Genomic DNA, 55,079 nt, shown 5'->3' with positions numbered 1-55,079 from the left:
CCGAGACCTTTATAGCGCTGCATCTTGACGCCAGCCTCGCCCGCCATGCGCGCGGCGCGCAACAGGCTGTTGGGGCCGGTGACCACATGGCGCTGCTCCTTGCGCAACCATGTGGCGGGTTTGTCGAACGCATCGGCGAGACCGGCCATGCCGGCCTGCACCTTTTTGGCGTCCGCCGACATCAGCATGTCGCGCGTCAGCACATGGCGTTCATTGACGCCGCGCAATTCACGCTCGAACACATAACCGCCCTCGCCGTCCGGCGCGCCCTTCCAGCCGCGTTCAAACTCGTCAGCGATCATGTCGAGCCGCTCAGCCACCTTGTCAGCAAGCGCCTGCGCCTCATCTCCGTCGGGCGCTTCGGACAGCGCGCGCGCCAGCGCGGCCTGCACGATGATGTCGCGATTATAGCGGATCGGAAATTCGTCAATCGCTTCGCGCACTTTACGCGCCCGGGCGATCAGCGCCGCCAGATCCGGCCCGGCGATGGTCTCGCCGCCGGCAAGCGCCAGCGATGCGTCGGTAATGCCTTCCGCGTAAAGGTGATCTTCCAGCGCGTCATCATCGAGCAGATATTGCTCGGACTTGCCCCGTGACACTTTGTAGAGCGGCGGCTGGGCGATGAAGAGATGACCGCGACGGATAAGCTCCGGCATTTGCCGGAAGAAGAAGGTCAGCAACAAGGTGCGAATATGCGCGCCGTCGACATCGGCGTCAGTCATGATGACGATCTTGTGGTAGCGCAGCTTGTCCGGATTGAAATCATCGCGGCCAATGCCGGTGCCGAGCGCCGTGATCAGCGTGCCGATTTCCTGACTGGACAACATCTTGTCGAAACGCGCGCGCTCGACATTCAAGATCTTGCCGCGCAAGGGCAAGACGGCCTGGTTTTCACGATTGCGGGCCTGCTTGGCGGAGCCGCCAGCGGAGTCACCCTCGACGATGAAGATTTCAGAGCGCGCCGGGTCGCGTTCCTGACAATCGGCGAGCTTGCCCGGCAGCGACGCCACATCCAGCGCCGATTTACGCCGCGTCAGCTCGCGCGCCTTGCGCGCCGCCTCACGGGCGGCGGCGGCTTCGGCGATTTTAAGGACGATGCGCTTGGCGTCGCCGGGATTTTCTTCAAACCACTCGCTCAGTTTTTCGCTGACAGCGCTTTCGACAACCGGGCGCACTTCCGACGACACCAGCTTGTCTTTCGTCTGCGAGGAGAATTTCGGGTCAGGCACTTTCACCGACAACACGCAGGTCAGCCCTTCGCGCGCATCATCGCCGGTGAGCGACACCTTTTCCTTTTTCGCAATGCCGGAGCTCTGCGAATAATTGTTGATGATGCGCGTCAGGCCGGCGCGGAACCCGGCCAGATGCGTGCCGCCATCGCGCTGGGGAATGTTGTTGGTGAAGCACAAAACTTTCTCGTGATAGCTGTCATTCCACCACATGGCGACATCCACAACGAGGCCGTCACGCTCCGTCGAAAACGAGATCGGCGCGCCAATCAACGAGCTTTTCGATTCATCGAGATAGCGGACAAAAGCTTCAAGCCCGCCCTCATACATCATCTCTTCGGTGCGCGTTTCCACATGGCGTTTGTCGACCAAACGGATCGCCACGCCGGAATTGAGGAATGCAAGCTCGCGCAAACGATGTTCCAGCGTGTCGAAATCGAATTCCGTGCCGGTGAAAATTTCCTTTGAAGGAAGGAACGTCACCTCGGTGCCGGTTTTCACCGCGTCGCCGACCACAACCAGGTCGTCAACCGGCTCACCCATGCGGAACTGCATGTAATGTTCTTTGCCATTGCGGCGGATGCGCAGATCGAGCCATTCGGACAGCGCATTGACCACGGAAACGCCAACGCCGTGCAAGCCGCCGGAAACCTTGTAGGAGTTCTGGTCGAACTTTCCGCCTGCATGCAACTGGGTCATGATGACCTGCGCAGCGGAGACGCCTTCTTCGGTGTGGATGTCGGTGGGAATGCCGCGGCCATTATCCGTCACCGTCACCGAGCCATCTTCATTCAAAATGACTTCAACCGTGTCGCAATAGCCCGCCAGCGCCTCGTCAATGGCGTTGTCGACGACTTCATACACCATGTGGTGCAGGCCCGAACCGTCATCCGTATCGCCGATATACATGCCCGGCCGCTTGCGCACTGCGTCAAGACCTTTGAGCACTTTGATGGAATCGGCGCCGTATTCCTCTTGGGGCGCGGCGTTATTCGCCATGGGTCTTTTCTTTCTTTTTAAGTCAGTTGTGTTTCATGTACGCCGCCGCCCGACACATCAAAGTGCTGGGCGCGCGCGCCCCAGGCCTCAAACAGGGATTGATCCGTCCCCGTCATAAACGCCTGGAAGCCAAGATCATCGATAATCGCGAACAGACTCTCGCGCCGGCCCGCATCGAGATGGGCGGCGATTTCATCGAGCAGCAAAATCAGCGGCGCGTTTGGATCGCTAAGCGACAAGGCGCGGGCGTTGGCCAGCACCAGACCGATCAGCAGCGCTTTTTGTTCACCGGTGGAGCACAGGCGCGCAGGACGCCCCTTGGCGCGATGGATGACAGACAAGTCGCTGCGATGCGGCCCGGACAACGCCCGTCCCGCCTCCATGTCGCGGCGGCGGCGCATGCGCAAGGCTTCGGTAAAGTCCGCCTCTACGGTCTCCCGCGGCGCCGAGTTGAGCGCGCCTTCAAGCTCGCCCTCCAGCGCCATATCGGCCGCCGGGAACACGCCTTCCTCGGTGGCGACTTCCGCCGCCTCAAGTCGCGACACCATCGCCCGGCGCGCCGCAGCGATTGCCGCGCCCGCTTCGGCCATTTGCTTTTCCACCGCCGCGAGCCAGCTTTCATCACGGCCGCCCTCTTCGAGCAGGCGCTGGCGCTGACGCATGGCCTGTTCATAGACGGTCGAACGTTTGCCATGGGCGGGATCATGGGCCAGCGTCATGCGGTCGAGGAAGCGCCGCCTTTCGCCAGCGCCCTCCATGAACAACCGGTCCTGCGCCGGGGTCAGCCACATGAACCGCAGATGCTCGGCAAAGGCGCCCGGCCCGGACGCATCGCGATCATCAATGCGGCACAGACGGCGAGCCGGATTGGCCGCCGCGGCGCCAACGCCGAAGCGCCGTTCGTCTTCGCCGTCATCGACCCGCGCCGACACAGCCCAACCGCCCGCGCCGCCAATGCGCGGCAATTCGTCGAGCTTGGCGCCGCGCACGCCGCGCCCCGGCCCGATAAGCGAAATCGCTTCGAGAATATTGGTCTTGCCTGCGCCATTGGCGCCGGAGATTGCAGCGGGACGGCCGTCAAATTCTATTTCAGCGCGCGCATAGGACCGGAAATCGGTGACAGTGAGCCGCGTAATGCGCGCGCATTTCTGCGCCGCCGCATCTTGCGTCTCCTCATCCCAGCTTCTGGCCAACGCTTCGCTCAAGGTCAGACCCTTAACGGCATCAAAACGTAGAGCGCCCGCTCGTCTTCTTCATCGAGGATGACAGTCGGCGAAGACGGATCCGCGAGCCGGAAGGTTGCGGTCTCGCCATCGATCTGTTGCGCGACATCAAGCAGGTAGCGCGCATTGAACCCGATCTCGATCGGGTCGCCGCCATAATCAACCGAAAGCTCTTCCAGGGCGGAGCCGGCTTCAGGATTGTTGACGGTAAGGCGCAGCCGGTCCGCCTCAAGCGCGAGCTTCACCGAGCGCGTGCGATCCGCCGAGACGGTGGAGACGCGATCAACAGCCTGCGAAAAGTCCTTGGTTTCAACATGCAGGATGTTGGAATTGCCCTTCGGAATGACGCGCTCATAATCCGGAAACGAGCCGTCAATGAGTTTCGACGTCAGATAGCCGGCGCCGAAACCGAAACGGATTTTCGCCGGCGATACGGCGATTTCAACATTGTCTTCCGCATCTTCCAGAAGCCGGCCCAATTCGGCGATCGCTTTGCGCGGCACGATGACGCCGGGCATGGACGCAGCGCCGTCAGGCAAAGCAGCGTCAATACGCGCAAGCCGGTGTCCGTCCGTCGCCGCCGCACGCAGCGCCGGCGCATCGCCATCGGTGAAGGCGTGGAGATAAACGCCGTTGAGATAATAGCGGGTTTCTTCCTGCGACATGGCGAAGCGCGCCTTGCCGAGCAGGCGGCGCAAATCCGCCGTCGGCATGGAGAACCGCGTTTCAAGATCATCGGTCGCAAGACTTGGGAAATCATCTTCCGGCAGCACCGCGAGCGCGAATTGCGAACGCCCGGAGGAAACCTGCAAGCGCCCTTCTTCGGCGGACAGCTCAAGGCGCACCTGCGCGCCGTCAGGCAGGCGCTTGACGATTTCAAACAAGGTCAGCGCCGACACAGTGGTCGCGCCCTTGCCGGCGACATCGGCCGGCGCCTCTTCGGAAATCTCAATGTCGAGATCGGTCGCGGTAAGCGTCAGCGCGCCGCCATCGGCCTGCAAAAGCACATTGGAGAGAATCGGGATTGTGTTGCGCCGTTCAACGACGCTTTGCACATGCCCCAGCGCCTTCGACAGGGCTGACCGTTCAATCGTGACTTTCATATGCGGAATGCTCTCTCGAAATGATCTTAAGCGACGGGGGAATTCCGCCTGCTATCGCTGTCCTGACATCTTCGCCCCGGCGCCTGCGCGCCCTGAAATTCGCCCGGGCCAGCACCCGGAATTGGCGGTGTGCGCGGGCCGAATCGAATGGCGAAAAACCCTTATGGAGTATAGCCGAAACAACCCCCAAAAGCTAGCGCCGGTGCGGATTTCACGCACCGGCGCCAAGCCAATATCGGACTGTTTTCAAAGCGGTTTCCGGGCTGCCGGAAAAGGGGTGAAATTACCCCTCCAGCGCCTCGCGAATACGCCGCACGCCATCCTGAAACGCCTTGTCGCGCTCGATCAGGGCCTGCGCCCGGCGATAGCTCGACATTACGGTCGTGTGGTCGCGCTTGAGGGCCTTGCCGATGCGCGGGAAGGACTCTTTGAGCACCTCACGGGCGCACCAGACCACCGCATGACGGGCCCGCACAATGCGCTGCGGCTGAGAGCGGCCGGTCATGTCTTCGAGCTTCAGGCCAAACGCCTCGGCGCCGGCGGCGATGGCGTCTTCAATGGTGGCCGCGCGGCGGCGGTCATCGAGACGGGATTTGAGCACCGATTTCGCCTCATCGAGATCAACGACAACCTCTTCGGCGCCATACATCAAGAGAAGCTGGTTCAGGGCGCCGATGGTTTCGCGCATGCTCTGCGTGAAGGTGCGCGCGATAAAGGCGAGCGCATCGTCGGAGACGGAACAGGCGGCCGGGCTTTGCTCGACCCGCTTTTTCAGCACCGCCATGCGCAAGGTCTCGTCACCCGGATGGATCGGCGCGCAGATGCCGCCAGCGAGACGGTCAGCCAGACGCTGATTGATCCCTGCTTCGGCGAGCTTGGCGGGCGGTAATTCTCCGGCGATGACAACCTGTTTGCCGCTGTCGAGCGCTGCGTCGATCACGATCAGTAGTTCCTCCTGGGTGCGATTTTTGCCATTCAAGAAATGGATGTCGTCAAAGGCGAGAAAATGATGCGCGAGCAACGCCTTGTGCAGCGCCGCCGTGGCATTCGACCAGACTGCGCTGACGCAGGCGTTGGACAGGTTGTTGTATGTCACATAGCCGGCGGCGCCGCGCTTGGCGTCATCGAGCCATGCATGAGCGATCGCCTGCAGCAAATGCGTCTTGCCGACGCCTGACGGACCGTAAAAATAGATCAGCTCGCGCGCGCGCCCTTCCGACAAGGCTTCCTGCGCGGCGGCCCAGGCGATGCGGTTCGAGCTGTCGACGGCGAAAGCGTCAAACGTACGGCGCGGATCGAGCGGCGTCGCGAGATCGTCAAACACCGCTTCCTTCGCATCTTTCGGGCTGCGCGAAGGCGCTTGCGCGGCAACGGTTTCCACCGCGGCGGCGCGCTGTTCTTCTTGCGCGTCCACACGCGCGGCATGCGCGCTCAGCGCGTTTTTCAGAACGGTGAGCTGCATCTTTCGAAACGGCCCAACTTCCTTGATCCAGGTTTCCTTGAGCACCGGAAAGAACCGATTATCAAGCATGTCGCGCTTGGCTTGCGAGCCAGTCGACAGCGTAACGCATTCTTCGCTGTATTCTTCGAGTCCGAGGTCCTTGAACCAGGACGTGTATTTCGCATCACCCACGCGCATGCGCAGCGCTGCGTGATAACGTTTGAATAGTTCGATGGGAGTTTCCCGCCCGCTCGTGTCGTTGCCGTTGTTCATTTTTTGAAGCCGCCCAAAAATTGAAGTCAATTCCCCGCAAGCGCGCGCCGCTGACCAAGCGAGTTAGCGCGCTTAGATTTTCTTTAACTTGTTGTTGTTGTCGCGTGGTAATGCCGACCCTACACGTCGGCGCGTAAGTTCATTAGGTTAGACGACAAGGCCGTCCACTTCCAGAAGTGCAAGATGTAAAAACGCTAATGGAAGAGTTTCGCCGCTTGTCATTCCGTTTATCCTCGACTTTTCTAAAGTCATGCAGCGTGCCTACGCGGCAGTCGTTCCTTACTAGCCGAAACGACTGACCAAAAAACACAGATCAAAAACTGAAACTGAATGCGCGAAAATTAATCCGCACCCGTCATAATTGACTAAACCCAGCATAGATAACCTTAAGGATGAGCGTCAAGCTTTGATTCTGCCTTTATGTCATTTTTTTTGCATGCGTTGACCGCGTAAAACGTCAACAAAAATCACGCTTACAACAAAAACAAATCGTTACGTCGGAATGCGTAGAAAACTTGTAAGCGCAATCGATGCATCGTGCATGCGGTGCGCTTAACCTACCAAACAAATGCGCAATAAAAAACGCGCCCGCAAAAATTTGCGCGCGCGCTATCGTACCGCCAAAATGGAATTTTATGTCCTAAATTACGCAGCAAGTGATTTGATGCGAGAAGACAGTCGCGACAATTTCCGCGAGATTGTCTTTTGGTGAAACACGCCCTTGTTCGCAGCGCGATGCATTTCAGGCTGAGCTTCTTTGAAGGCTGCTTCAGCGGCGCTCTTGTCGCCGGAAGAAATCGCTTCCTCGACTTTGCGCAGGAACGTGCGCACGCGCGAACGGCGCGATTTGTTCACAGCGGTGCGGCGCGCAATCTTGCGGACCATTTTCTTCGCGGAAGACGTGTTAGCCATGTTCGTCACTCAATCATTTTTCAGCCGCCGGTTGCGGCGCGAGCGGCGGTGTATAGACCCCTGAAGGCCCGCCCGTCAACACGGGATTCAGCCTTATTTTCCGCTAATTTTCAGCGTTGGCAAGCGGGACAGAAAAACGTCGACCGCCCGCTCTGCACGATACGGCGAATAGGTCCGCCACAGTTGCAGCAATCCTCGCCCTCACGGTCGTAAACATCGAAGCGGTGCTGGAAATAGCCCAAAGCGCCATCCGCCGCCGCAAAGTCCCGCAAGGTGGACCCGCCAGCCTCGATAGCCGCCCGCAGAACCTCGATAATCTCGCCATATAGGCGGTCTGAACGCTTGCCCGCGACAGATGCGGCCTTGCGGCGCGGCGAGATGCGGGCCCGAAACAGCGCCTCGCAGACATAAATGTTGCCGAGCCCCGCAACGATCTGCTGATCGAGCAGCGCCGCCTTGATCGGGGCCGCCTTGCCCATCAGCGCTGACTTTAGGACAGCGGGAGAAAAGCCGTTGCCCAGGGGCTCCGGCCCCATGGCCTTGAAATGCCGGCAGCTCTCCAGCTCGCCTGGCGGGGCGATGTCCATGAAACCGAAACGGCGCGGATCATTATAGGTCACTTGCGCCGGGCGCGGGCCCGACAGGGCGAACACCACATGATCGTGTTTCGGGTCGCATTCCTGCGCCTGGGCGAAGCCGCCGGGCCGGGCCGCATCATTAACCGGGCCGGTCTCGGCAATGGTAAACCGGCCGGACATGCCGAGATGCATGATCAGGCTCTCGCCGGAGGACAGATGGGCGACCAGATATTTGCCCCGCCGGTCCAGGCTGTCGACGCGCTGGCCCTGCAATCTTGCCGCGAAGTCTTCGGGAAACGGGAACCGCAAATCCGGTCGGCGCGCCTCCACGCCGGTGAAAACCGCCCCCTCCATCACCGGAGACAGGCCGCGGCGGACAGTTTCGACTTCAGGAAGCTCAGGCATTTCAAGTTGCTCCGTTCCGCGCCGAAAGCGCACGGGGTGCAGTTAACCCTATGCCCTTGTTTAAACATTTGACCATTTCGCGTCCCGGACGGTAGCCTTTCAGGAAATTTGGAGGGGCTATGAGTGAAACGAATTTCGCCGCGCCGCAAGCGCGGGAGAACGGGCTTGCGGTCAAGAACACCTCAAGCATCCTGGCGATGTTGTGGATCGGTTTTTACACCTCGCTTTTGAACATAATCACACTGACCGTTTTCCGCTTTTGGGGCCGCACCCAATTCCGGCGCCGCTTGTGGTCAGATACAACTGTGGACGGCGAGCCGCTGGAATATACAGGCCGGGGCCTGGAATTGTTCATCGGCTTCATCATCGCCATCTTCACGCTCATGCTGCCGTTTGTGGGGTTGATCTTCGCAGTGCAGTTCTTCATCGGGCCCGACACGCTCTATCTCGCGGCCGTGCCGCTGCTGATGTACATATTTTTATTTTTCATTCTTGGCGTCGCGATTTTTCTCGCCCGCCGCTACCATCTCTCGCGAACAAAGCTGCGCGGCATCCGCTTTGCTCAAACCGGATCCGCTACCGGCTATGGTTGGGCCATGCTCGGCTATTTATTGTTGTCGGGCGTCACGCTTGGCTGGTTCTGGCCAGCGGCGCGCATTCGCTTGTCCAAGCGGCTATGGAACGGCGCCTATTTCGGCAGCGAGAAATTTAATTTCGAAGACACGCCTGAAGCCCGCAGCGAACCTGTATACGCCAGCTTCGCCTTGTCATGGTTTGGTGGAATCATTGTATATGGCCTCTGGGTCGCCTGGCTCATGGGCATGGCCGGGAATGGCGCAATGGATGTTGGCGTCGCACCCGATATAGAATTCATCATCAAACTCTATCTGTCGTTGATCCCGATGGTGCTTTTGCTCAGCATTTTCCTGTGCTGGCACGAAGCCGTCATGATCCGTCGCATCATCAAGAGCTTGAACGTCGCGGGCGCGAAATTCTCAAACCGAATGTCTACCTTCGACATAATCGAATTGACGATCACAAACATGCTGTTGCTGATCTTCACCCTAGGCTTCGGCTTCATGGCGGTACAAATGCGCGTGTGGAAACGTATCGCCAATCGCATGGAGATCGACGGTTCTGTCGACTTCGCCAAAATCGAACAGACAACAGAAGCCGCTCCGAAACAGGGCGAAGGCCTGGCTGACGGCCTCGACATCATCTCCAATTTCTGATGATGCGCACTATGGCTTTTGATGCGCGCTATTTTGATGGCAAAACCGGCCACGCGCAACAAGCGCGGGTGGAAATTCGCAAAGACGGGCTCGCCATCGACGCGCAAGGCGAAACCGTCATCTGGCTTTATGAAGACTTGATCCCGGGGCCGAAGAACAAAGTCGATATTCGCCTCAGCAACAAGAAAACGCCAGACGCAGCCTTGGCGCTGCCTCTCGCGGCGCAAGACGCGCTGCATGACGCAGCGCCCGAAATATTTTCAGGGGCCCATGAACGCCGGCGCATGGCCGCATTGATCGCCGCATTGGTGATTGGCGCGGGGTTGGTGACCGGCGGGATATTCTTCGGCGTCCCCGCCGCGTCCGGCCCAATGGCGAAGCGGACGCCGAAAGACCTCGAGATCCAGATCGGCGAGAATCTCGCAGCACAGATCAACACATTCCTCAAACCCTGCGGGTCGGAGGAAGCGTCAGCTGCAATCTCGCCTGTCATTGACGACTTGGCCACATCCGGCGAAGTCGGCTTTCCAATCCGCTTTCAATTCGTCAAAGCGTCTGCGCCAAATGCATTTGCGTTGCCCGGCGGGCAAGTGATGGCGACTTCCGGGCTGATGACGGCGCTTGGAGACGATCAGGAAGCCTTTCTCGCGGTCATCGCCCACGAACTCGGTCATGTGCGCGCAAGGGACGGCATGCAGGCGGTCTATCGCAATGCAGGTCTCGGCGCTGCGCTGGAAATTATTACTGGCGGCTCAGGCGCGGCGCAGCAGGCCGTATTGGTGGGCGGGCAAATAAGCCAGCTGCGCCATACCCGTATTCAAGAAACCGCGGCGGATGAAGCGGCGATTGAAATGCTTGAAGCGACGGGCCGCAATCCCGCCGCACTCGCTCGCGCCTTTGAAGCCATTACAGAACACAGCCACGACTATGGCGAGAAAGAATCGAAGAACAAACGCTCCCTGCCTATCTGGCTGCGCACCCATCCAAATACGGATGAACGCGTTGAGCAGGCGCGCGCACGCACCGCCCCCGCAGGCGCTTTACCCTTGAGCGAGGAAGGATGGCGCATTGTCGCTTCAGCCTGCCGGGCCGCCCCTGAAGCAGAAGAATAAAACTAGCCTACAAAAAAAACCCCGGCGCGAGGCCGGGGGTTTTCAACTTCTGACAACGCTTTGAAAGCGTGATTAGTCGTCTTTGTTGGCGCCTTTCAGCGCGGCGCCGAGAATGTCGCCGAGCGAAGCGCCGGAATCCGCAGAACCGAACTGTTCGACGGCTTCTTTTTCTTCAGCCACTTCACGCGCCTTGATGGAGACGTTGATGCGACGCGTCTTGGAGTCGATCGCCGTAACGCGGGCGTCGATCTTGTCGCCGACAGCGAAACGCTCAGGACGCTGCTCGGAACGGTCTTTCGACAGGTCCGATTTGCGGATGAAGGCTTTCGGGCCTTCTTCGCCGCCAATCTGAACTTCGATGCCGCCGCTTTCGATGGCCGTCACCGCACAGGTTACGTCTGCGCCGCGAGAAATGCCGCCGATTGCGTCCATCGGGTCGGAGCCGACCTGTTTGACGCCAAGCGAGATGCGTTCTTTTTCCGGATCAACATCGAGGACCTTGGCCTGAATGACCTGGCCTTTCTGGTAATCCTTGATCGCGTCTTCGCCAGAACGGTTCCAGTCGAGATCGGAAAGGTGGACCATGCCGTCCATCTCTTCGTTGAGACCAACGAACAAACCGAACTCGGTGATGTTCTTGATCTCGCCTTCGATGATCGATCCGATCGGATGCTCTTCTGCAAAACGCTCCCACGGATTGTCGGCGCACTGCTTGAGACCGAGCGAAATACGGCGCTTGGTTTCGTCGACTTCGAGCACCATCACATCGACTTCCTGCGAGGTCGATACGATCTTGCCCGGATGGACGTTCTTCTTCACCCAGCTCATTTCTGAAACGTGGACGAGGCCTTCAATGCCGTCTTCCAGTTCAACAAACGCGCCGTAATCGGTGATGTTGGTGACCTTGCCTTTGAACTTGGCGCTGATCGGGTATTTCGCGGAGACGCCTTCCCACGGATCCGGCGACAATTGCTTGATGCCGAGAGAGATGCGGTGCGTTTCCGGATTGATCTTGATGATCTTGACGCGAACGGTGTCGTTGACGCCGAGCACTTCAGACGGATGATTGACGCGCGACCAGGACATGTCGGTGACATGCAGAAGTCCATCAACGCCCGGCGCGAGTTCGACGAACGCGCCATATTCGGTGATGTTCTTCACGATGCCTTCGCGCTCATCTCCCTCATTGAGCTCCTTGACCACTTCCTGACGCTGTTCTGCGCGATCTTCTTCAAGAATAGCGCGGCGCGAAACAACGATGTTGCCGCGACGTTTGTCCATTTTCAAAATGCGGAAAGGCTGCGGCATGTTCATCAGCGGGCCGGCGTCGCGCACAGGACGAATATCGACCTGGCTGCCGGGCAGGAACGCAACAGCGCCGCCGAGATCGACGGTGAAGCCGCCTTTGACGCGGTTGAAGATTTCGCCTTCGACGCGTTCGGCTTTTTCGAAAGTTTTTTCGAGACGGTCCCAGGCTTCTTCGCGGCGCGCTTTTTCGCGGCTGATCACCGCTTCGCCTTGCGCATTTTCAACGCGCTCGACAAAGACTTCGACGGTGTCGCCGACTTTAAGCTCGGACGGCTTGCCAGGCTGGGAGAATTCTTTGAGGGCGACGCGCCCTTCGGTTTTCAAACCGACATCGATGACGGCAACGTCTTTTTCGATGGCGGTGATGACGCCTTTGACGACCGTTTCTTCAAAATCGCGGCGGTCGACGAGGGAGGCTTCAAGCATTTCCGCGAAATCGTCGCGGGACGGGTTAAGGGTTTCAGACACGTTTAAAATAGTCTCCGGTTTTTCAGCTTTAAGTGCCTGTCGGTTGTTCCGACGGTCTTTCCGGAGGGTTGGCCCCGCCGGACAAATGAGCCGAGTTAAGGTTATGACGGCGCTGATTCCGGATAGACGGACAAAAAAACACGTTTTCTGAGATCGGTCGGCGGAACGGCCTGTCAGCCGCAGCGCCGGAAAACGCCGTCAATCACGCGGCGCGCCGCCGCGAAGGCCGCGTCTATAGACAAATGAGTCGTATCTAGCAACTCCGCATCCGCCGCCGCCGCCATGGGCGCGTCGTCGCGGGCCGCATCGCGCGCATCCCGCTCCAGAAGGTCCTGATATATCTCGGCTTCTTCCAGTCCCGGCCGGGCCGGCGCCAATTCCAGCCAGCGCCGGTGGGCGCGGATTTCCGGGCTCGCCGTGACGAAGAACTTCACCGAGGCGTCAGGGCAGACCACGGTGCCGATATCGCGGCCGTCCAGAACCGCCCCGGCGGCGTTTTTCGGCGGCGCTTTGGCGAAGCGGCGCTGGAAGTCGAGAAGGGCCGACCGGACCGCGCTGTTGGCCGCGACAACGCTCGCCGCCGCCCCGATTTCCTTGGTGCGGATGTCGGCGCCGGTGATTTTCTCCACCGCATATTCGCGGGCGGCGGCCGCCGCCAGCTCCGGATCTTTCGGATCGCCGCCCGCATTCATGACCACCCAGGCGACGCCGCGATAAAGCGTGCCGGTGTCGAGATGCGCAAAGCCGTAATGATCCGAAATCAGGCGCGCCAAGGTGCCCTTGCCAGAGGCGGCAGGGCCGTCAAGCGCGACGACAAGTGAAGAGGTCCCGAAAGCGTTGTCCATCGGGACGCCACTTATGCGAAGGCGCGCGGCAAAGGCAAGGCGTTCTGCATCAAGCCGGGCCCATATCTGCGCCGAGCGACATCATCAGGTCGAAAAATTCCGGAAAACTCGTTGCGATCATTGAGGCGTCGTCAATCTCCACCGGCCTATCGCTGGCGAGACCGGCGACAAGAAAGCTCATGGCGATGCGATGATCATGATGAGTTTTGACATGACCGCCGCCTTTGAGCCCAGCGCCCTTGCCGCGCACGCGCAGCCAGTCAGGCCCGCTCGCCGCATCGCCGCCATTCGCCGCCAGACCCGCCTCGACGCAAGCGATACGGTCGCTTTCCTTTACGCGCAGTTCTTCAAGCCCGTTCATCATGGTTTCGCCATGGGCGTGCGCCGCGACAATGGCAAGTATGGGATATTCATCAATCATCGACGGCGCGCGCGCTGCGGGCACACTCACGCCGGACAACACCGAATGCCGCGCGCGAATATCGGCCACCGGCTCGCCATTTTCGACGCGGCTGTTTTCGAAAGAAATATTCGCGCCCATCTCGCGCAGCGTATCGTAAAAGCCGGTGCGCAACGGATTGATGAGCACGCCTTTAATGGTGACATCGGAACCGGGAACAATCAGCGCCGCCGCGATCGGAAACGCCGCAGAAGACGGATCGCCCGGCACCACGACGTCACATGACGTCAATGTCTGACCGCCGGCGATTTCAATGAACCGCCCGCTTGCGCCGTCCGCCTGGGTGACAAGCTCCACCCCGAACGCCGCCAGCATTCGTTCCGTATGATCGCGGCACAGTTCCGGCTCATGAATGCGCGTCACGCCTTCCGCGCCGAGCGCCGCCAACAAGATCGCCGATTTGACCTGCGCAGAGGGCGTCGCCAGCTTGGCGGCGATGGCGGAAAGCTTCGCGCCGGCGGCGAGCGTCACCGGCAAGCGGCCGTCACGGTCCGTCGCCTCCGCGCCCATCATGCGCAATGGCTCAAGAACCCGGCCCATGGGCCGCGACCGCAAGGAAATGTCGCCGTCAAACGTCGCCGCAATGCCGGCGCCCGCGACCGCGCCCATAATCAACCGCACCCCGGTGCCGGAATTTCCCAGATACAGCGCCCGCTCCGGGCTCCGCCATGGCGCGCCGGAAACGACCCAGCCGCCGCCATCGCGCTCCACCTCGGCCCCCAGCACGCGCATCGCCGCGGCCGTCCGCAAAACGTCGTCCGCCTCCAGCAATCCCGTAATCCGGCTCTCTCCGGCGCTCATCCCGCCCAGAATGAGCGAGCGGTGCGAGATAGACTTGTCGCCGGGCGCAGTGGCGGCCCCGTTTAACGGGCCGCTGCGGCGCGCATTGGCGCGTTTGGACGCAATACGGACGGGCGGCGCCTTGGTCGCTGTCATCGAAATCAACTCTCCTGAAGCCCCGTTCCTGGGAAAAAGGGCGCAATCCTTTTGACAGCCGCCCCCGCCCGTGGCAACAGGGCCGCTTTCATCAGATATTTGCCCACGGACGGCCACCATATGACCAAACCAGAACTCGGCGTGAAGCGCGATTGCCCCGAATGCGGCGCCCGATTTTATGACCTCAACAAAGAGCCTGCGCATTGCCCGAAATGCGATCACGAATTCGTACCCGAAGCGCTGCTGAAGCCGCGCCGGGCCCGCAAGGAAGAGGAAGCTGAAGCGCCGGCGGAGGCGAAGAAGCCGACCGATAAGGAAACCTCTCTCGAAAGCGCCGACAAAGAGAAAAAAGCGCCGAAATCAAATCGCCGTCCGGCCCTAGATGAGGACGACGATGAAGATGACGATGATGAATTGGCGGGAATCGAAGATATCGGCGTCGATATCGATGATGACGACGATGAAGAAGACAATAACGACCTGCTCGATGACGACGACGACGATGATGTGACCTCGATCGTCAAAACCGGCGGCGACGACGAAGACTAAGAATCGCGAAGACGAAAACCGGACCTCAATCCGGGTCGAATTTTCGTCTTGCATCGGCGGAACCGCGTCGCTAGGTTCCGCCGCTCGCACAAGCCCCCCGGGGCCATGGCGAGACCCACGCACGAGGCGCGTCCCAAAGCGCTGTGCGGCTTGAGATGGGGCTATAGCTCAGTTGGGAGAGCGCTTGCATGGCATGCAAGAGGTCGTCGGTTCGATCCCGACTAGCTCCACCAGCCTTCGCCCGACCGCGAAGGCGGTCAATCCACAAGATGCGCGCCTTCGCGCGCGGATGCTGGCTTTGGCTTGGCAAGCCAGCCTGAATTGATACCTTCCCGCCATGAGCATGCATTAAGCTAGGCGAAGGCTGTCCCGCCGAAGCCTTGGCGGAGGCGGACTGGATGAAGTATGTTTACATACTGCAAAGCATAGCGGACGAGACCCGCCACTATACCGGCCTTACGGACGACCTTGAGTCGCGACTAAAAAAACACAATGCCGGCAGCGTCCCACACACCTCCAAATACAAACCATGGCGCGTCCAGACTTACATGGCCTTTAATGACCATGACCGGGCCATCGCGTTTGAGAAATACCTGAAATCCGGGTCAGGCAGGGCGTTTGCCGCCAAAAGGCTTTAAGCTAGGCGAAGCGCAGTCGCGCTTTTAAAGAGGCGCAGTCGCGCTTTTGAAATCGCAACTTCAATCTTTTCAGCCACGCCTCCAAAGCTCTTAAGCTTGGCGCCCGCGGTTACCCCTCTTTCGTTAACTTAATTTTCGCCCGGAACGGCTTCAAACGCCCCCGCGCCGTGTTAGACATTTTCAGCAGAAATGCTGCGGCGCAAATCTTGCTGCTAAATGGCGAAGGTCCGCATGGCGGACGAGAGGGAGACGACCCATGAGGCTTATGGTTACCGGCGGCGCCGGCTTTATTGGATCAGCCGTGGTGCGCCAGGCCATTGCGGACGGAGATGATGTCCTGAATGTGGACAAGCTCACTTACGCCGCCAATCCCGATAATGTGGCGATGATCGCGGACAATCCGCGCTACCGCTTCGCCGAAGAGGACATTTGCGACTTCCCGGCGATGGCGCGGTTAATGGCCGAGTTCAAGCCGGACGCGGTCATGAACCTCGCCGCAGAGACGCATGTGGATCGGTCCATCGACGGCCCCGGCGCCTTCATCCAGACCAATATTGTCGGCACCTATGCATTGCTGGAGGCCGCGCGCGGCTATGTCGCCAGCGGCGACGCGCCGGAAGGCTTCCGCTTTCATCACATCTCCACAGACGAGGTGTACGGATCATTAGGCCCGACCGGCGAGTTCACCGAAACCTCGCCCTATCAACCGAACTCGCCCTACTCTGCTGCGAAAGCATCTTCCGACATGCTGGCGCGCGCCTGGCGCGAAACATTCGACCTGCCGGTGATCGTCACCAATTGCTCGAATAATTACGGCCCCTATCAGTTTCCTGAAAAACTGATCCCCGTCGTCATCATCGCCGCGCTGGAAGGCCGCGAGATTCCAATCTATGGCAAGGGCGACAATATTCGCGACTGGCTGCATGTTGAAGATCACGCCGACGCGTTGCTGCTTGCCGCGCGCAAGGGCGTTCCGGGCGAAACCTACAATATTGGCGGGCGCGCCGAGCGCACCAATCTCGATCTCGTCAAAATGATCTGCAAGGTGCTCGATGAAGAGCTCAAAGAGTCCGCCCACGCGCCCCATGACGGACTGATCAAATTCGTCGCCGACCGCCCCGGCCACGACCAGCGCTACGCCATCAACTGCGACAAGATCGAGCGCGAGTTGGGCTGGACGCCTGCGCATACGATCGAAGAAGGCATGCGCGACACGGTGAAGTGGTATCTCGACAATCAGGGCTGGTGGGAGAAAATCCGCCAGCGCGGCTTCGACGTCGCCAAGCGTCAGGGCCTTAAATCCGCCTAGTCCGAACGACAGACGAAAAAGAAAGCGAAGGCGCGCCATGCGCATGCTGGTTTTCGGCAAAAACGGTCAGGTCGCTCGCGCCTTGCAGGCCGCCGCAGGCGACGCCGTCATCGCGCTCGGCCGCGATGATGCGGATTTGATGACGCCCGGCGCCGCGCGTCAGGCGATCGCTGACCATGCGCCCGAAATCGTCATCAACGCCGCCGCCTATACCGCGGTCGACAAAGCAGAAAGCGATGAAACTGCAGCGCAGCGCCTTAATGCGGATGCGCCGCAGGAAATGGCCGAGGCCGCGCATGAAGCCGGCCTTCCCTTCCTGCATCTGTCCACGGATTATGTTTTTGATGGCGCGGCGAAAGACCGCCTCGATGAAGATGCGCCAACTGCGCCGCTCAATATTTACGGCGCCACGAAACTGGCCGGGGAAAACGCTGTCGCGGCCGCCCATCCGGGCGCCGTGATCATCCGCACCTCCTGGGTGTTTTCAGAATATGGCGCAAACTTCGTGAAGACCATGCTGCGCCTTTCGGAAACGCGCGACGCGCTTTCCGTTGTCGCCGATCAGATCGGCGGCCCGACAGACGCAAGCGACATCGCCCGCGCGCTGCTCGCTATCGCCGGCAAAAAACATCGCGGCGCGCCGGGCGCGGGGATTTATCACTTTCAGGGCGCGCCCGAAATCAGCTGGGCCGGCTTCGCGGAAAAGATTTTCGAGATCGCAGGACGTCCCGTTAAAGTTTCACACATACCAACCAGCGACTATCCGACGCCGGCGACACGGCCGCTCAACACCGTTCTCGATTGCGCGAAGATCGAGCGGGAATTCGGGATTGGCCAGCCGGACTGGCGCGCCAGCGCGCGCCGGGTCATCGCCGCGCTAAAGACAGAGGGACAAGGCACATGAAGGGGATCATTCTCGCAGGCGGTTCAGGCACCCGGCTCTATCCGGTGACCCGCGGCGTCTCAAAGCAACTGACGCCGATCTACGACAAGCCGATGATCTACTATCCGCTGAGCGTGCTGATGCTCGCGGGCATACGCGATATACTGATCATCACAACGCCGGAAGATCGCGCCTCCTTTGAACGCCTCTTGAATGACGGAAGCGAATGGGGCGTCAATTTCAGTTACGCCGTACAACCCTCGCCGGACGGGCTCGCCCAGGCCTTCATCATCGGCGAAGAATTTATCGCCGGCGACAAATGCGCGCTCGTGCTCGGCGACAATATTTTTTACGGCCAGGGCCTGACCAAACAACTGCGCGATGCGGCGAGCCTCGACTCCGGCGCGGTGATTTTCGCCTATCAGGTCACCGACCCGGAACGCTATGGCGTTGTTGAATTCGGCGCGAATGGCGAAGTGATTTCGATCGAAGAAAAACCTGCGAAGCCGAAATCAAACTTCGCCGCCACCGGTTTGTATTTCTATGACGAGACCGTGGTCGAGCGCGCCAAGCAGGTAAAGCCTTCCCATCGCGGTGAGCTTGAAATCACGACCTTGAACGAAATGTATATGAATGATGGCGGCCTGCGCGCGCAGATGCTCGGCCGCGGCTTCGCCTGGCTCGACACCGGCACCCATGAATCACTGCTCGAAGCGGCGCATTTCGTTCAGACCATTGAGGCCCGTCAGGGCCTGAAGGTTTCCTGCCCGGAAGAGATCGCATTCCGCTCCGGCTATATCGACCGCGCGCAATTAAAGACGCTGGCGGAGCCGCTGAAGAAAAATCAGTATGGTCAGTATTTGTTGCGGCTCGCAGACGAGTAGTTACGTCTTGCCGGAATGAATGCCGCATTCGGTTTTCGCCTGCCCCGCCCAGCGGCCGGAGCGGGCGTCATTTTCGTCAGCGACCTTAGACGTGCAGGGCATGCACCCGATGGAAAAGTAACCCTGCCGGACCAGCGGATGCTCGGGCAGTTTGTGGGCGTTGAAATATTCTGAAATATCAGCGCGAGTCCAACCGGCCAGCGGATTGAGTTTGAAATTCGCGCCGTCATGTTCAACCACATTCATCGCCTTGCGAAATTCGGTCTGGTGGCGCTTGCGGCCCGTGGCCCAGCAATCAAATCCCTTCAATGCGCGCGATAAGGGTTCGGCTTTTCGAAGGCGGCAACATTCGTCGGGATCGCGCATCGACAACACGCCCTGGGGGTCGTCGCGCTCCAGGTCGCGCTTTCTGGGACCGATCACCCGAACGTCTTCCAGCCCAAGATGATGCTGCAACCGGGAGCGGTAGCGCACGGTTTCGCCAAACAGCTTGTTGGTGTCGAGAAACAGCACCGGGATCGCCGGGTCCACTGACGCCATAAGGTGCAGCAGGACAGCCGAATCCGCCCCGAAAGACGAAACAAAGGCGATGCGGCCGACAAACGCCTCCCGCGCCGCATGGGCGATGATCGCCTCAGCGCCCCAGCCCTCATAGAGACTGTTCAGGCTGCTGGTCATGTCCTCAATGGCCGCCAAGGCAAGCTTCCCGTGATAGCGCCGCAAACTTCGCTGCGCCGCAAAAGGCTAGCGGTCCGCAATGCTGGCCGTCAATCGCCAGCCCCCATGAATCCGGCGCCGATTGGAGCGCCCGGGGGTTGCCTACAGAGCCATCTGGGCTCTAAGACGAGCGATTATGAATTTCGCGCTGATCGCGGAATGACGCGGCAATTTCTGGACTTGGGAAGCGATATGAAGATCCTGGTGATTGGGGGAGATGGTTTTTGTGGGTGGCCGACGGCGCTGCATCTATCGAGCGTTGGCCATGACGTGGTGATTGTCGACAATCTCTCCCGTCGCAAGATTGATATCGAGCTTGAAGTGGAGTCGCTGACCCCGATCATGCCGGTGTCCACTCGCCTCAAGGCGTGGGAAGAAGTTTCCGGCCGGCGCATCATGTTCGAGAATATCGACGTTGCCAAAAACTATGCGCGGCTGATGAACCTGATCAAGGATTTCGAGCCTGACGCGATCGTGCATTTCGCCGAACAGCGCGCCGCGCCTTATTCGATGAAATCATCCTACCACAAACGGTATACGGTCGATAACAATCTCAATGCGACGAACAACGTGCTCGCCGCCATTGTCGAGAGCGGCGTCGACGCGCATCTCGTCCATCTGGGCACCATGGGTGTCTACGGCTACGGCACGGCGGGCATGAAAATTCCCGAGGGCTATCTGCCAATCAAGATCGAAGCCGATGATGGTCGAGAGATCCGTCAGGAAATTCTGTACCCGGCCAATCCCGGCTCGATCTATCACATGACCAAAACCCAGGATCAGTTGCTGTTCGCCTTCTACAACAAGAATGACGGACTGAAGATCACCGATCTCCATCAGGGCATCGTCTGGGGCACGCAAACGGAAGAAACCAAAAAAGACGAACGCCTGATCAACCGCTTCGATTATGACGGCGATTACGGCACCGTGCTGAACCGCTTCTTGATGCAGGCGGCGGTCGGCTTTCCGATGACCGTGCATGGCACGGGCGGCCAGACCCGCGCCTTTATCCATATTCAAGACACGGTCAAATGCATCGAGCTTGCGATTGAAACGCCGCCGCAACATGGCGAGCGGGTGCGCATCCTCAATCAGATGACCGAGACCCACCGGGTGCGCGATCTGGCTCAACTGATCGTCGACAAAACCGGCGCCAAAATCGAATATGTGAACAACCCGCGCAAAGAAGACGCTGAAAACGACCTGCATGTCGAAAACCAGCGCCTGTTGGGTCTTGGCCTCGATCCGATCACCCTCGAAGCGGGCCTGCTTGAGGAAGTCACCGAGATCGCGAGAAAATACGCGCATCGCTGTGACAAGACCAAAATCCCCTGCGTGTCCTATTGGACCACAGAGCAGCAAGGCAAATCGAACGCCTAAACGGCTTAGCGCCCGCCGGCGTAAGTTTCGAAATAGCGCAGCGTCTCTTCATAGGAAATGGACGCTGCGCTGCGCCAGTCATGCACGCTGTCGCGATTGAGCAACTCGCCTTCCGGGGAAGCAATCAGCACGGTCGGCGTGCCGTAAAGCTCCATCACGCCGAACCGCGTTGCGACATCGAGATTTCGGTCGCGATAGCCCACATCCACCCAGACCAATTCATAGCCGGCCGCAAGGACCGCCGCGAGTTCCGGTTCTTCGAACTTCGCTGCGATGCCGCGGCTGTCATGGCACCAGTTCCCGCCAAGCACCAACAGCACGTTCTTTTGGCTCGCCGCCGCGCTGCGGAACGCGATGTCCACATCCATCATCGCGTTGCGGCTTGCATCGAACGGGCGCGGATCATCATCATGATGGGCGGATTTCTTCCCGTGATGAGCGTCGTCATCGCCATCGCTGACCGCCGCCTCAACCACATCGCCGGTAACGCTCGCCGTTGTTTCCACCGTCGCCTTTGCAACGCTCCCCGCCGCGCCCACGGTGGTTTTCGCCACGGCGCAGCCGGAAATGAATGTGCTCAACAGCGCCGCCAGAACCAATCCAGTTTTCATCCATCACTCCTGCGCGCATCAACGCTTTGCAAAATAGCCGGTAAGGCGGCTTGCGGCTTCTTCGAGAATTTCCGGGCGCTTGCAGAAGCAAAAGCGCGCATAGTTTCGCGGCGCATGCGCCTGGGATGAATGATAAAAGGCGGAAATCGGCACCGCCGCAACCTTCGCCTTCTCGGTAATCTCCCGGCAGAAAGTCACATCATCGTTATATCCGACGGAACGGATATCGACGGTGATGAAATAGGTTCCCTCGCACGGCATGGTTTCAAGCCCGGCCGCCCGCAACCCGGACGCCAGCAGATCGCGCTTGGCCTGCAGGCCGCCTGCGAAGGCCTCGAAATAGTCGTCACCAAGATTGAGCCCGGCGGCGACCGCCCGCTCCAGCGCGCCCGGCGAAGTATAGGAAAGATGCGTATGCGCCTTCATGATCGCGGTGATCAAAGGCGCGCTCGCCGTGACATACCCGATGCGAAATCCGGTGAGCGAAAAGCTTTTGCCCGCGGAGCCGATCCGGATTGCGCGGTCGCGCATGCCGGGCAGCGTCATCAGCGGGATGTGCTTCGCGCCGTCATAGACCAGCTTTTCATAGACCTCGTCGCACACCACAAAGAGATCATGCCGGCGCGCCGCATCCGCCACGATTTCAAGCTCCGCCAGGCTCATCACCTTGCCGAGCGGATTATGCGGGGTGTTGATGACCAGCAGCTTGGTCCTGGGCGTGATCGCGGCCTCAAGCTTTTCCGCATCGAGCCGCCAGGCGGGCGGCGCCAGCTCAACGAACCGGATCACTCCGCCAGCAGCTTCAATCTGCGGCGCATAGCTTTCATAGAACGGCGCGAACAACACCGCCTCATCGCCCGGCGTCAGCAAGCCCTGAAACGCCGCCGCCAGCCCCTCCGTGGCGCCGGTGCAGACCATTGTCTCCGTATAGGGATCAATATTGAGATCGTAAAACCGCTTATTGTCCCGCGCGACCGCCTCGCGCAATTCCGGCGTGCCCTCCACCGGCACATATTGGTTCGGCCCGTCAAGGATCGCCTGCGCCGCGATCTTGCGGATTTCACTCGGCCCGTCCTCGTCGGGAAAGCCCTGTCCGAGATTGATCGCATCATGCGCCCGGGCGAGCTTTGACATGGTTGGAAAAATCGACTCGGGCCGGGCGGAGTAAACAGGATTGAAGCCGCGCGTCATTGCGTTTCCGCTTCTGCGGCGATGTAACCGAAGCTCGTCGGCGCGGCGCCGTCGAGGATGCGAGCGAAAATTTTTCGCGCGCCTTTTTTATCGCCGTCAATCAGCGCTTTCGCGCCCAGCCCGTAAAGCAGCGTGCCGGCGGCGACGCCCTCGCTCGCCATCGCTTCGGTTTCAAGAGCGGCGCAATCATCCTCGCCTTTGAAACACAGGGAAAGCCGGTGGTAATCATGGTTCTCGATCAGCGCCCAATCCGCAGTGACCGGCGCGAGCGCCGCCGCCGCGCCATTGCGATCGCCGGCGCGCATGCGTGACAAATAGAGCCAATAGCGGCTCGCCGCCGCCGCATCCGGATTGTCGGCAACGGCCGCCGCCTGCGCCCATATCGTCGCGGCTTTTGAAAAATCACCTTGCAGATAATGCGCAAGCGCGAGGTGGTAAAAAATATTGCCCTTGAGCGTCGAAGTAGGAATGCCCGCCGCATTGGGCAGCCCGTCCGGTTCGATCCGGTCCGGCTTCGCCGCCATCAAATCCGCCGCCGCCTGCAGCACATTCTCCGCATCTTCGAAGTTGCGTGTTGTGATCAGCCGGTGCCCAAGATGGCGCGGAAACCGCGCATCTTCGGGAAAATCCGCCCAACCGGCGCGAAACTCATCCATCGCCTCATCATAACGGCCAAGATAACCGAGCCGGCGCCCGGCCCAGATCATCGCGTCGGAATCTTCCGGGTCAGCAGCCAGGGACGCGCGCGCCTGCGCCAGCAGCGCTTCCTGCTTCGCCGTAAATTCATCTGCCGGTTGCGCATTCGCCATCCCGGCGAATAATAAAACCGCAGCGAACACACCCCGCATCATCCGACTTCTCCCATTCCGTCAAACCTTGATAGCCGATTGCGCCCGCCGCATCCATGGCCGAACGGCAAACGCATGCGCCCTCTCGACATCACCGCGCAGAAGTGACATCGCTGCTCCGCCATGTCCGAGATCCTCAACATCATCGCGCCGGTCTTTTTCATCATCGCATGCGGCTACGCCGCGGCGAAGACCGGATTGTTCGCCCGCGAGGGGACGAAAGCCATCAACGATTTCGTTCTGTATTTCTGTGTGCCGGCGCTGTTGTTCCGCACCATGCAGTCCGTGGATGTGAGCCATGCGGCGACAGGCGTGTGGGGCGCCTATTATTCCGCCGCCGCAATCATCTGGGCCCTGGTCGCGCTTGGCGTCCGGCGGGTGAAGGGGCTGGGCGATGCCGGCGGGTCCGGCGCCGCCTTCGCCTCGACCTTCGGCAATCTCGGCATGATGGGCCTTTCCATCGCCTATCTCGCTTTTGGCGAAGAGGGTCTGATCATCGCCGCGCTCATCATCGCCGTGCATGCGGCGAGCCACTGGTTCTTCGGCACCTTGTGGGCGGAGCTTTCCGCCCGCCAGCGCGACGTCAATCTTCTGCAAGTCACCGGCGGCGTGCTCGTATCGCTGGCCAAGAACCCCGTAGTGCTGGCGCTGGCGGCGGGCGCGCTGTGGAATGCGGGCGGCCTGACCATGCCCGTTATCGGCGAGCGGATTATCGACCTTGGCGGCGATGCGGCGATCCCCGCCGGGCTGTTCGCGCTCGGCCTTGCGGTCGCCGCCTATCCCCTGCGCGGCAATATTGCCGGCGTCGCCACCATCATGGCGCTCAAAATGGCGGTGTTTCCGCTGATCGCATGGTTGCTCGCCGCTTATGCGTTTCACCTGCCGCAGCGCGAAACGGCGCTGGTGACGATTTTCGCCGCGCTGCCCACCGGCATGAACCCCTATCTGTTCGCAATCAAGGAAAACGCCAGCGTCGCCGCCGTCTCCGGCGCGATCGCACTCGGCGTGATCATTTCCGCAGCGACGGTTCCGCTCACCTTGTGGCTCGTTGGCGTGCGATAAAAAACGGCGCCGCGCAAAGGCGCGACGCCGTATTTTGTTTCAGACAGAAAAGTTCCGGCCTAGTGATTAGGCTCGTCATCGGTGGCGTCTTCGACGGCTTCCTCGGTCTCTTCCGCCGCCTCCTCCATCGCCTCACCGGTTTCTTCGGCGGCTTCTTCCGCGCCGTCTTTTACGTCTTCCGCCGCTTCTTCGACGGAATCGACTGTCTTGTCAGTCATGTCTTCGATGTCTTCGCCGAGTTCCTCCAGCGCATCGCCGGCGTCATCGGCCGCATCTTCGACTTCGTCTTCCGCCGACTTGTCGCCGCAGGCAACGAGGCTCGTCGCCGCAAAAGCAAAGGCCGCACTCATCAGGATTTTCTTGGTGTTCATTTCAATTCCCCTTTCCTTGTCAAAAACGTCATGGAGCTAACAATCCGGGAACGGAAAAGTTCGCTTCGGAAATATCCCTTTAAAATCAGCACTATACCTTTGCGAGGGCTTGCGCCAGATCGGCGATGATGTCGTCGGCGTTCTCTATGCCCACAGACAGGCGCACCACATCCGGCCCGGCGCCCGCCGCTGTTTTCTGCTCATCCGTCAACTGACGATGGGTTGTGGAGGCCGGATGGATGATCAGGCTTTTCGCATCACCCACATTGGCGAGATGACTGAACAGCTTTACTGATTTCACCACTTCAACGCCCGCCGCATAACCGCCTTTCAGGCGGAAGGTGAACACCGAACCGGCGCCCTTGGGCGAAAGCTTCTTCATCAAGGCGTGGTTCGGATCGCTTGGCAGTCCCGGATAACCGACCCCGGCGACCTTTTCATGTACTTCAAGAAATTCCGCAACCTTGAGCGCGTTCTCGCAATGACGCTCCATACGCAGGGACAAGGTTTCGATGCCTTGTAAGATCATGAATGAATTGAACGGCGAAATTGTCGGCCCAAGCGCGCGCAGGCCCAACACGCGGCATGCGATCGCGAACGCCATGGGCCCGAAGCTCTTGTAGAACTCGATCCCGTGATAATCGTCATTCGGCTCGACAAGATGTTTGAAGCGCGCATCCGCCGACCAGTCGAAATTGCCGCCATCGACAATGATCCCGCCCATGGAGGTGCCGTGACCGCCGAGAAATTTCGTCAAGGAATGCACGACAATATTGGCGCCATGCTCAAACGGGCGGCAGAGATAGGGCGAGGCCAATGTGTTGTCGACGACCAGCGGCACGCCCGCTTCTTTTGCAATCGCCGCGATGGCCGCAATGTCGGTGGGCGCGCCCGCGGGATTGGCGAAGCTTTCAATGAAGATCGCCTTGGTCTTCGGCGTCAGCGCCTTGCGGAAACTTTCCGGATCGCGCGCATCGGCCCAATCAACCTCCCAGCCAAAACGCTTGAAGGCGTGATCGAACTGATTGACCGATCCGCCATAGAGCTGGCGCGCCGCCACATAACGATCACCGGGCTCAAGCAGCGTATGCAGCACCACAAGCTGCGCTGAATGACCCGACGCAACCGCCAGCGCCGCGGTTCCGCCCTCAAGCGCCGCGACGCGCTGTTCAAGAACATCCGTCGTCGGGTTCATGATCCGCGTATAGACATTGCCGAACTCTTCAAGATTGAACAGCCGCGCCGCCTGATCCACGTCGTCAAAGACATAGCCGACGGTCTGATAGATCGGCGTAGCCCGCGATTTGGTTGTCGGGTCCGGCGCGGCGCCCGCATGCAATTGTGCGGTTTCGAATTGGTAGTTCGGTGTCTCTTCGGTCATGAATATTCCCCTGTCGCATCATTGCGGGCATTCTGCTGCAATGGCTTAGCGCAGATATCACGGCGGCGGTAGGTCAGCCGGATCTATCATTCCGATTCCTGCGCAGCATGTTGATGCTTTCCCGCCGCCATTGTCGCGTGTACCCTTTGCAAACAAGATCAAGTGGGGCTTTTCATGATCCGATCCGTCGCCGTCCTTTCCGTCATGGCGCTTGGCGCCTGCGCGCAGCAGGAAACACCGCCATCGCCGCGCGCTGAAAAGATCGATGCGATTTTTTCAGATATCGCCGGCGATCAGCCAGGCTGCGCCGCCGGCGTCATTGAAGGCGGCGCCTATACCCACGCCAAAGGCTACGGTCTCGCCAATCTCGAATATGACGCGCCCATCACGGCGGACAGCGTGTTTCGCATGGGCTCGCTGTCGAAACAATTCACCGCCGCCGCCATCGCCATTCTCGCCGCGCGCGGGGAGATTGATCTTGATGCGGATGTTCACGCCTATCTGCCGGAGCTTGCGGACTATGGCGCGCCGGTGACCATCCGCCAGATGGTCCACCATCTTTCCGGCATGGGCGATTATGAAAGCGACGTAAACCATTTCGAGGTGCGCCCGGGCGTTCCCTTCCGCTTTGGCAATGAGGACTACTGGACTGTCGAGGAGTTTTTTGCGGAAGTCGCGAAACAGCCCCTGCTGCACCAGCCCGGCGCGCAATGGGAATATTCCAACCTCGCCTACTTCCTGCTCAGCCAGGTGGTCGAGCGCGTCAGCGGCGAAAGCCTGCGCATTTTCGCCGACAAAGAAATCTTTTTACCGCTCGGCATGGATGCGAGTTTTTTCAACGACAATGTCAACGCCGTCGTCAAGAACCGCGTCAGCGGATATCTGGCGCCCGAAGACCTGGAGGGGGTGGCGGTTATGAAACCTACGACACCAATCTCGATTTCATCGGCGATGGCGGCGTCTACACCACGCTGAACGACTATCTGAAATGGGACCAGGCGCTCGCCAGCAACACGCTGCCCGAAGGGATCGCCGCAACCATGACCGCGCCCTATGGGCCGGCCAATGTCGGGGAATGGGAGCCCATGTCGCCGGGTGCAACCTATGGCTATGGCCTCGCCATTGGCGATTATAAGGGCGAGGCGATCATCCACCACACCGGCCACTGGGTCGGCTTTTCAACCTATTATTCGCGCTTTCCCGCGCACGGCAGCGCCGTCGTCGTGTTCTGCAATGGGTCGAATGTCGAGGCGTCCGAAAAGGGCTGGGCGCTTGCCGATCTGGTTTTGGAGACCGTGCGGGCGGACAAACAGGCCGCACACTGATTTTTTCTGTAGGCCACATGAAAAGCGCCGGGCGACACAAGGCCGGCCCGGCGCTGAGAGTTTAGGCGGCTTTTTTAAGCGCCCGTTTTGCTTTTTTTAGTTTTGCTTGTTGCTTGCCGATGATTTTTTTGCGGCCCTTGATTTCTTTTTTGAGTTTTTTTACGCGGCTCTTCGCCATCTTTTTTCTCCTAACAGATTTTGTCAGCGCGGCGGTTCTTTGGAGTCAAGGAACGCCCTGATGAAACGGCGAATCTCCCGCGCCGCGCTGGTGTCGAGTTCATCGCAGCGCTCGATAAAGCGATCACGATCCTTGCGATTAATGCGTATGATCAGCTGACTGTCTTTTTTTGTCGCCTTTTTGCTTTTATTTTTGTCAGCCATCGGCTTGCTCGCAGGGGCCGCCCACAGGGCGATACAATGAATATACTTTGTATATACATTGCATAGACATGCGTCAAGCAAAAAGCGCAAAAAATGCGCGGGGCCGCCGACGACCGGCCTCCCTGCGTGACGCAAAGCCGGGCGGACAGCGCTCAATCGCCCCTTTCCATCGTCGCGGAACCGGCTAAACCGCCCTGATGCATTGGATCATCCTCATCATGTTCGTCGCGGCGCTGTTGCAGGGGGCCATCGGCTTCGGCTTTGCGCTGGTCGCCATGCCGCTGCTCGCCTTGATGCTGGATGCGCCTTCGGCGGCTGCGCTGGTGGCGCTGGGCGGCTGCGTCCTCGCCAGCCTGATGCTGTTTCATTACCGCAAGGATGTGCATTTCGGCGAGGCGGCGGGGCTGATCGCGGCGGCGGCGGCGGGCATTCCTGTAGGGATCTACATTCTCGCCCATGCGCCGCGCCAACCCTTGCTGATCGGGCTCGGCCTGATCATCGCGGCGTTCAGCCTCTACTCGCTCATCCGCCCGCCCGCCAAAGAACTGAAAGACCGGCGCTGGCGTTTTCTCGCCGGGTTTCTCGGCGGCATCCTGGGCGGCGCCTATAATATTCCCGGCCCGCCAGTCATTCTTTACGGCGCCATGCGGCGCTGGAGCCCGGCGCGCTTTCTCGGCGTGACGCAGGCGTTCTTCCTGCCGCTCGCGATCATGATCGGCGCCGGCCACGCCATCGCCGGCTTCTGGACGCGCGAAGTTTTAACGCTGTTTGCAGTGAGCCTGCCCGGCCTTGTGGCCGCGAGCTTTATCGGCCGGCGCATCGCCGCGCGCATGTCGCCCGCCACGCTGTCAAAGGCCGTCTACGGATTATGTCTGATCCTGGGGCTGGTGATTGTTGCAACCAATATCAGCAGCTAAGCGCCGGCGCGCACTCGCTAGAACAGCGACGCCGCATGCAAGACCAGCAACACAGACAGCACCGCGCCGGTGATGTAAGTGCCGAGCGCGCCGATGAATTTCAGCGGCGTGCCTTTGTAAACGCTTTCGCCGGTCAAGACGCCCGCCGCATGAATATAGCGCGAGGCGACCGCCGCCAGCATCACCGCCGCAATCCACCAGGGCATCAAGGGCAGCCGCAGGCCAAGCGCGAGAATGAGCAGCGACAGGGTCGGCGCATACTCGATGCAATTGCCATGGGCGCGGATCGCTTTTCTGAGCGGGCTTTTCGGATCGCCCTCCGCCTCATGCTGGGTGTGCATCACCGAGCCGCGCACCCGGCTGACATTAAAGCCGAGCAGAAACACCAAAAGCCCCATCAGGCCGACAGATAAAAGCGCATAGGCCATGGCTAAATCCTTTCGTGATTGCGTCCGCTTTAAGGGCGTTCAGGGGGCTGAGCAAGACTTCGACCGCCCCGGCGGCAGGGCCTTTCAGGGCCGCCAGAACACGCCTTCCGCAACGGGCTCGTCATTCAGCGTCAGGAGATACGCATAAAGCGCGTCGATCTCTTCCGGTGAGAGCTCGGGAAACCGGTCGGGCGCGACAAGCTGCATCAGGCCGAGTTCGCGACCGCTCATGGCGACGCCGGTGGTGATCAGTTTTTCGAACTCATCGCGCGAATAGGCCGCGACGGTGATCAGGTCCGGCGTCACCGCATCCCACAAGGTCGCGCCGCGCAAATCGAGTCCGTGACATTCATTGCACATGGTCATGGCGAGATATTCGCCAAAGGCGCGCTGCGGCTCCGCTTCGGCGTCAACGCGCAAGGGCGGAACCGCCGCCACCCATTCCGCCATGTTTTTCTCTTTGCCCGTCAGGAACGCCCAGCGCGCGCGCCAGCCAAGCTTCGGTTCGGGCAGATCGACCTCCACCACCGGCGCCGATCTGAGGAAAGCAATCAGCGCCGCCAGATCGCCGTCGCTGAGACGTGCAAAATTATAGGAGACCATGGAGGTCAGCGCCTTGCCGTCGGCGCCGATGCCCTGGCGGATCGCGGCCTCTAGCGCCGCGTCGTCATGCGCGCGCGCATAAAGCGCAAGATTCGGCGCCACGGCGCGTTCGGGCCAGTCCCATTGCTCGCCGAAATCCATGCCCTGAAGCTGCTGGCCGTGACAGCCGAAACAGCCGCGCGTGCGCGCAATATGGCGGCCATGTTCAATCGACGCAGCGTCCGTGAGGATCGGCGCGGCGAAGGCCGGCCCGTATGTCACGTCGCGAAATTTCGCCTCGCTTAAGACGTAAACGCCGCCAAAGCCGATCGCGACGAGGCCCGCAGCAGCGCCGGCAAGAATGGCCAGAATGCGCAGCATCAACTCTCTCCTCCGGTCGGGCGCAAAGCATAGGGCGCCCGGGATGATGGGAAAAGCCGCGCTGTCGCGATGCGGCGGCGGGGGTTAATCTCGGCCCATGGCGATCCGCAAACCGCATAGGCGCGCGCGAAACCTGCGCAAGATTATGCCCGAGGCGGAACGGCGCCTGTGGGTGCGCCTGCGCAATCGTCAGCTCGGGAATTATCGCTTCCGCCGACAACATACGATCGGGCCCTATATCGCCGACTTCGCGTGCCTCGAGGCGATGCTCGTCATCGAATGCGACGGCGAACAGCACGGGTTCGACGACGCGCTGGCCCATGACGCAAAGCGAGACGCGTTTATGGCGAGCGAAGGCTGGCAGGTGCTGCGCTTCTGGAACCGCGAGATCTATTACAATATGGATGGCGTCCTGGAGACAATCCTTGAGGCCGCGCGGAACTCGGTTTTGTTCTTGAAGACGGAACCTGACAACGAAGCTGAGTAACCCCCATCCCCCGCTTCGCGGGTACTTCCCCCGTAAACGGGGGAAGAGAAACTTGTACTAACCTTGAAGCAGCGGCGCCCTCCTCCCCGCTGGCGGGGGAGGTGTCACGAAGTGACGGAGGGGGTATTTTGCACGCAAAAACCAACGGGGTTTCCTCCGTCAGCGCCCCAACCACCCCCATCGCCTCGCGATGCTCGGCACTTCCCCCGCATTTCCGCTTGCGCGCCTTCGCGCGCGGGCGGGGGAAGAGGGCGAACGCTTTACTGTTCCGCTCAACCTCAACGCCGCAACGCTTTCTAACATTTCAATTGTAGCGCCCTCCTCCCCCATCCCGATGGGGGAGGTGTCGACCCCGGATTAAACCCGGGGGCGACGGAGGGGGTGTTGAACCGTAGGGCGGGTCTTGACCCGCCAATCAAAAGCTTCCGCGCAGAAAATGGCGGGTTACGCTGCGCTAACCCGCCCTACGCTTGCTGAACCAAGTAGAAGTTACCAGTTTCGTGAAACGGCGATATCATCACGCACCAACGACACCTGATCGACTAGACTCTCCAAGGACTCAGTCAACTCAAGATGATTATTCACTGATGAATAAGGGAGAATGGTGATTCCACGGGTTCTGGAAATCAAACTGCGCGTTTCGGATGCTACGGGTTTAGGAAGCGTCATAAAATGTGGGGCTTCGTCGAATTTAAATCTATGATCTTCGAATAACAGCTTTATGTCAGGGTCCGATAGCCCGCACCCCAGGAACAGGAACGAATGTGTCGCCATGAGTGCTTCTATCATCTGGTAGAATTGAGCATATTCAACACGCACCCTTGCATAGTCCTCAAGAGTAAAAATCATCGACGGCAAATCTTCGGCCGAACCATGCGGCTTCAATACGTATCGATCACTACCGGAAAGAACTTGTCTAACGTCTCCTTCATTATATTTTTTTACGATAAATGTCTGCTGATCCCGCGAATGAACATAGCGCTCATAAATACGATCGAAGTTCATTGAGATTACAATGCGCGGGTCAATATCCAGTATAGCAGCATGTATCCCTGCCGGAATGTAATGGGGCGTAAGAAATGTGTCTCTAACGAGTAGCCGCCAAGCATTTTCCCCTAATTCATCTTTCAAATAAGCACATGCCTCTAGATATTCGAAACGCTTTAACGCGGACTGGATAACTCGTTTAGGTGCATCAAGACGCGTATGGGCATCCGCCAAAAACGCCCCCCACGTTGGGGGGCGTGCGCCATCCGCGGTCGCCGAATTTACAGAAACCCCTGACCCTATAACTAAGACGCATCGCCTCCGCGCAAGATCTCGAATCAGGTTCTCTGGCCATCTGATCATTCGCCACTCAGCAAATCTACATTCTCACAAATTCTCTGAGCAACATTTCCGAATGTTTCCTCCGCCTCCTTGACCCGATTGAAGTGTCCACCGCGCACCCCATCGCGCGACTTGAGCTCAAAGATTGGCTTTCGTGAAGTTTGTGACATTGGCACCAAGCTATAGAGGTTGGAAACACTGCCGAGACTATAATCTACCTCGTTAGCTTCTTGGCTAAATTTTTCAATAAAGTACTTTTTTACATGACCAGGTATTCGCTTCATTATTCGGTCATATGCAGCCACCGCACGTTTTGTGCCTTGCTCAGTCTTCTGAACATATTGCTGGGCCACGTAACCCGCGAACAAAATTTGAAAGCCAGAAATATCAGCCAGATCTTCCAGAGCATCTTGTTCAGCCAGCTGAAGTCCCGATTCCAATTTTTTTCGCCACTCCGTTATAGATATCGATATATTCTCAATCGCACGTAAGCTGAAAATATCGATCGACATTGGGCTTAAAAAGAAATCGCAAGCTAGCAACACAGACCGGTTTATCGAACCAAGAGACGGCCCGACATCGAACAAAACGTAGTCGTAATCTTCGCACCTACTTAAGAAATCCCTAAAAACAAAAGATGTCCGCAGACCACGTATTTGACCTGAAATTGCCGCCTGCCAATCCGTTGACAATAAGTCCTCTTTCAGAGCTAGGCGTGGATCTCCCGGAACCAAATCAACTCCAAAACTTTCAATTTCACGCGGGGAAATTTCATCATTGTATCCTTTTCCAATCGAAAGTGGATGGATCACGCTGTAAATTGTAAAATCGTTTTTGGGCTCGCCATAAAGTTTTTCAATTACTTGATCCGACAACATAATTTGAGACGCATTGCATTGCGGATCCGCATCAACCACAAGCACACTCTTGCCCATATGGAGAGCCATATAGGCGGCAACATTAGTCAATAGAGTTGTCTTCCCAACCCCTCCTTTGTTATTAAAGAACGCAATAGATTTCATTATACTTTGTCCAATTTGATTTATTCACTCTAATTCGTCTTTTTGATTCGGTCTACAACCCCTCATTCGCCTTTTTCACCGCGTCCGCTTCGAGATACAGCTCCGAGCCCATTTCCTTATATTTCGCGGACATGTCTTTCATGCCGGCGCGGGCGTCCTGGGTCGCGCGTTCGAGGTCTTTCTTCTCATTGTCGGAAAGGCCCGCCGCATAGTCGCGCACATCGGCGGTGATTTTCATGGAGCAGAATTTCGGCCCGCACATGGAACAAAAATGCGCGACCTTGTGCGCTTCCTTGGGCAAGGTCTGGTCGTGATAATCGCGCGCGGTTTCAGGGTCCAGCGCCAGATTGAACTGGTCTTCCCAGCGGAAATCAAAACGCGCGCGGGAGACCGCATCGTCGCGCACCTGCGCCGCCGGGTGGCCCTTGGCGAGATCGGCGGCATGCGCCGCGAGCTTGTAAGTGATGACGCCGACTTTCACATCGTCGCGGTCGGGCAGCCCAAGATGCTCCTTCGGCGTCACATAGCAAAGCATCGCCGTGCCGAACCAGCCGATCATCGCCGCGCCAATGCCCGACGTGATGTGGTCGTAGCCCGGCGCGATGTCGGTGGTGAGCGGCCCCAGCGTATAGAACGGCGCCTCGCCGCATTCTTTCAGCTGCTTCGTCATGTTGACGCGGATCTTGTGCATCGGGACGTGGCCCGGCCCCTCGATCATCACCTGGCAGCCATGGTCCCAGGCGATTTTCGTCAGTTCACCGAGGGTTTCAAGCTCGGCGAATTGCGCGCGGTCATTGGCGTCCGCGATGGAGCCCGGACGCAGCCCGTCGCCCAGCGAGAAGGACACGTCATATTTGCGCATGATCTCGCAGATATCTTCGAAATGGGTGTAGAGGAAGCTCTCGCGATGATGGGCGAGGCACCATTTCGCCATGATCGAGCCGCCGCGCGAGACAATCCCCGTGACGCGGTCGGCGGTGAGGTGAATGTAAGGCAGGCGCACGCCCGCATGGATGGTGAAATAGTCGACCCCCTGCTCGGCCTGTTCGATCAGCGTGTCGCGATAGACCTCCCAGGTTAAATCCTCCGCGACGCCGTTCACCTTCTCCAGCGCCTGATAGATCGGCACCGTGCCGATGGGGACCGGCGAGTTGCGGATGATCCATTCGCGGGTGTTGTGGATGTTGCGGCCCGTTGAGAGGTCCATGACATTATCCGCGCCCCAGCGCGTCGCCCAGACCATCTTGTCGACTTCTTCTTCAACAGAAGATGCCACGGCGGAGTTGCCGATATTGGCGTTGATCTTCACGAGGAAATTGCGGCCGATGATCTGCGGCTCGATTTCCGGGTGGTTGATGTTGGACGGGATGATCGCGCGGCCGCGGGCGATTTCCGAGCGCACGAATTCCGGCGTGATGAAGGGCGGGATGTCCGCGCCGAAGCTTTCGCCGAGCGCCACGCGCTCCTCCGCACCATCGAGCATTTCCTTGCGGCCGAGATTTTCGCGGATCGCGACGAATTCCATCTCCTTGGTGATGACGCCCGCTTTGGCGAATTCATATTGCGTGACCGGGCCGGTTCCCGTGCCGCGCAGCGGACGGTTCTTGATCGGGAATTCGCGGGCGAGGTGTTTTCCGCTCGCGCCGCCATTGTCTTCCGGCTTCACCTCGCGGCCTTCATATTCCTCGACATGTCCGCGCTCCTTGATCCACTCGGTGCGCCTGCGGGCGAGGCCCTTTTCAACATCGATGGTCACCGTCGGGTCGGTATAGGGCCCCGACGTGTCATAGACCGGCACGGGCGGCTCGCCCGCGCTCGGATGCAGATCGATCTCGCGCACGGGCACGCGGATATCCTTGTGAAGATCGCCGGCGACATAGGTCTTTCGCGAAGACGGCAGCGACCCCGTGGTCACTTCCGGGGTTTTGAAGTCGGATTGGGGGATGTGTTTGTTCACCGCTGAGCGCTCACTTTCAAATGGCGATCGGGTCTTCTGGCGTTGAAAGAGAAAGCAAAGCGATCCGTCCCTACGCCGGTCTTAACCGATCAGGTTCAAAGGGTGCCCAGGTGAAAAAACCTGATCTCAGCCGGTAACGCCGGCGCCCCTCGGAATGTGCCGCCTGTCTATCATAAAAAGCCGCGCCGCAACAACAGGGATCTAACGCCGCCAGCGCGGCGCAAGACCTTGAGCGCGCTTGCTTTTATTTTAGTACAGTTAGCAATAGTTGCTTGATTACTTTATATATGCTTAGATTTACTCACGCGGGGCGGGGGCCTGAAATGAAAAAACACTTTCAAATCACATTTTTGCTTGTTTTTAGCTTGGCCGCGTCCGGGTGTGCCAACCTCAATTCCATCCACCGGGACAACACTTTGTCTCGCAAAAAAGGCGAGATCGTCTTTACTGACGCCAAACAGCGGGCAGTGATTTCAAACCCGGTCTGGATCCTAAATAACAAGGGCACGCCCGATAAAAGCGACGATCAACTCAAGGCTAATTTGCGATTATGCAGCGAAGCTGCGCCGGATGTATTTTCCGCTTACGCCTTCAGCGCCGCCGCCAAAGCTTCCGCCGATGTCGCAGAAAAGTCAGGACAGGGAGCTTTTTCCCTTTCCTCCGCCGAAACCGCAGCGACAATTGCTCGCACACAAACCATAAACCTTTTCCGCGAACAAATGTACCGCACTTGCGAGCGTTACCTGAACGGCGCCATCGATCCAGACGAACTAGTTGTGCAGGCGGCCCGGGATCAACGCATAATGGTCTCTATTTTGGCTGTTGAACAACTGACGGGCGTCTACACTTCCCCCTCGACAGCGTTACATTCTCAATCCGGCGCCTCCACCGGCGCGCCAACAGCGGAGACAATTAAACTGCTCGCTGAAGCGGAAACAGCATCGACAAAAGCGCAAGACGCGGCAACAAAGGCGCGAGAAGCGGCAACGGCTGCTCAAAAAGACGCAGAGGATAATTTGCCTGCAGGCAAAAATAATTGCGACGAGGTATTGAGCGACGAGAGTCTTGGCTCCGCAGAAAAAGAAAAATGCAACACCGCCAAAGAAAAGGGCGCAGCAGCATCTCAGGCCGAAAAAGTCGCAAAAGAGAAAAAAGACCGCTACGAATCGTTGAAAGACCATGCGGACAGCTTAAGCGGCACGGCGTCGTTCGCGGCGGGTGCCGCCCAATTCGGTTCATCGGCGCATCACCCCGAATGCTGCAACCAACTGTCTAATGTCGCACGAAGCGTAAGCCGCATTGTTGAATCGACCTTTCGATCTCGACGAGGTGCAAATGGCCTGTGTTGTCATGCTGCGCAAGGCCATAAAAAAAGCCACGCCCGACAGTGACTTCAAAGAATTTTGCATACAGGCGCTGGGACGCGCGCTCTCGATTGAAGAAGACTTTGCCGCCGCCGATATAGTGGCGGCCAGGAACGCCGCATATAGTTCACTTGACCGTAGAAGCCTTTCAATTCGTCAAATCTTACAGTGCGCCGGGGCTGCTGGGTTGAATGAAGAAAAAGCGCAAATTGGCAAAATCGCTGACTCTGCAAAATCCATAAGTCCGGAGCATATTACAGACTCAAGGCTCAGGAAGCTGAAGTCTATAAATACAGGAAATCAGCTTGACTTCTACTTGAGAGCACAAGGCATAGATTACGTGGAAGCTATACTGGCAGGCGTAGCGAAAATTTGCCCTGCACCATAGGGAGAAACATACGATGACAGACACTATCCGCATCGACGTTTGTATGGCTGACGACCAAATAGAGTTGAACCGGCTTGTTCTGGCCAGTAAAAATTTCTGGGCGGGAGCGGGCTATTTACTCCTGACCGATTTATCCGGACCGGATTCCATTAATGTTATTGAAGGTAAAGTCGCCGCGAGTGGGATGTATCGGGAAGGGGCGCCGCTATATGACCGGGAAGACATCGATAACGCCATTGTACTGGTTTTCGTAAAACGCTAGTTACCTGCTAGTCCGACGTTGCAGTACAAATATTTGCCTTATGCTTCCAGCCTGAAAGAAACCAAGCGCGGCGTAGTTGGAATTACTCCGCCTTTTCCGTCTGCTCCGGCGTCTCCGCCGCCGCCGCCGCCTTCTCCGCCACGGGGCAATCCCTCTCGGTCATCAGCGCCTGCAGGCGTTCATTGCGGGCGAGGAGCGCCTCCGCCTCGCGTTTTTGCGTGTCCGAGAAATCAAGGAAGAGCGGGCTCGCGATCAAGAGCCCCAGATTATTCGCAAATTTTTCCTTGCTTTCACCGGTCAGCTCTTCCAGGCGCTTGAGATTGTTCTCGAATTCCCCGGACAGATGCGCGCAACTTAATCGGTCGTCGAAATCATTTTCGAGCGAGACCGGATGTGCGACACGCCCGCCGCAAGCACCAAGCGAAAACGCCAGAACAATCCAGACCATGCGCATATGATGCGCCCCCGATAAAATCTCCGCTTGCGTTCGGACCATAGGCGAGAAATAAATGCAAGCCCAATTACTCAGGGGACAGAAAATACGGGAGGGAAACATGAGACATTTTCTTATACTACTGAGCGCCTTGGCAGTGAGCGCTTGCGCATCTGCGTCTAACCCCGGCGCCATGATCGCTGAACTATCAGACGCCACCATTATCGATGATGCGTCCGCCCTGCGGCAGAATGTGTCCGTCGGCGAAGTATCGGGCGGGAAAGAAACAAACCCGCTATGGACATCGGAAGTTTCAAACGAAGATTTCGCCGAAGCGCTGCGCCAGTCATTTTCCGCGCACGCCATGCTGGCGACGGAGACCGGGCGCTACCGTCTGGATGCGACCCTGGAGAAATTGAAGCAGCCTTTTGCGGGCTTCAACATGACCGTGACGTCAACGGTCAATTACACGCTGACTGATCTTGAAAGCGGCGATGTGTTGTTCACCGAAACCATCGAAGAGGCGTATACGGCCGAAATGGGCGACGCATTTATGGGCGTCAAGCGCCTGCAACTCGCCAATGAGGGCTCGATCAAGCAAAATATTTCAAGCCTCATTAAGCTGATGATCGAAACGGTCGATCAGCCAATGGAAAGCGCCGACAGCGTTGAAGAAACGCCGACCTCCGCAGAAGAAGAAGAAGCGTCTTCCTGACGCCGGCTCACGCATTCTCAGCTTTTATCTTAGCCATCAGCGCGGGGTCGTTGATCTCGATCCAGATGGCGTTGGCGGCGGCGATGATCTCGCGATCTTGATCAAGCAGGACGGAGGAGGAAAAATGTTTCCGCCCGTCCTGTTTTTCCGCCCAGGCGGCGGCGATCAGCCGTTGGCCCGGTTTCGGGCGGCGCTTAATGTCAACGGCGAGACGCCCGAGCAATGTCATGCGGCCGCCGACGCGCAACGCATAGGCCGTGGGGCAGTCCAGCGCCGCCCAGAGAAATTCCGGCCGCACCAATCCGTCATCGCCGGCGAGATCATCCGCAGGCGTCCAGAAATCCGCATTCACCGGACTGTCCGGCGCGGGGCCGGAAAAAATCCGCAACCCGTCGCCCGCCTCGCGGCGATTGCCGCAGACAAAGCAATAGGGGATGATGTGATGCCCACCCTCGGCTTTGAGAAAGTCGTCATGGGCCGCAGCGACGCCCGCATCATCCGGTATGACGGGCGGCATCACCGCAACGCTTGCGGGCGCCATTGACGCAATCACTTGTTCGCCTGCAACCGCTTCAAAGCCGCCCGCATCCGCAGGGCGCAAAACAATCGGCGCGCCCAAAGGCGGCGGCGCCTTCAGCGTAACAGACGCCGGCCCGTCGATGATCTGCGCAAACAGCCCCGCCGAATAGCCGCCATTGCCGGAGGTTTTCGGCCCGCAAAATCGCTGGTCGATGACGACCGTTTTCAATGCGCCGGTCATGACTTTCTCCCGCTCATCCCGTCTTCAGTTGAATCTGGGCGCGTCTTCGCGGGTCAGGCGATAAATCAAAATCGCCGCGCGCGCGGTCGCGTCTTTCACTGAGGCGATAAAGAGCTCCTCTTCCGGCGTGTGACCATTGCGGCCCATGGGCCCGAGCCCGTCCATGGAGGCGGGAACATGGGGCGCGACAAAGGAGATATCCGCCGCGCCGCGCTTGGCCGGGTCATTGCCCGCGACAGGCCCGAAGCCGAGATCTTCGCTGATCTTCGACATGACGGCGAGCAGGGCCATATTGCCTTCGGTCGGGCTCATCGCCGGATAGCTGTCTTCAAAAGTGATTTCCGCGCCCGTCTGCGGCAGATGTTCCGCAACAATCGCGCGCATTTTCTCGCGCGCCGCCGCTTTCTGCTCTTCGGAAATGAACCGCAACCCGCCATCGACAATGGCCGTTTGCGCGACCACATTGGTTTTTCCGAAAGCGCGCCCGCGCGTTGCATCCGGATCATAATGCACATCCGTGCCGCCGACGATGACGCCCGGATTAAAGGTGAGAAACTCCTCTTCCGCCAGCGCTTCGTAAATGTCGTTGAGAATGCGCGCCATTTCAAAAATCGCGCCGGCGCCGATCTCCTCTGAAAAAATTCGGCTGGAATGGGCGCGCACGCCGCTTGTGGTCAGCCGCCAGCCAGACGATCCGCGCCGCGAGGTCACCACTTCGCCAATCGCGCCGCCTTCGAAATTCAGCGCCACATCGGCGCGCTTGCCGGCCTCAATCAGATGTTTGCGCGAAACCGAAATGGGCTTGCCGCTCATTTCTTCATCGCCCGTCATGAACACCGTGATCGCCGCATCATCGAGGAGACCAAGATCGTCAAGCGCCCTCAGCGCATAGAGCAAGACCACATCGCCGCCCTTCATATCGACCACGCCGGGGCCGGTCGCGACATCGCCATTGCGCCGCCATTCAAGAAAGTCGCCTTCTTTTTCGAACACCGTATCGAGATGACCGATCAGCAGCAGCTTTGCGCCGGTCTTGCCTTTGCGGACAGCGCGAAAATGCCCGGCGCGATTGACCGCATCCTGATTGATCCAGTCCACGTCAAAACCGATAGCCTCGAAAGGCTCGGTCAGGGCGTGTCCCACTTCGCGGACGCCCTCATGGTTCATGGTCCCGGAGTTGATATTCACAAGCTCTTCGAGAAACGAAAGGGAGTGATCGAAATTCGCATCAACCCGCGCAATGATGGCGGCCTCGCGTTCAGATAAGGGAAGCGCGCCAGTGGCGGCCGCGTCCTGCGCGGCGGCGAATGCTGGTGCGAGGAGAAAACAGGCGGCGATGGCGACTGAGATTTTCACGGGAATGGATGACTCCTGTTACGCCGTTGCAGCATGCCGCTTTCCGCACTGATTGGAAAGTCCGCCGCTAGTCGAGCGGCGCAACCACCCCGACAATCGGCCCCATCGCCGCGCCCGGGTCATTGCGCGCAAGCTCCGGCGCATAGAGCCGCGATATGGTTCCATCCAGATAAAGGGCGTTAGGGGTGTTGAGCATGTCGCGGAAAAATATCGCAAAGTCGTAAAACCGAACCGGCGTGTCGGCGAGAACGAAGATCACTTCACCTTCGGCCGTCACGCCGACGCCATTGCGACGTTTCAACGAATCGGAATCGGGCAGGAAGCGCGGATGGATTTTTCCGTCAATGACCAGCATGGGGCCGGATTGCGTGGCGAAGCGGATTTCCTGATCGGCGGCGTTGAAAATCGCGCTTGCCTGAACGCGCGCCGCGCCCGCATCATCAATCAAAAACACGCCATTTGGTTTCAGGTGAAAATTGCCGGGGCCGTTTTTGGTGCTGAGCTTTTTGCGCTCCGTCCCTTCTTCAACAAAGAGCCCCACCGGCTTACGGCTTTTGTGATACATCCCGGCATTCATGGCGAAGACAAGTTGCTCGCCCTGCGCCGCCAGCGCTTCATTGACGAGATTGAAATGGCTGAATGGCGCGCCATCCGCGTCATTGAGAAAGAGCCGGATGTCCGCGGCGGCGGGATCGAAGCGGCAAACGATATAGTCGATTTGTTGATGTGACGCCGAAGCACAGCCGGAAGCCTGCGCCGCCATGACCGGCGTCATGGCAATCGTCGCCATAGCAATCGCCGCCATCGCCATCGCAATGGCGCCCAGCGCTGATGTCAGCCGCATCGCTTGCCTGCGCGAAACCTCTCTGATGGTGGCCGCGCGGTTCAATCGGGTCTTTTTAAACAAAACGCCACGAAACAAGGCGGTCTCCTCATCGCCGCTTAAGCATTGGGACATCCCAGCGATGAGGAAATCGACGTCAGGCGTTAAAACCTCAGGGGTAAACCTTTAGCTCGCAAGCCTGTCGCAGTCCCGTTCCTTCGCCGGAATGACCCGGATCAGGTTCAAAGGGTTCATCTCAGTCCCATTGCCCTTGCTCCCTGGCGCGCATTGCTCCTCGCAACGATCTGTGATGTTGATTTCCCAGCGCGTTGAAAGAGGTGCGCGTCGCACAAGCCGTCGTCAATTGGCGACAGGCGGGACGCCCCTCGGAACTCTTATATGCTGCGCCCAAAACCGAAAAAACGCAAGTAAAATCGGCGTAAGACGGCGTCTTTGCGCGCGCGATAAAGCCGGCCGCGAAACTGTCTGCAAGTCTAACAATCAGTATAAGGATTGAATCATTCGGCCGGCGCCGGCGTGCGCGCGGCGAGCGCCAGGGCCTGAGCCAGCGCGGCCCGCATGGCGCCCTTTGAATGATCAATCGTCAGCGTATCGATGATCTCGCCCGTGTCTTTATCGACCAGCAAAGTGAAACCGGTCGCGCTTTTAAAACGCGGATAGATTTTGCCCAACCCTTCGGCGTTGGCTTTCTCCTCGATCTCGCCGCGCTGCCCGAAGGTGAAATCAAGCTCAACGAATTTCACCGGCTTGTCAGCGAAATCGGGGATCACTTCCGCAAGGCGTGGCTCGAGAATCTTGCATGCGGAACACCAGGCCGACGCGAAAGTGACGGCGACCACTTCCGGTTCGCCCTCCAGCGCATACTCGGCGCCGGTTGCGCTCGTCCGGCCTGAAAGAGCGAAAACGAGCACGCCCATAATCAAAACGGCTGGGAAGATGAAATTTTTGACCTGTTTCATGACGACGCCTTTCATCGCCACCATAGGCTGCGACGCTCCGGCGCGCCAGACTCGCCCAGGTCACGAGACCGGGAGCTTGCGCCGCCGCGCCCGCCGCGAAAGGATGGGCGCGCAACATATGACGGGAACCGGAATTCATGATTGCACGCCGCCAATTTTTGACCGCCGCCGCCGCTGCGCCTTCGCTGGCGGCCTTTCCCGCCCGCGCCGCCGATGATCATGCAAGACCGTTCGACGCGCCCTATGCGCCGGTGCTGTCGCAACCCTCGCGCGAGATCCGCACAGTGGTGGGCCTCAGGCCTTATCGCAAAAGCGGCTTCCGGATCGAGCATGAACGCTTCGGGCGCCGCGATGTCATTCACAATTACGGTCATGGCGGTTGCGGCGTAACGCTCTCCTGGGGCTGCGCCCAGCTATCGGTGGAGCTCGCCGAAGCGATCGATGAAAAACGCGCCGCGGTGATCGGCGCCGGGGTCAATGGATTGACGACCGCGCTTTTGCTCCTGCGGCGCGGCTATCAGGTTTCCGTCTACGGCGCCGCGCTGCCGCCGCACACCACCTCCAACATTGCCGGCGCCTATTGGCATCCGACGACGCTGTTTTCCGGCATGAGCGCGGTTTCGGATCAGTTTATCGGGCAGTTCAAACGCGCCGCGCGCATCGCCCAGCGCGCGTTCCAGCATCTCGCCAATGATCCCGCCTATGGCGTTTATTACATGCGCTATATGTCCCTGAGCGAGGCGCCGCCCGACAGGGCGCGCACGCCTTACATTGAGGGCGACGACCTTTATGCCGGCATAACGACGGAGGAAAATCCCGAACGATATTTCGGCTTCGGCTATGTGGAGCACCACCACGCGATCATGATCGATCCGGACATCTATCTGCGCAAGCTGATGAGCGATGTGGAGAATGCCGGCGGGCGCATCATGCAGAAAAGCTTCGCCACGACCGACGACGTTTTCGACCTGAAGGAAAAGCTGATCTTCAATTGCACCGGGCTTGGCGCGCGGGCGCTGTTCGGCGACGAAACACTCGGCCCCGCACGCGGACAACTGACCATGCTCTTGCCGCAGCCGGAAGTCGATTACGGCTATGTCACCGGCACGCCGGAGGGGTATCTCTATATGTTCCCGCGCAGAGGCGCGATCCTGCTCGGCGGCACGGTGGAGCATGGCGATTGGTCGCTGGCGCCAAGCGAGGAAGAGCGCATCCGCATGCTGACGGGCCACGCGCATATGGCGCAACGGATTGCGGCGGGGCAGTCATCGAAGCAGGGCTAAACGTCAGCCCTGAAACGGATCGCGCATCAAGATGACGTCGTCGCGTTCGGGACTTGTTGAGACAAGCGCCACCGGCGTTTCGATCAGCTCTTCAATGCGGCGGACATATTTCACCGCTTCGGCCGGAAGCTCGGCCCAGCTACGCGCCTTTTCCGTCGAGCCCGACCAGCCTTTCATGCTTTCATAGACCGGCTCGGCGACGGCCTGCAGATGCGCGCCGGCGGGCAGATAATCATAGCTATTGCCGTTGATCTTGTAGCCGATGCAGACTTTCAGCTCATCGAAACCGTCCAGCACATCGAGCTTAGTGAGCGCAATGCCGTCGACGCCGGAAACTTTCAGCGATTGACGCACCAGGCACGCATCGAACCAGCCGCAGCGGCGCTGGCGCCCCGTGACCGTACCGAATTCGTGACCGCGTTCGCCAAGGCGCTTGCCGTCATCATCCTTGAGCTCCGTCGGGAACGGCCCTTCGCCAACCCGCGTCGTATAGGCTTTGACGATGCCGAGCACGTAATTCACTGCGCGCGGCCCAAGGCCCGACCCCGTCGCCGCCTGACCCGACACCGTGTTGGAAGACGTGACGTAAGGATAAGTGCCGTGATCCACATCGAGCAGCACGCCCTGCGCGCCTTCAAACAGGATGCGCTTGCCGTCCTTGCGCGCCTGATCAAGCTCGCGCCAGACAGCGCGCGAATAAGGCGTCACTTTCGGTGCAATCTCGCTGAGCTGATTGAACAGCGCATCGGCGTCCACATCCTCGACGCCGAAGCCGCGGCGCAAAGCGTTGTGATGGACCAGAAGATTTTCGATCTTCGCCTTGAGGCTCGAAAGATCGGCGAGATCGACAATGCGCAAGCCGCGCCGGCCCGCCTTGTCTTCATAGGCGGGACCGATGCCGCGTTTTGTCGTGCCGATTTTGACGCCGGCCGCCGCGCCTTCGCGCAACGCATCAAGCTCTTGATGCACAGGAAGGATCAGCGTCGCGTTCTCCGCGATCATCAGGGTTTCGGGATTGACCTCAACGCCCTGCGCGGCGACGCGGTCGATTTCCGCGAGCAGCGCAAACGGATCGACAACGACGCCGGAGCCGATGACGCCGACGCAGCCCTTGCGGACGACGCCGGAAGGAAGCAGCGAAAGCTTGTAGACCGCGCCGTCAATGACCAGCGTATGGCCGGCATTATGGCCGCCCTGAAAGCGGACCACCACATCGGCGCGCGCCGACAGCCAGTCCACAATTTTGCCCTTGCCTTCGTCGCCCCATTGAGCGCCGACGACCGCAACATCAGCCATTTATGCCTCCAAATTCGGGTAATTGCGGGGGCACCATAGGGCCTTTCAGGGCGCGGTCAACGTCCTCCAAAGAGGTTAGAACGACAACGCCATCGCCTGGGTCACATGCGGCAGGGCCCGGACCTTTTCGAGCACTTCATCGGTGATCGGATCGTCAACGGCGACCAGCGCAATCGCGCCCTCGCCCGCCGCCGCACGGCCCAGATTGAAGGTGGCGATATTGGTGCCCGCCTCGCCAAGGGTCTTGCCGAGCGCACCGATATAGCCCGGCTTGTCCTCATTGGTGGTGTAGAGCATGTGCGGCGCGAAAGACGCCTCCATGTCGACGCCCTTGATCTCGATGATGCGCGGAACGCCGCCGAAGATCGTGCCGGAAACCGTGCGCGTCTGTTTTTCGGTGGTGATCTTCAACCGGATGATGCTGTCATAGGCGTCCGCATCATCGCGCGTGGTCTCCGCGATGGAAACGCCGCGCTCGCGGGCGATCACCGGCGCATTGACGATGTTCACTTCCGACAGCATCGGCTTCAGGACGCCGGCGACGGCGGAGGCCGTCAGCGGTTTCAAATTCAGCGCCGCCACATCGCCTTCAAATGTGACTTCGATTTTTTTCAAGCCGGTTTGGGTGAGCTGACCGGCGAACAGGCCGAGCTTTTCAGCAAGCGCAATATAAGGCTTCAGGCGCGGCGCTTCTTCCGCCGTCACCGAAGGCGAGTTGAGCGCATTGGTGACCGCGCCGCGCATCAGGTAATCCGCCATTTGTTCGGCGACCTGGATCGCGACATTTTCCTGCGCTTCAGATGTCGAGGCGCCGAGATGCGGCGTCGCCACCACTTTCGGATTGCCGAACAGCGGATGCTCCGTCGCCGGCTCAGTCGCATAAACGTCAAGCGCGGCGCCGGCGAGTTGCCCCTCATCGAGGAGGTCTTTCAGGGCCTCTTCATCAACCAGCCCGCCGCGCGCGCAATTGACGATGAAGGCGCCTTTTTTCAGCTTGGCGAGATTTTCGCGGCTCAAAATATTGCGCGTCTGATCGGTCAGCGGCGTGTGCAGCGTGACGATGTCGGCGCGCGACAGCAGCCCGTCGAGATCGACTTTTTCGACGCCGAGTTCAATCGCGCGTTCTTCCGTCAGGAACGGATCGAAGGCGGCGACGCGCATTTTCAGGCCGATCGCACGGTCGGCGACGATCGAACCGATATTGCCGCAACCGATGACGCCAAGCGTCTTGCCGAACACTTCCGTTCCCATGAAGGCGGATTTTTCCCACTTGCCTTGATGCGTGGAGCCGTTGGCCTGGGGGATCGAGCGAACCAGCGAAAACATCATCGCGATTGCATGCTCCGCCGTCGTGATGGCGTTGCCGTAAGGCGTGTTCATGACGACGATGCCCGCAGCGGTCGCAGCCGGAATGTCGATATTGTCAACGCCGATGCCGGCGCGGCCGATGACTTTCAAGTTTTTTCCGGCGGCGATGATCGCCGAGGTCGCCTTGGTGGCGGACCGCACGGCGAGACCGTCATATTGATCAATGATGGACAGGAGCTTTTCCTTGTCCTTGCCGAGCTTCGGCATGTAGTCGACGTCAACGCCGCGTTCTTTGAAAATATTGACGGCGGTTTCGCTCAACGCGTCTGAAACGAGAACTTTAGGCATGGGGATTCCCCGATCTGAATTTGAAAGAAAACTTTAAAGGGCGGATTTGGCTTGCGCGAAGGCCCAGTCGAGCCACGGACCGAGCGCTTTCACGTCGGCGGCATCAACGGTGGCGCCGCACCAGATGCGAAGGCCCGGCGGCGCGTCGCGATAGCCGCCAATGTCGAAGGCCGCGCCTTCTTTTTCCAGCGCTTTTTCCATGGCTTTCACGAAAGCGCGCTGGGCGTCGTCATCAAGCTTGGCGATGTCCGGATCGACGATCTTCAAACACACTGATGTGTTGGAACGGATCGCAGGATCGGCGCAGAGAAAATCAACCCAGGGCGCGCTTTCGACAAAATCGCCAAGCGCGGCGGCGTTGGCGTCAGCGCGCGCATGCAGCGCTTCAAGTCCGCCAAGGCTTTCCGCCCATTTCAGCGCATCGAGATAATCTTCAACACAAAGCATCGAAGGCGTATTGATGGTCGCGCCTTCGAAAATGCTTTCATTGAGCTTGCCGCCTTTGGTCATGCGGAACAGTTTCGGCAGCGGCCATGCGGGCGTGTAGCTTTCAAGGCGTTCAACCGCGCGCGGCGAAAGAATAAGCACGCCATGGGCGCCTTCGCCGCCGAGCACTTTCTGCCAGCTATAGGTGACCACATCGAGCTTCGCCCAATCGAGCGGCTGCGCGAAAATCGCCGAGGTCGCATCGCAAATCACAACGCCTTCGCGCTTGTCGCTGATCCAGTCGGCATTGGCGACGCGCACGCCGGAGGTCGTGCCGTTCCAGGTGAAGACAACGTCATGGGTCGGATCGACCGCAGCAAGATCGGCGATCTCGCCATAACCGGCTTTCAGCACCCGCGCATCGAGCTTTAATTGCTTGACCACATCGGTGATCCAGCCCTCGCCGAAGCTTTCCCAGGCGAGCATGTCGACCGGACGCGCGCCCAGCATCGACCACATGGCCATTTCAACGGCGCCGGTGTCGGACGCCGGCACAATGCCGATGCGATAATCGTCAGGAACGCCCAATAGCGCGCGCGTGCGGTCAATGGCGTCAGCAAGACGAGCCTTGCCGAGCTTGGACCGGTGAGAGCGGCCGAGCGTGTCGAGATTGAAATTTTCAGGTGACCATCCGGGGCGCTTCGCGCAGGGGCCGGACGAAAAATGTGGGCGCGCAGGACGCACCGCTGGCGTAGTTTCTGGCATGTTTTACTCCATCCTTCCAGATGGCTCGCGCCCCGTTGGGGAGGCGTGGCCCGCGCCCGCCATGACACGGAAACAACCCCGGCGTCAAATAATAAAATTTCTTGGCTTCATGAGATTTTCTCCCTTGCACTGATCGAGGCGCACCGATAGCGCCAAGGTTAATGGCCCGTAAACACATCACCCCGGCGGAAGCGACCCTGTTTGACTGGCTGCTGCTCGCCCTGATCGTCGCCTTTGGCGGCTCGTCCTTTGTGATGATCCGCGCTGCTGTGGAGACCGTGCCGCCGGCCGCCGTCGCCGCCGGTCGGCTCTGGGTCGCCGCCATCCTAATGTATATTTTGATGCGCGCGGCCGGACGGCGTCTGCCGCCGTTTTTCATCCGTAGCGGGACGAAATGGCGCATCCGCCGGAGCTGGATCTGGATGATCGCGGTCGGCGCCAGCGGCTATTTGCTGCCCTTTTATCTGTTCCCCTGGGCGCAGCAATATGTGGAGAGCGGTCTCGCCGGCGTTTATATGGCGTTCATGCCGATCTGGACTGTGGCGCTGGCTTATTTCTTTGCGGGCGAACAATTGAGCGGGCGCAAGATTGCGGGCATCGCGCTCGGTTTCGCCGGCGTCCTCGTGCTGATGGGGCCGGACGTGCTGAAAGGCGCCATGACCAGCAGCTTTTTCGCTCAGGCGGGATTGCTGCTGGCGACATTGCTTTACGCGATTTCCGCCGTTCTTTCGCGCCGCGCGCCGCCGGTGCGCCCGCGCATTTTTGCTTCCGGCATGTTGATTGTCGCCGCCTTGATGTCGATCCCGCCCTTGTTCTTCACCGAGCTGCATCGCGAGCAATGGACAGCGTCCAGCCTGATCAGCGTGATATTTCTCGGCGTGTTTCCAACCGGGCTGAACGGCGTGTTGATCATCATGCTGATCCGGCGCACCGGCGCAGGCTTTATGGCGTTTTCCAACTATATCATTCCGCTCTGGGCGGTTGGACTGGGCGCGCTTGTGTTCCACGAACGGGTCGGTTGGCCGGCCATCGCAGCGCTGGTCATCATTCTGGCGGGCGTCGCCGTCAGCCAGCGCTCGCCCTTCGGCAAAAAACAAAATGGCGGCGCGCCCGGACCCGATGAACTCACGGGCACGCTGGCGCCGATGGTGGAAAAGACCGAAGCGGAAAACTAGTCCTGTTTAATCGAGAACTATTTCACGCCTTCTATCCTTCGAGACGCGCAAATTTCTTCATCCTGAGGAGGCCGCAAGGCCGTCTCGAAGGACGAAGAAATTCGCGCTCCTCAGGATGAAGGCTTTTGCAAACCCCTCAACGATCAAACAAAAAGCTGACCTTTTTGCACGAACACCGCATCGCCGCCAATGCGCACCGATTGAACGGCGGCGCCTTCAACGCCCACCGTCGCGATGATGCGGCTCGGCCGGCCCATTTCAAAGCCCTGCTCGATCACCCAGCGATGCACGCCGTCCGGAATATTCTCGCTACGGATGATTTGCCCGGGAAAGCCCGCCGCCGCGCTGCCCGTCGCGGGGTCTTCGACAATGCCGGCGCTCGGCGCGAACATGCGCGCATGATAGCTCGCATCGGCCGCCTCGCCGCCTGGCGCATACAGATAGACGCCGATAATCTTGTCCAAGCCAAGCGCGTCCCAGGCGGCGCTGTTCACCGTGGCTGACCGCACCGCCCCCAGCGACGCGCAGACATAAAGATAATCAACCCCGGCGCCGCAAATGCGCGGGGCTTGCGCGCCCTTCTCTATGGCCTCCACAGGCAGGGACAAGGCGGCCGCAATACGCTCAACCGGCGGCGCCGCGCCGGTTTCATCGGGAAGGTTGGGATTTTGAAATTCTGCAAAGCCGCGCTCCGCCGACGTCTCGACAGTCACCGGGAAAATTCCGGTGTTCAGCTCCAGCGCGATGTCGCCTTTCAGCCCCCGGGCGCGCGCAATCGCGATGGCGGCGCCAACCGTCGGGTGACCGGCGAAAGGCATTTCGTAACCGGGGGTGAAAATCCGCACGCGCGCCGTGTTTTCAGGGTTTTCCGGCGGGAAGACAAAAGTTGTTTCCGACAGATTGAACTCGCGGGTGATGGTCAGCATCTGCTCCGTCGTCAGACCGCGCGCATCCATCACCACCGCCAGCTGATTGCCGGTGAATTTTTCGTCTGTGAACACATCGAGCGTTTCAAAATCATAAGCGGCCATGGCGCGTATCCTTTATCATTGCACGTCATATCGGCGATGCGATGCAGACGCGCAACCGAGAATTCTTTAACGCAATAATAGGGCCTCTGTCTAAAGCCTCTATTCGTCGAGCACATGCCCGTGATTGAGCGGCCCGTGTCCGGCGCCGTAACCCGGCGCGCTCGCAATGGCTTTATGCGTATAGTCGATGGCGCGCTTGACGGCGGCGGGCAGCGCCATGCCTTGCGCCAGCCCCGTCGCGATAGCAGAGGCCAGCGTGCATCCGGTGCCGTGGGTGGATGTTGTCGCGATGCGCGGGTTTGAATAGATGCGCTCGCCTTCCGCGAAGACCAGCGCATCCTCTACCGTTTCGCCTTTTCCATGACCGCCCTTGATGAGCGCGGCGCCGGCGCCGCGCGCCACAAGCGCCCTGCCCGCCTCAATCGCTGCTTCGCGCGTGTTTATCGTCATGCCGGTCAGCGCGGCGGCTTCATCCAGATTTGGCGTAACGACCGCCGCCAGCGGCGCCAGCCGGTCGCGGATGAAGGCGGCGACACCGTCTTTCGCCAGCGCATCGCCGCTTGTCGCAACCAGAACCGGATCAAGCACGACCGGCGTCCCCGCATATTGCTTCAGCGCAGCCTCGATGACGCGAGCGGTTTCAACATCGCCGATCATGCCGATCTTGATCGCATCGGCGCCGATGTCTTCCATCACCGCCTCGATCTGCGCGGCGATGATATCCGGCGCGACGGCGTGAACAGCCGTAACGCCCTTTGTGTTCTGCACGGTGAGCGCAGTGATCGCGCTCGCTGCATAGCCGCCAAGCGCCGTCACCGTCTTGATGTCGGCCTGAATGCCGGCGCCGCCCGAAGGGTCCGACCCGGCGATGATGAGCACGCGGCCTTTCAAAATATTCCTCTATTCCGGCCTGCATAAGGCGTCACCCATGCAGGCCTGGTTTCCTCGCTTCGCTGCGGACGGGCGGTCGCCCTTGCCAAGCAGCAATGCGGCAAGCGCATTTCTGCTCGGTTTGTCACGCATTCGCCCCATGGTTTTCAAACATGCGCCGGAATTAGGCAATATCGCGGCCTTGCTTTTGGCGGGGCGAAAACGGAGAGAGACCTGATGTCATGACCAATACGCTGATCTGGACCGGCCTTGTCTGCTGTCTTGGCGCCCTATCCCTGCAACTCTTCCCGGACGCCGCATTCCGGCTGGGGGCCGATCCCGCCGCCTCATGGCTGGTCTTCGGCTTCGGCGTGTTTTTGATTTTGGCGGGCGCGCTGATCGCCTCGGGCGGACGCCGCGCCAAATAGCGCGAGTTGACAGGTCTCGCAGGGAAGCTTATCTCCCGCGCCCGGGTGAAGGCCCCCGCCGCTCGCGAGCGATAAGCTTTTGGTGAAGTCCTTCGATTTACCGCTCTGGTCAGCTCAGCTTTTGCAGCATGCGGACCGATGGCAATGCGAGCCCCATCAGATATTCCGCATGGCGAAAGACGAGGTCTGCCATGACTACATCCCCTATGCGTTTGCCGTCCCTTGACGCGCTGAAACAACAAGCGAAGCGCCTGCGCGCCGGACTTGATGAAGACGGTGATTTTCTCACCCATAGCGAAAGCCTTGAACTGGTCGCCAAGCAATATGGCTATCGCGACTGGAACACGCTGCACGCCGCGGTCGGCAACCGGCCGCCCGCGCCCGCTTTTCAACTCGGTTCACGGGTCGCCGGCCATTATCTTGGGCAAGCCTTCACCGGCGAGATTGTCGCCTTGAGGTCTCTCCCGCCCGATCATTTGCGTGTGGCGCTGCAATTTGACGAGCCGGTGGATGTGGTGACGTTTGAGAGTTTTTCCGCGTTTCGCAGCCGCATCCATGCGGTCATCAACGCAGAAGGGGTGACCGTGGAGACAACGTCGAACGGCGCGCCGCAACTATCAATGAAGCCAGTCTAGGACGCTTTTTTAAATTGCACGTCCGCAAGCGCAGCCGTCGCGCCCGCATTGTCGATCAGCCCAAGCTGAAGCGGCTGGCCGGTGCGGCGGCTGACGATGCCCGCATTGTCGACTTCGGCGAGAATATGCTTCTGGCCCCATTGCATCAGCGCCATCAGCGGCAGGGCGAGGTCTACGCCCTTTTTGGTGAGCACATATTGATGACGGGTGCGCTGGCCTTGTTCCTTGTAGGCGCGGCGGCGCAGCACGCCGACATCCACCAGCCGCTTCAAGCGGTTTGACAACACCGTGCGCGGCATGGCGAGCGTGGTCTGCAATTCATCGAACCGCGTAACGCCGTAAAGCGCGGAGCGAATAATCAACAGCGTCCAGCGGTCGCCGACAGCGTCAATCGCCGCGGCAAGTCCGCAATGCTCTAATGGCGGGGCGCCATCTCTGGCGTCCGCACCCGCACCGGCATGTCCATTCGCAAAGCCCATGGGCGAATCAATAAAACGATTTGCCGCCGCCGTGCAATCGCCGCGACCGAGAACACGCCAAACCTCGCGGCGCGCTCACATTTATTTGTGCGCCGGATCGAACTGTGGCGGCATTTGGACCAGAAATCGCGCCAATCTCGCCCCATTCCGCCGCCATGTTGGTCTCATCGCAATCTGCTGGGGCAAGCAGGAGAACGAGATGAGAAATTTATTCAAGCCAATGATCGCTGGCGCGGTCGCAATTGCAACCTTGAGCGCTGGCGCGGCCTGGGCGAAACCAGACCCATGCCGGGCGGATCATGACCACCGCAGCCATGCGTCTGACTATTACAACTATTACAGCGCGGACAAATATTCCCGGCGCGGCGCCTACAAACAGTCCGGCGTGACCTTCTCGATCAGCTTTGGCGACGACAATTATGATCGCCGCGGACGGTATGACGATCGGGGCCGCAATCGCGGTCGGGATTATCATCACCGCAATGACCAGCGCAGCCGCCAGGGCCGCGTCGTCAATCGCGAGGTCTTTGATACGCGCTATCGCGCCCGCATCGTGCTGACTGAACAGGTTGTGCACACTCGCCGCGGCCCGCGCCTCTTGTGCACGGTCGACGCCCGCGGACCGCAAGCGCGCTATGTGCCGAACAAGCGCTTGCGCAAAGTCGCGAAGCGGAACTGCTCGCGCCGTGCGGAAGTCCGCATCATCACCTGATCGCTCTTGCGTTGGAGCGCCAAAGCCCGCCGGCATGCGTAATTTGCCGGCGGGTTTTTATATGCCGTCAAGCGCGCTTTGCGCCGCCGCCTTGATCAGGCGCAGGGGCGCGTTCGCTTTTGTCATGACCCGCAAACCAAAATAGACCGCCAACAGGCTCGCCGCCTTGTCGTCACGGGCCTTTTCATTGCGGTCATAGGGCGGGGTCTGCGCCAGTCCGGCGCGAAACAGCTTTTCAATCCGCCGTATAGCAGCGCTCACCTTCTCGGTTGTTGCGCTGTCCTGCTGGCCCTGATCCGTCGCCGCATTGCATAAAAAGCAGCCGCTGCGCTCGCCTTTCGCGGCGAGGGCGATCACCCCGTCAAAGATGGCGCCAAAGCGCGCCTTCGCATCACCCGGCCCCTTCAACACCGCCTCGGCCTTGTCGGTCTCCAGGCGTTCATAGCGGGCCAGCGCCGCCAGATACATTGCGCGCTTGTCCGGAAATATCCGATACAGGCTTTGCTTGTTGAGCCCGCTCGCCGCTTCGATGTCCTGCATGGAGGCGCCGTCATAACCCTGACGCCAGAACACGCCCATCACGGCGTCGAGCGCCTCATCAATGTCAAATTCCCGGATCCGCGCCATGGCGACCTCTCACGCTAACGTGACGAAAAGCTTCGTCCTAAATTGTTGACCATTCGGTCCGCAATTACATATGAGCGTGTGCGTGAAGACGCAAGATCAAACGACCCAACCAGCCGGCGCAAAGACCCGGCATTGAAAAGGAAAATTGAAATGAGCCGCCTTACCCAGATTTCAGACGCAGACGCCTCCCCGGACGCCGCCAATCTTTTCAGCGCGATCAAATCCAAAGTCGGCGTCGTGCCGAACCTTTATCGCGTCATGGCGAATGAACCCGCCGTATTGGCCGCAGCGCTGAATTTCGGCGATACGCTGAGCGAAGGCTCCTTTGACCAGAAAACCCGTGAAGCCATCGCCCTCGCCGTGGCCGGCGCAAATAGCTGTGATTATTGCGCTTCCGCACACTCGGCGATTTCAAAAAGCCTGAAAGTCGACAATGCGGAAATCACCGCACGCCTGCACGGCAAATCCGCCGAGCCGAAGCTGCAAGCGATTTTGCACTTTGCGCTCGCTGTGGTCGAAAAACGCGGCCTGGTTTCCGACGCAGATCTCGCCGCCGCGCGCGAGGCCGGACTGACCCAAGGTGAAATCGTCGAAACCGTGGCGGTCACCGTCGCCAACATTCTGACCAACTATATCAATCACGTTGCTCAGACCGACATCGACTTCCCCGTGGTGCACACGCAAGCCGCTTAGTCGTGCACCAGTGCGAGACGGCCGGGCGCTTCCCCCGCGGCCCGGCCGTTTTGCTGTTTGATTGTAAGGTCAGGCCGCTGCGTCAACCGCCGCGCAAATATCATCGACCACCGCCTGCACCAGCGCGGCGTCTTCGCCCTCGCCCATGACGCGGATCAACGGCTCGGTGCCGGATTTGCGAATGACCAGACGGCCGGACTTGCCGAGCTTTTCTTCGCCCGCCTTGATCGCCGCCTTCACGCGCGGCGCTTCCAGCGGATCGCCGCCCTTGAAGCGCACATTGCGCAAAAGCTGCGGAAAGGGCTCGAAACAGCGGCAGACATCGGAGACCTTGCGGCCTTCGGAAACCACCACCGCCAGCACCTGCAGCGCCGTCACCAGCCCGTCGCCGGTGGTGCCATAGTCAGACAGCACCACATGACCGGACGGCTCGCCGCCCACATTCATGCCGCTGGCGCGCATTTCCTCGACCACATAACGATCGCCGACTTTTGTGCGCTGAAGCGACAGCGCCTGGCCGTCGAGGAATTTCTCCAGCCCCATATTGGCCATCACGGTGGAAACAATACCGCCGCCTTTCAGCGCGCCGTCTTTTTTCCAGGCCCGTGCGATCAGCGCCAGAATCTGGTCGCCATCGACCAGGCGGCCTTTTTCGTCGCAAATGATGACGCGATCCGCATCGCCATCGAGACCGATGCCGATATCGGCGCGATATTCGAGCACCGCATCCTGCATTTTTTTCGGCGAGGTGGAGCCGACATTCTG

55 protein-coding genes, 1 tRNA gene, 1 pseudogene and 1 riboswitch (2 of these 58 running past the window's edge) are annotated in these 55,079 nt (G+C 59.5%); of the genes and pseudogenes, 23 read left to right on the top strand and 34 right to left on the bottom strand.

Annotated features, from left to right (window positions below; translation table 11 throughout):
- The 6 genes from gyrB to mutM form a co-directional block, all read right to left on the bottom strand.
- On the bottom strand, positions 1–2,228 hold the 5' portion of the coding sequence (gene gyrB / locus AC0L8G_RS05125; protein WP_473387364.1) for a DNA topoisomerase (ATP-hydrolyzing) subunit B. The gene continues 184 nt to the left of window position 1, outside the view; 2,228 of the gene's 2,412 nt are visible here — the first part of the coding sequence; it begins with the start codon at positions 2,226–2,228; its stop codon lies beyond the left edge, outside the window.
- A 17-nt stretch (positions 2,229–2,245) separates the two neighbouring features.
- Positions 2,246–3,364, bottom strand: coding sequence for a DNA replication/repair protein RecF (gene recF / locus AC0L8G_RS05120; RefSeq protein ID WP_473388801.1), 1,119 nt, complete (start codon positions 3,362–3,364; stop codon positions 2,246–2,248).
- 71 nt (positions 3,365–3,435) lie between these two features.
- On the bottom strand, positions 3,436–4,554 hold the full coding sequence (dnaN, locus tag AC0L8G_RS05115) for a DNA polymerase III subunit beta (protein ID WP_473387363.1): 1,119 nt from the start codon (positions 4,552–4,554) through the stop codon (positions 3,436–3,438).
- A 283-nt stretch (positions 4,555–4,837) separates the two neighbouring features.
- Positions 4,838–6,268 (bottom strand): DnaA ATPase domain-containing protein, encoded by a 1,431-nt coding sequence (locus AC0L8G_RS05110; protein WP_473387360.1) that lies wholly within the window; start codon positions 6,266–6,268, stop codon positions 4,838–4,840.
- Between the two features lie 645 nt (positions 6,269–6,913).
- Positions 6,914–7,180 carry a 30S ribosomal protein S20 gene (rpsT, locus tag AC0L8G_RS05105; RefSeq protein WP_473387358.1) on the bottom strand — a complete coding sequence of 89 codons (267 nt, stop codon included), beginning with the start codon at positions 7,178–7,180 and terminating at the stop codon, positions 6,914–6,916.
- Positions 7,181–7,290: 110 nt separating this feature from the next.
- Positions 7,291–8,163 carry a bifunctional DNA-formamidopyrimidine glycosylase/DNA-(apurinic or apyrimidinic site) lyase gene (mutM, locus tag AC0L8G_RS05100; RefSeq protein ID WP_473387357.1) on the bottom strand — a complete coding sequence of 291 codons (873 nt, stop codon included), beginning with the start codon at positions 8,161–8,163 and terminating at the stop codon, positions 7,291–7,293.
- Between the two features lie 119 nt (positions 8,164–8,282).
- Here mutM and AC0L8G_RS05095 point away from each other — a divergent pair, with 119 nt between their 5' ends.
- Positions 8,283–9,395 (top strand): YjgN family protein, encoded by a 1,113-nt coding sequence (locus AC0L8G_RS05095; RefSeq protein WP_473387355.1) that lies wholly within the window; start codon positions 8,283–8,285, stop codon positions 9,393–9,395.
- 11 nt (positions 9,396–9,406) lie between these two features.
- Positions 9,407–10,507, top strand: a complete 1,101-nt coding sequence (locus tag AC0L8G_RS05090) for a M48 family metallopeptidase (protein ID WP_473387354.1) — start codon at positions 9,407–9,409, stop codon at positions 10,505–10,507.
- A 72-nt stretch (positions 10,508–10,579) separates the two neighbouring features.
- Here AC0L8G_RS05090 and rpsA read toward each other — a convergent pair whose 3' ends face one another.
- The 3 genes from rpsA to aroA form a co-directional block, all read right to left on the bottom strand.
- Positions 10,580–12,241 (bottom strand): 30S ribosomal protein S1, encoded by a 1,662-nt coding sequence (gene rpsA, locus AC0L8G_RS05085; RefSeq protein ID WP_473388800.1) that lies wholly within the window; start codon positions 12,239–12,241, stop codon positions 10,580–10,582.
- A 215-nt stretch (positions 12,242–12,456) separates the two neighbouring features.
- Positions 12,457–13,128, bottom strand: a complete 672-nt coding sequence (gene cmk / locus AC0L8G_RS05080) for a (d)CMP kinase (protein ID WP_473387352.1) — start codon at positions 13,126–13,128, stop codon at positions 12,457–12,459.
- A gap of 49 nt (positions 13,129–13,177) precedes the next feature.
- Positions 13,178–14,524 carry a 3-phosphoshikimate 1-carboxyvinyltransferase gene (gene aroA / locus AC0L8G_RS05075; protein ID WP_473387351.1) on the bottom strand — a complete coding sequence of 449 codons (1,347 nt, stop codon included), beginning with the start codon at positions 14,522–14,524 and terminating at the stop codon, positions 13,178–13,180.
- Positions 14,525–14,644: 120 nt separating this feature from the next.
- Here aroA and AC0L8G_RS05070 point away from each other — a divergent pair, with 120 nt between their 5' ends.
- The 6 genes from AC0L8G_RS05070 (at position 14,645) to rfbA (ending at position 18,787) form a co-directional block, all read left to right on the top strand.
- Positions 14,645–15,073, top strand: coding sequence for a TIGR02300 family protein (locus AC0L8G_RS05070; protein WP_473387349.1), 429 nt, complete (start codon positions 14,645–14,647; stop codon positions 15,071–15,073).
- Positions 15,074–15,230: 157 nt separating this feature from the next.
- Positions 15,231–15,306 (top strand) — tRNA-Ala (locus AC0L8G_RS05065).
- A gap of 165 nt (positions 15,307–15,471) precedes the next feature.
- Entirely contained in the window at positions 15,472–15,711 is a 240-nt protein-coding gene (locus tag AC0L8G_RS05060; RefSeq protein WP_473387348.1) for a GIY-YIG nuclease family protein, read from the top strand.
- A gap of 256 nt (positions 15,712–15,967) precedes the next feature.
- The gene (gene rfbB / locus AC0L8G_RS05055) at positions 15,968–17,020 is read left to right on the top strand and encodes a dTDP-glucose 4,6-dehydratase (RefSeq protein ID WP_473387347.1); all 1,053 of its coding nucleotides are present in this window, start codon (positions 15,968–15,970) and stop codon (positions 17,018–17,020) included.
- 37 nt (positions 17,021–17,057) lie between these two features.
- Positions 17,058–17,924 (top strand): dTDP-4-dehydrorhamnose reductase, encoded by an 867-nt coding sequence (gene rfbD / locus AC0L8G_RS05050; protein WP_473387345.1) that lies wholly within the window; start codon positions 17,058–17,060, stop codon positions 17,922–17,924.
- Positions 17,921–18,787, top strand: a complete 867-nt coding sequence (gene rfbA / locus AC0L8G_RS05045; protein WP_473387344.1) for a glucose-1-phosphate thymidylyltransferase RfbA — start codon at positions 17,921–17,923, stop codon at positions 18,785–18,787. Before rfbD ends, rfbA begins: the two co-directional genes overlap by 4 nt.
- Here the strand turns inward: rfbA and AC0L8G_RS05040 are convergent, their stop codons facing one another.
- On the bottom strand, positions 18,788–19,483 hold the full coding sequence (locus tag AC0L8G_RS05040; protein WP_473387342.1) for a phosphoadenylyl-sulfate reductase: 696 nt from the start codon (positions 19,481–19,483) through the stop codon (positions 18,788–18,790). It lies immediately after the preceding gene.
- A 213-nt stretch (positions 19,484–19,696) separates the two neighbouring features.
- Here AC0L8G_RS05040 and AC0L8G_RS05035 point away from each other — a divergent pair, with 213 nt between their 5' ends.
- A complete protein-coding gene (locus AC0L8G_RS05035) occupies positions 19,697–20,884 on the top strand; it encodes an NAD-dependent epimerase/dehydratase family protein (protein ID WP_473387340.1) in 1,188 nt (395 codons plus the stop codon).
- A gap of 5 nt (positions 20,885–20,889) precedes the next feature.
- On the opposite strand, the gene AC0L8G_RS05030 is transcribed toward AC0L8G_RS05035, so the two are convergent.
- From AC0L8G_RS05030 to AC0L8G_RS05020, 3 genes are read right to left on the bottom strand one after another with little or no spacing between them, the layout of a single operon-like run.
- A complete protein-coding gene (locus AC0L8G_RS05030; RefSeq protein ID WP_473387339.1) occupies positions 20,890–21,495 on the bottom strand; it encodes a thioredoxin family protein in 606 nt (201 codons plus the stop codon).
- Between the two features lie 18 nt (positions 21,496–21,513).
- Complete coding sequence (locus tag AC0L8G_RS05025) at positions 21,514–22,686, bottom strand: aminotransferase (protein WP_473387337.1); 1,173 nt, start codon at positions 22,684–22,686, stop codon at positions 21,514–21,516.
- Positions 22,683–23,537, bottom strand: a complete 855-nt coding sequence (locus AC0L8G_RS05020) for a tetratricopeptide repeat protein (protein WP_473387336.1) — start codon at positions 23,535–23,537, stop codon at positions 22,683–22,685. The genes AC0L8G_RS05025 and AC0L8G_RS05020 overlap by 4 nt, the downstream gene beginning before the upstream one ends.
- A 120-nt stretch (positions 23,538–23,657) precedes the next feature.
- On the opposite strand from AC0L8G_RS05020, the gene AC0L8G_RS05015 reads away from it, so the two are divergent.
- Positions 23,658–24,596, top strand: a complete 939-nt coding sequence (locus AC0L8G_RS05015) for an AEC family transporter (RefSeq protein ID WP_473387335.1) — start codon at positions 23,658–23,660, stop codon at positions 24,594–24,596.
- A 59-nt stretch (positions 24,597–24,655) separates the two neighbouring features.
- On the opposite strand, the gene AC0L8G_RS05010 is transcribed toward AC0L8G_RS05015, so the two are convergent.
- Together AC0L8G_RS05010 and AC0L8G_RS05005 are read right to left on the bottom strand one after the other, a co-directional pair.
- Positions 24,656–24,967, bottom strand: coding sequence for a hypothetical protein (locus AC0L8G_RS05010; RefSeq protein ID WP_473387333.1), 312 nt, complete (start codon positions 24,965–24,967; stop codon positions 24,656–24,658).
- 91 nt (positions 24,968–25,058) lie between these two features.
- Positions 25,059–26,348: an O-acetylhomoserine aminocarboxypropyltransferase gene (locus AC0L8G_RS05005; protein ID WP_473387331.1), complete on the bottom strand. Its 1,290-nt coding sequence runs from the start codon at positions 26,346–26,348 to the stop codon at positions 25,059–25,061.
- 174 nt (positions 26,349–26,522) lie between these two features.
- Here AC0L8G_RS05005 and AC0L8G_RS05000 point away from each other — a divergent pair.
- A pseudogene (locus AC0L8G_RS05000) lies at positions 26,523–27,673 on the top strand (serine hydrolase domain-containing protein).
- A 201-nt stretch (positions 27,674–27,874) separates the two neighbouring features.
- Here AC0L8G_RS05000 and AC0L8G_RS04995 read toward each other — a convergent pair.
- Entirely contained in the window at positions 27,875–28,054 is a 180-nt protein-coding gene (locus AC0L8G_RS04995) for a hypothetical protein (RefSeq protein ID WP_473387330.1), read from the bottom strand.
- 197 nt (positions 28,055–28,251) lie between these two features.
- On the opposite strand from AC0L8G_RS04995, the gene AC0L8G_RS04990 reads away from it, so the two are divergent.
- A complete protein-coding gene (locus AC0L8G_RS04990; protein WP_473387328.1) occupies positions 28,252–28,971 on the top strand; it encodes a sulfite exporter TauE/SafE family protein in 720 nt (239 codons plus the stop codon).
- A 17-nt stretch (positions 28,972–28,988) separates the two neighbouring features.
- Here AC0L8G_RS04990 and AC0L8G_RS04985 read toward each other — a convergent pair whose 3' ends face one another.
- Together AC0L8G_RS04985 and AC0L8G_RS04980 are read right to left on the bottom strand one after the other, a co-directional pair.
- Positions 28,989–29,399 carry an MAPEG family protein gene (locus AC0L8G_RS04985; RefSeq protein ID WP_473387326.1) on the bottom strand — a complete coding sequence of 137 codons (411 nt, stop codon included), beginning with the start codon at positions 29,397–29,399 and terminating at the stop codon, positions 28,989–28,991.
- A gap of 84 nt (positions 29,400–29,483) precedes the next feature.
- Positions 29,484–30,362 (bottom strand): c-type cytochrome, encoded by an 879-nt coding sequence (locus tag AC0L8G_RS04980; RefSeq protein WP_473387324.1) that lies wholly within the window; start codon positions 30,360–30,362, stop codon positions 29,484–29,486.
- Positions 30,363–30,459: 97 nt separating this feature from the next.
- Between AC0L8G_RS04980 and AC0L8G_RS04975 the strand changes: the two genes are divergently transcribed.
- Positions 30,460–30,849, top strand: coding sequence for an endonuclease domain-containing protein (locus AC0L8G_RS04975; protein WP_473387322.1), 390 nt, complete (start codon positions 30,460–30,462; stop codon positions 30,847–30,849).
- Positions 30,850–31,338: 489 nt separating this feature from the next.
- Here AC0L8G_RS04975 and AC0L8G_RS04970 read toward each other — a convergent pair whose 3' ends face one another.
- The 3 genes from AC0L8G_RS04970 to thiC form a co-directional block, all read right to left on the bottom strand.
- Complete coding sequence (locus AC0L8G_RS04970; protein ID WP_473387320.1) at positions 31,339–32,070, bottom strand: SIR2 family NAD-dependent protein deacylase; 732 nt, start codon at positions 32,068–32,070, stop codon at positions 31,339–31,341.
- A gap of 125 nt (positions 32,071–32,195) precedes the next feature.
- On the bottom strand, positions 32,196–33,200 hold the full coding sequence (locus tag AC0L8G_RS04965; RefSeq protein ID WP_473387318.1) for a ParA family protein: 1,005 nt from the start codon (positions 33,198–33,200) through the stop codon (positions 32,196–32,198).
- A gap of 52 nt (positions 33,201–33,252) precedes the next feature.
- Positions 33,253–35,157, bottom strand: a complete 1,905-nt coding sequence (thiC, locus tag AC0L8G_RS04960; RefSeq protein WP_473387316.1) for a phosphomethylpyrimidine synthase ThiC — start codon at positions 35,155–35,157, stop codon at positions 33,253–33,255.
- A 50-nt stretch (positions 35,158–35,207) separates the two neighbouring features.
- A riboswitch (TPP riboswitch) is annotated at positions 35,208–35,317 on the bottom strand.
- 163 nt (positions 35,318–35,480) lie between these two features.
- Here thiC and AC0L8G_RS04955 point away from each other — a divergent pair.
- The 3 genes from AC0L8G_RS04955 to AC0L8G_RS04945 are packed head-to-tail and all read left to right on the top strand — an operon-like array spanning position 35,481 to position 37,171.
- The gene (locus AC0L8G_RS04955) at positions 35,481–36,548 is read left to right on the top strand and encodes a hypothetical protein (protein WP_473387315.1); all 1,068 of its coding nucleotides are present in this window, start codon (positions 35,481–35,483) and stop codon (positions 36,546–36,548) included.
- Positions 36,508–36,909 (top strand): hypothetical protein, encoded by a 402-nt coding sequence (locus AC0L8G_RS04950; protein ID WP_473387314.1) that lies wholly within the window; start codon positions 36,508–36,510, stop codon positions 36,907–36,909. Before AC0L8G_RS04955 ends, AC0L8G_RS04950 begins: the two co-directional genes overlap by 41 nt.
- Positions 36,910–36,922: 13 nt before the next feature.
- A complete protein-coding gene (locus AC0L8G_RS04945) occupies positions 36,923–37,171 on the top strand; it encodes a hypothetical protein (protein ID WP_473387312.1) in 249 nt (82 codons plus the stop codon).
- Between the two features lie 82 nt (positions 37,172–37,253).
- Here AC0L8G_RS04945 and AC0L8G_RS04940 read toward each other — a convergent pair whose 3' ends face one another.
- Positions 37,254–37,619 carry a hypothetical protein gene (locus AC0L8G_RS04940; protein WP_473387311.1) on the bottom strand — a complete coding sequence of 122 codons (366 nt, stop codon included), beginning with the start codon at positions 37,617–37,619 and terminating at the stop codon, positions 37,254–37,256.
- Between the two features lie 178 nt (positions 37,620–37,797).
- Here AC0L8G_RS04940 and AC0L8G_RS04935 point away from each other — a divergent pair, with 178 nt between their 5' ends.
- Complete coding sequence (locus AC0L8G_RS04935) at positions 37,798–38,319, top strand: hypothetical protein (protein ID WP_473387309.1); 522 nt, start codon at positions 37,798–37,800, stop codon at positions 38,317–38,319.
- Between the two features lie 7 nt (positions 38,320–38,326).
- Here AC0L8G_RS04935 and AC0L8G_RS04930 read toward each other — a convergent pair whose 3' ends face one another.
- The 4 genes from AC0L8G_RS04930 to AC0L8G_RS04915 form a co-directional block, all read right to left on the bottom strand.
- Positions 38,327–39,079: a hypothetical protein gene (locus tag AC0L8G_RS04930; protein ID WP_473387307.1), complete on the bottom strand. Its 753-nt coding sequence runs from the start codon at positions 39,077–39,079 to the stop codon at positions 38,327–38,329.
- A gap of 24 nt (positions 39,080–39,103) precedes the next feature.
- On the bottom strand, positions 39,104–40,435 hold the full coding sequence (locus AC0L8G_RS04925; RefSeq protein ID WP_473387305.1) for a M20/M25/M40 family metallo-hydrolase: 1,332 nt from the start codon (positions 40,433–40,435) through the stop codon (positions 39,104–39,106).
- Between the two features lie 67 nt (positions 40,436–40,502).
- A complete protein-coding gene (locus AC0L8G_RS04920) occupies positions 40,503–41,279 on the bottom strand; it encodes a phosphodiester glycosidase family protein (RefSeq protein WP_473387302.1) in 777 nt (258 codons plus the stop codon).
- Positions 41,280–41,776: 497 nt separating this feature from the next.
- The gene (locus AC0L8G_RS04915) at positions 41,777–42,238 is read right to left on the bottom strand and encodes a thioredoxin domain-containing protein (protein ID WP_473387299.1); all 462 of its coding nucleotides are present in this window, start codon (positions 42,236–42,238) and stop codon (positions 41,777–41,779) included.
- A gap of 137 nt (positions 42,239–42,375) precedes the next feature.
- Between AC0L8G_RS04915 and AC0L8G_RS04910 the strand changes: the two genes are divergently transcribed.
- Complete coding sequence (locus AC0L8G_RS04910; protein ID WP_473387297.1) at positions 42,376–43,521, top strand: FAD-dependent oxidoreductase; 1,146 nt, start codon at positions 42,376–42,378, stop codon at positions 43,519–43,521.
- A gap of 3 nt (positions 43,522–43,524) precedes the next feature.
- Here AC0L8G_RS04910 and AC0L8G_RS04905 read toward each other — a convergent pair whose 3' ends face one another.
- From AC0L8G_RS04905 to AC0L8G_RS04895, 3 genes are all read right to left on the bottom strand, one after another.
- Positions 43,525–44,817 carry an adenylosuccinate synthase gene (locus AC0L8G_RS04905; protein ID WP_473387294.1) on the bottom strand — a complete coding sequence of 431 codons (1,293 nt, stop codon included), beginning with the start codon at positions 44,815–44,817 and terminating at the stop codon, positions 43,525–43,527.
- 75 nt (positions 44,818–44,892) lie between these two features.
- Positions 44,893–46,479 carry a phosphoglycerate dehydrogenase gene (gene serA, locus AC0L8G_RS04900; RefSeq protein WP_473388799.1) on the bottom strand — a complete coding sequence of 529 codons (1,587 nt, stop codon included), beginning with the start codon at positions 46,477–46,479 and terminating at the stop codon, positions 44,893–44,895.
- Positions 46,480–46,506: 27 nt separating this feature from the next.
- Positions 46,507–47,664: a phosphoserine transaminase gene (locus tag AC0L8G_RS04895; RefSeq protein WP_473387292.1), complete on the bottom strand. Its 1,158-nt coding sequence runs from the start codon at positions 47,662–47,664 to the stop codon at positions 46,507–46,509.
- Positions 47,665–47,825: 161 nt separating this feature from the next.
- On the opposite strand from AC0L8G_RS04895, the gene AC0L8G_RS04890 reads away from it, so the two are divergent.
- Entirely contained in the window at positions 47,826–48,839 is a 1,014-nt protein-coding gene (locus AC0L8G_RS04890) for a DMT family transporter (protein WP_473387290.1), read from the top strand.
- 143 nt (positions 48,840–48,982) lie between these two features.
- On the opposite strand, the gene AC0L8G_RS04885 is transcribed toward AC0L8G_RS04890, so the two are convergent.
- Together AC0L8G_RS04885 and thiD are read right to left on the bottom strand one after the other, a co-directional pair.
- Positions 48,983–49,870, bottom strand: coding sequence for a PhzF family phenazine biosynthesis protein (locus AC0L8G_RS04885; RefSeq protein ID WP_473387287.1), 888 nt, complete (start codon positions 49,868–49,870; stop codon positions 48,983–48,985).
- Positions 49,871–49,969: 99 nt separating this feature from the next.
- Positions 49,970–50,761 carry a bifunctional hydroxymethylpyrimidine kinase/phosphomethylpyrimidine kinase gene (gene thiD, locus AC0L8G_RS04880; protein ID WP_473387285.1) on the bottom strand — a complete coding sequence of 264 codons (792 nt, stop codon included), beginning with the start codon at positions 50,759–50,761 and terminating at the stop codon, positions 49,970–49,972.
- A 221-nt stretch (positions 50,762–50,982) separates the two neighbouring features.
- Between thiD and AC0L8G_RS04875 the strand changes: the two genes are divergently transcribed.
- Both AC0L8G_RS04875 and AC0L8G_RS04870 read left to right on the top strand, forming a co-directional pair.
- Entirely contained in the window at positions 50,983–51,168 is a 186-nt protein-coding gene (locus AC0L8G_RS04875; protein ID WP_473387283.1) for a hypothetical protein, read from the top strand.
- 191 nt (positions 51,169–51,359) lie between these two features.
- Positions 51,360–51,803 carry a glyoxalase superfamily protein gene (locus tag AC0L8G_RS04870; RefSeq protein WP_473387281.1) on the top strand — a complete coding sequence of 148 codons (444 nt, stop codon included), beginning with the start codon at positions 51,360–51,362 and terminating at the stop codon, positions 51,801–51,803.
- Here the strand turns inward: AC0L8G_RS04870 and AC0L8G_RS04865 are convergent.
- A complete protein-coding gene (locus tag AC0L8G_RS04865) occupies positions 51,800–52,282 on the bottom strand; it encodes a winged helix-turn-helix transcriptional regulator (protein WP_473387278.1) in 483 nt (160 codons plus the stop codon). The genes AC0L8G_RS04870 and AC0L8G_RS04865 overlap by 4 nt on opposite strands.
- Before the next feature lie 199 nt (positions 52,283–52,481).
- Here AC0L8G_RS04865 and AC0L8G_RS04860 point away from each other — a divergent pair, with 199 nt between their 5' ends.
- Positions 52,482–52,994: a hypothetical protein gene (locus AC0L8G_RS04860; RefSeq protein ID WP_473387275.1), complete on the top strand. Its 513-nt coding sequence runs from the start codon at positions 52,482–52,484 to the stop codon at positions 52,992–52,994.
- 57 nt (positions 52,995–53,051) lie between these two features.
- Here the strand turns inward: AC0L8G_RS04860 and AC0L8G_RS04855 are convergent, their stop codons facing one another.
- Positions 53,052–53,621, bottom strand: a complete 570-nt coding sequence (locus AC0L8G_RS04855) for a TetR/AcrR family transcriptional regulator (RefSeq protein WP_473387273.1) — start codon at positions 53,619–53,621, stop codon at positions 53,052–53,054.
- Positions 53,622–53,771: 150 nt separating this feature from the next.
- Here AC0L8G_RS04855 and AC0L8G_RS04850 point away from each other — a divergent pair, with 150 nt between their 5' ends.
- A complete protein-coding gene (locus AC0L8G_RS04850; protein ID WP_473387272.1) occupies positions 53,772–54,314 on the top strand; it encodes a carboxymuconolactone decarboxylase family protein in 543 nt (180 codons plus the stop codon).
- A 69-nt stretch (positions 54,315–54,383) separates the two neighbouring features.
- Here AC0L8G_RS04850 and glmM read toward each other — a convergent pair whose 3' ends face one another.
- A protein-coding gene (gene glmM / locus AC0L8G_RS04845; RefSeq protein WP_473387270.1) for a phosphoglucosamine mutase crosses the window boundary here: on the bottom strand, positions 54,384–55,079 show its 3' portion. It continues 672 nt past the right edge of the window; only the last 696 of its 1,368 coding nucleotides appear in the window; its start codon lies off the right edge, out of view; the stop codon is at positions 54,384–54,386.

The sequence above is a fragment of the Hyphococcus sp. D3-15 genome (assembly GCF_055809375.1).
This window is presented reverse-complemented; position numbering and strand designations above follow the sequence as displayed.

What these genes read in the sequence shown, in the direction of transcription:
- dnaN (WP_473387363.1), bottom strand. Translation starts at nt 4,554, where the DNA reads ATGAAAGTCACGATTGAACGGTCAGCCCTGTCGAAGGCGCTGGGGCAT.
- AC0L8G_RS05110 (WP_473387360.1), bottom strand. Translation starts at nt 6,268, where the DNA reads ATGAACAACGGCAACGACACGAGCGGGCGGGAAACTCCCATCGAACTA.
- rpsT (WP_473387358.1), bottom strand. Translation starts at nt 7,180, where the DNA reads ATGGCTAACACGTCTTCCGCGAAGAAAATGGTCCGCAAGATTGCGCGC.
- mutM (WP_473387357.1), bottom strand. Translation starts at nt 8,163, where the DNA reads ATGCCTGAGCTTCCTGAAGTCGAAACTGTCCGCCGCGGCCTGTCTCCG.
- AC0L8G_RS05095 (WP_473387355.1), top strand. Translation starts at nt 8,283, where the DNA reads ATGAGTGAAACGAATTTCGCCGCGCCGCAAGCGCGGGAGAACGGGCTT.
- AC0L8G_RS05090 (WP_473387354.1), top strand. Translation starts at nt 9,407, where the DNA reads ATGGCTTTTGATGCGCGCTATTTTGATGGCAAAACCGGCCACGCGCAA.
- rpsA (WP_473388800.1), bottom strand. Translation starts at nt 12,241, where the DNA reads ATGCTTGAAGCCTCCCTCGTCGACCGCCGCGATTTTGAAGAAACGGTC.
- cmk (WP_473387352.1), bottom strand. Translation starts at nt 13,128, where the DNA reads ATGGACAACGCTTTCGGGACCTCTTCACTTGTCGTCGCGCTTGACGGC.
- aroA (WP_473387351.1), bottom strand. Translation starts at nt 14,524, where the DNA reads ATGACAGCGACCAAGGCGCCGCCCGTCCGTATTGCGTCCAAACGCGCC.
- AC0L8G_RS05070 (WP_473387349.1), top strand. Translation starts at nt 14,645, where the DNA reads ATGACCAAACCAGAACTCGGCGTGAAGCGCGATTGCCCCGAATGCGGC.
- AC0L8G_RS05060 (WP_473387348.1), top strand. Translation starts at nt 15,472, where the DNA reads ATGAAGTATGTTTACATACTGCAAAGCATAGCGGACGAGACCCGCCAC.
- rfbB (WP_473387347.1), top strand. Translation starts at nt 15,968, where the DNA reads ATGAGGCTTATGGTTACCGGCGGCGCCGGCTTTATTGGATCAGCCGTG.
- rfbD (WP_473387345.1), top strand. Translation starts at nt 17,058, where the DNA reads ATGCGCATGCTGGTTTTCGGCAAAAACGGTCAGGTCGCTCGCGCCTTG.
- rfbA (WP_473387344.1), top strand. Translation starts at nt 17,921, where the DNA reads ATGAAGGGGATCATTCTCGCAGGCGGTTCAGGCACCCGGCTCTATCCG.
- AC0L8G_RS05035 (WP_473387340.1), top strand. Translation starts at nt 19,697, where the DNA reads ATGAAGATCCTGGTGATTGGGGGAGATGGTTTTTGTGGGTGGCCGACG.
- AC0L8G_RS05030 (WP_473387339.1), bottom strand. Translation starts at nt 21,495, where the DNA reads ATGAAAACTGGATTGGTTCTGGCGGCGCTGTTGAGCACATTCATTTCC.
- AC0L8G_RS05025 (WP_473387337.1), bottom strand. Translation starts at nt 22,686, where the DNA reads ATGACGCGCGGCTTCAATCCTGTTTACTCCGCCCGGCCCGAGTCGATT.
- AC0L8G_RS05020 (WP_473387336.1), bottom strand. Translation starts at nt 23,537, where the DNA reads ATGATGCGGGGTGTGTTCGCTGCGGTTTTATTATTCGCCGGGATGGCG.
- AC0L8G_RS05015 (WP_473387335.1), top strand. Translation starts at nt 23,658, where the DNA reads ATGTCCGAGATCCTCAACATCATCGCGCCGGTCTTTTTCATCATCGCA.
- AC0L8G_RS05010 (WP_473387333.1), bottom strand. Translation starts at nt 24,967, where the DNA reads ATGAACACCAAGAAAATCCTGATGAGTGCGGCCTTTGCTTTTGCGGCG.
- AC0L8G_RS05005 (WP_473387331.1), bottom strand. Translation starts at nt 26,348, where the DNA reads ATGACCGAAGAGACACCGAACTACCAATTCGAAACCGCACAATTGCAT.
- AC0L8G_RS04995 (WP_473387330.1), bottom strand. Translation starts at nt 28,054, where the DNA reads ATGGCTGACAAAAATAAAAGCAAAAAGGCGACAAAAAAAGACAGTCAG.
- AC0L8G_RS04990 (WP_473387328.1), top strand. Translation starts at nt 28,252, where the DNA reads ATGCATTGGATCATCCTCATCATGTTCGTCGCGGCGCTGTTGCAGGGG.
- AC0L8G_RS04985 (WP_473387326.1), bottom strand. Translation starts at nt 29,399, where the DNA reads ATGGCCTATGCGCTTTTATCTGTCGGCCTGATGGGGCTTTTGGTGTTT.
- AC0L8G_RS04980 (WP_473387324.1), bottom strand. Translation starts at nt 30,362, where the DNA reads ATGCTGCGCATTCTGGCCATTCTTGCCGGCGCTGCTGCGGGCCTCGTC.
- AC0L8G_RS04975 (WP_473387322.1), top strand. Translation starts at nt 30,460, where the DNA reads ATGGCGATCCGCAAACCGCATAGGCGCGCGCGAAACCTGCGCAAGATT.
- AC0L8G_RS04965 (WP_473387318.1), bottom strand. Translation starts at nt 33,200, where the DNA reads ATGAAATCTATTGCGTTCTTTAATAACAAAGGAGGGGTTGGGAAGACA.
- AC0L8G_RS04955 (WP_473387315.1), top strand. Translation starts at nt 35,481, where the DNA reads ATGAAAAAACACTTTCAAATCACATTTTTGCTTGTTTTTAGCTTGGCC.
- AC0L8G_RS04950 (WP_473387314.1), top strand. Translation starts at nt 36,508, where the DNA reads ATGCTGCGCAAGGCCATAAAAAAAGCCACGCCCGACAGTGACTTCAAA.
- AC0L8G_RS04945 (WP_473387312.1), top strand. Translation starts at nt 36,923, where the DNA reads ATGACAGACACTATCCGCATCGACGTTTGTATGGCTGACGACCAAATA.
- AC0L8G_RS04940 (WP_473387311.1), bottom strand. Translation starts at nt 37,619, where the DNA reads ATGGTCTGGATTGTTCTGGCGTTTTCGCTTGGTGCTTGCGGCGGGCGT.
- AC0L8G_RS04935 (WP_473387309.1), top strand. Translation starts at nt 37,798, where the DNA reads ATGATCGCTGAACTATCAGACGCCACCATTATCGATGATGCGTCCGCC.
- AC0L8G_RS04930 (WP_473387307.1), bottom strand. Translation starts at nt 39,079, where the DNA reads ATGACCGGCGCATTGAAAACGGTCGTCATCGACCAGCGATTTTGCGGG.
- AC0L8G_RS04920 (WP_473387302.1), bottom strand. Translation starts at nt 41,279, where the DNA reads ATGCGGCTGACATCAGCGCTGGGCGCCATTGCGATGGCGATGGCGGCG.
- AC0L8G_RS04915 (WP_473387299.1), bottom strand. Translation starts at nt 42,238, where the DNA reads ATGAAACAGGTCAAAAATTTCATCTTCCCAGCCGTTTTGATTATGGGC.
- AC0L8G_RS04910 (WP_473387297.1), top strand. Translation starts at nt 42,376, where the DNA reads ATGATTGCACGCCGCCAATTTTTGACCGCCGCCGCCGCTGCGCCTTCG.
- AC0L8G_RS04905 (WP_473387294.1), bottom strand. Translation starts at nt 44,817, where the DNA reads ATGGCTGATGTTGCGGTCGTCGGCGCTCAATGGGGCGACGAAGGCAAG.
- AC0L8G_RS04895 (WP_473387292.1), bottom strand. Translation starts at nt 47,664, where the DNA reads ATGCCAGAAACTACGCCAGCGGTGCGTCCTGCGCGCCCACATTTTTCG.
- AC0L8G_RS04890 (WP_473387290.1), top strand. Translation starts at nt 47,826, where the DNA reads ATGGCCCGTAAACACATCACCCCGGCGGAAGCGACCCTGTTTGACTGG.
- AC0L8G_RS04885 (WP_473387287.1), bottom strand. Translation starts at nt 49,870, where the DNA reads ATGGCCGCTTATGATTTTGAAACGCTCGATGTGTTCACAGACGAAAAA.
- AC0L8G_RS04875 (WP_473387283.1), top strand. Translation starts at nt 50,983, where the DNA reads ATGACCAATACGCTGATCTGGACCGGCCTTGTCTGCTGTCTTGGCGCC.
- AC0L8G_RS04870 (WP_473387281.1), top strand. Translation starts at nt 51,360, where the DNA reads ATGACTACATCCCCTATGCGTTTGCCGTCCCTTGACGCGCTGAAACAA.
- AC0L8G_RS04865 (WP_473387278.1), bottom strand. Translation starts at nt 52,282, where the DNA reads ATGGGCTTTGCGAATGGACATGCCGGTGCGGGTGCGGACGCCAGAGAT.
- AC0L8G_RS04860 (WP_473387275.1), top strand. Translation starts at nt 52,482, where the DNA reads ATGAGAAATTTATTCAAGCCAATGATCGCTGGCGCGGTCGCAATTGCA.
- AC0L8G_RS04855 (WP_473387273.1), bottom strand. Translation starts at nt 53,621, where the DNA reads ATGGCGCGGATCCGGGAATTTGACATTGATGAGGCGCTCGACGCCGTG.
- AC0L8G_RS04850 (WP_473387272.1), top strand. Translation starts at nt 53,772, where the DNA reads ATGAGCCGCCTTACCCAGATTTCAGACGCAGACGCCTCCCCGGACGCC.